At 63.6% G+C, this 57,671-nt stretch carries 48 protein-coding genes and 1 riboswitch (1 of these 49 running past the window's edge); of the genes, 14 read left to right on the top strand and 34 right to left on the bottom strand.

Features of this window, described 5'->3' with window-relative positions; translation table 11 throughout:
- The 4 genes in view from mutL to APH36_RS22380 are tightly spaced (at most 11 nt apart) and all read right to left on the bottom strand, a layout consistent with a single transcriptional unit that may run on beyond the window.
- On the bottom strand, nt 1-1,456 hold the 5' portion of the coding sequence (gene mutL, locus APH36_RS22395) for a DNA mismatch repair endonuclease MutL (RefSeq protein ID WP_060500374.1). It extends 443 nt beyond the left edge of the window; only the first 1,456 of its 1,899 coding nucleotides appear in the window; the start codon lies at nt 1,454-1,456; the stop codon falls past the left edge of the window.
- Nucleotides 1,453-2,883 (bottom strand): N-acetylmuramoyl-L-alanine amidase, encoded by a 1,431-nt coding sequence (locus tag APH36_RS22390; RefSeq protein ID WP_016712322.1) that lies wholly within the window; start codon nt 2,881-2,883, stop codon nt 1,453-1,455. Before APH36_RS22390 ends, mutL begins: the two co-directional genes overlap by 4 nt.
- An 11-nt stretch (nt 2,884-2,894) precedes the next feature.
- Complete coding sequence (gene tsaE, locus APH36_RS22385) at nt 2,895-3,359, bottom strand: tRNA (adenosine(37)-N6)-threonylcarbamoyltransferase complex ATPase subunit type 1 TsaE (protein ID WP_373690385.1); 465 nt, start codon at nt 3,357-3,359, stop codon at nt 2,895-2,897.
- Complete coding sequence (locus APH36_RS22380; protein ID WP_060500370.1) at nt 3,356-4,216, bottom strand: NAD(P)H-hydrate dehydratase; 861 nt, start codon at nt 4,214-4,216, stop codon at nt 3,356-3,358. Before APH36_RS22380 ends, tsaE begins: the two co-directional genes overlap by 4 nt.
- A gap of 64 nt (nt 4,217-4,280) precedes the next feature.
- Here APH36_RS22380 and queG point away from each other — a divergent pair, with 64 nt between their 5' ends.
- On the top strand, nt 4,281-5,345 hold the full coding sequence (gene queG / locus APH36_RS22375) for a tRNA epoxyqueuosine(34) reductase QueG (RefSeq protein WP_060500368.1): 1,065 nt from the start codon (nt 4,281-4,283) through the stop codon (nt 5,343-5,345).
- Between the two features lie 45 nt (nt 5,346-5,390).
- On the opposite strand, the gene APH36_RS22370 is transcribed toward queG, so the two are convergent.
- Both APH36_RS22370 and orn read right to left on the bottom strand, forming a co-directional pair.
- Nucleotides 5,391-6,002 (bottom strand): trimeric intracellular cation channel family protein, encoded by a 612-nt coding sequence (locus tag APH36_RS22370; protein WP_020193322.1) that lies wholly within the window; start codon nt 6,000-6,002, stop codon nt 5,391-5,393.
- Nucleotides 6,003-6,093: 91 nt separating this feature from the next.
- A complete protein-coding gene (gene orn, locus APH36_RS22365; protein WP_016712326.1) occupies nt 6,094-6,636 on the bottom strand; it encodes an oligoribonuclease in 543 nt (180 codons plus the stop codon).
- 152 nt (nt 6,637-6,788) lie between these two features.
- On the opposite strand from orn, the gene rsgA reads away from it, so the two are divergent.
- Nucleotides 6,789-7,820 carry a small ribosomal subunit biogenesis GTPase RsgA gene (gene rsgA, locus APH36_RS22360; RefSeq protein ID WP_060500365.1) on the top strand — a complete coding sequence of 344 codons (1,032 nt, stop codon included), beginning with the start codon at nt 6,789-6,791 and terminating at the stop codon, nt 7,818-7,820.
- Between the two features lie 119 nt (nt 7,821-7,939).
- Here the strand turns inward: rsgA and motB are convergent, their stop codons facing one another.
- Nucleotides 7,940-8,974, bottom strand: a complete 1,035-nt coding sequence (gene motB, locus APH36_RS22355; RefSeq protein ID WP_060500363.1) for a flagellar motor protein MotB — start codon at nt 8,972-8,974, stop codon at nt 7,940-7,942.
- Between the two features lie 3 nt (nt 8,975-8,977).
- Nucleotides 8,978-9,829 (bottom strand): flagellar motor stator protein MotA, encoded by an 852-nt coding sequence (gene motA, locus APH36_RS22350; protein WP_016712329.1) that lies wholly within the window; start codon nt 9,827-9,829, stop codon nt 8,978-8,980.
- Nucleotides 9,830-9,959: 130 nt separating this feature from the next.
- On the opposite strand from motA, the gene APH36_RS22345 reads away from it, so the two are divergent.
- The 3 genes from APH36_RS22345 to asd are packed head-to-tail and all read left to right on the top strand — an operon-like array spanning nt 9,960 to nt 13,222.
- Nucleotides 9,960-11,495: an HDOD domain-containing protein gene (locus APH36_RS22345; RefSeq protein ID WP_060500361.1), complete on the top strand. Its 1,536-nt coding sequence runs from the start codon at nt 9,960-9,962 to the stop codon at nt 11,493-11,495.
- A gap of 44 nt (nt 11,496-11,539) precedes the next feature.
- Complete coding sequence (locus APH36_RS32350; RefSeq protein WP_060500359.1) at nt 11,540-12,349, top strand: rhodanese-like domain-containing protein; 810 nt, start codon at nt 11,540-11,542, stop codon at nt 12,347-12,349.
- A 9-nt stretch (nt 12,350-12,358) separates the two neighbouring features.
- On the top strand, nt 12,359-13,222 hold the full coding sequence (gene asd / locus APH36_RS32345; RefSeq protein ID WP_016712332.1) for an archaetidylserine decarboxylase: 864 nt from the start codon (nt 12,359-12,361) through the stop codon (nt 13,220-13,222).
- A 72-nt stretch (nt 13,223-13,294) separates the two neighbouring features.
- Here the strand turns inward: asd and serB are convergent, their stop codons facing one another.
- Nucleotides 13,295-14,509, bottom strand: coding sequence for a phosphoserine phosphatase SerB (gene serB / locus APH36_RS22330; protein WP_060500357.1), 1,215 nt, complete (start codon nt 14,507-14,509; stop codon nt 13,295-13,297).
- 134 nt (nt 14,510-14,643) lie between these two features.
- Between serB and APH36_RS22325 the strand changes: the two genes are divergently transcribed.
- Entirely contained in the window at nt 14,644-16,101 is a 1,458-nt protein-coding gene (locus APH36_RS22325) for an AhpA/YtjB family protein (protein WP_060500354.1), read from the top strand.
- An 85-nt stretch (nt 16,102-16,186) separates the two neighbouring features.
- Here the strand turns inward: APH36_RS22325 and APH36_RS22320 are convergent, their stop codons facing one another.
- The 9 genes from APH36_RS22320 to APH36_RS22280 form a co-directional block, all read right to left on the bottom strand.
- A complete protein-coding gene (locus tag APH36_RS22320) occupies nt 16,187-16,897 on the bottom strand; it encodes a membrane integrity-associated transporter subunit PqiC (RefSeq protein WP_060500352.1) in 711 nt (236 codons plus the stop codon).
- 172 nt (nt 16,898-17,069) lie between these two features.
- Nucleotides 17,070-19,328, bottom strand: coding sequence for a DNA topoisomerase IV subunit A (gene parC / locus APH36_RS22315; RefSeq protein WP_016712337.1), 2,259 nt, complete (start codon nt 19,326-19,328; stop codon nt 17,070-17,072).
- Nucleotides 19,329-19,338: 10 nt separating this feature from the next.
- A complete protein-coding gene (locus tag APH36_RS22310) occupies nt 19,339-19,857 on the bottom strand; it encodes a TIGR02281 family clan AA aspartic protease (protein ID WP_060500350.1) in 519 nt (172 codons plus the stop codon).
- Nucleotides 19,854-20,840: an esterase-like activity of phytase family protein gene (locus APH36_RS22305; protein ID WP_019097696.1), complete on the bottom strand. Its 987-nt coding sequence runs from the start codon at nt 20,838-20,840 to the stop codon at nt 19,854-19,856. The genes APH36_RS22310 and APH36_RS22305 overlap by 4 nt, the downstream gene beginning before the upstream one ends.
- Complete coding sequence (gene parE, locus APH36_RS22300; protein WP_060500348.1) at nt 20,837-22,741, bottom strand: DNA topoisomerase IV subunit B; 1,905 nt, start codon at nt 22,739-22,741, stop codon at nt 20,837-20,839. The genes APH36_RS22305 and parE overlap by 4 nt, the downstream gene beginning before the upstream one ends.
- Before the next feature lie 35 nt (nt 22,742-22,776).
- Nucleotides 22,777-23,385 carry a YqiA/YcfP family alpha/beta fold hydrolase gene (locus tag APH36_RS22295; protein ID WP_060500346.1) on the bottom strand — a complete coding sequence of 203 codons (609 nt, stop codon included), beginning with the start codon at nt 23,383-23,385 and terminating at the stop codon, nt 22,777-22,779.
- Nucleotides 23,386-23,551: 166 nt separating this feature from the next.
- Complete coding sequence (gene cpdA, locus APH36_RS22290; protein WP_060500344.1) at nt 23,552-24,349, bottom strand: 3',5'-cyclic-AMP phosphodiesterase; 798 nt, start codon at nt 24,347-24,349, stop codon at nt 23,552-23,554.
- 1 nt (nt 24,350) lies between these two features.
- Nucleotides 24,351-24,803, bottom strand: coding sequence for a DUF1249 domain-containing protein (locus tag APH36_RS22285; RefSeq protein WP_016501905.1), 453 nt, complete (start codon nt 24,801-24,803; stop codon nt 24,351-24,353).
- Nucleotides 24,794-25,411, bottom strand: a complete 618-nt coding sequence (locus APH36_RS22280) for an NUDIX domain-containing protein (protein ID WP_060500343.1) — start codon at nt 25,409-25,411, stop codon at nt 24,794-24,796. The genes APH36_RS22285 and APH36_RS22280 overlap by 10 nt, the downstream gene beginning before the upstream one ends.
- A gap of 196 nt (nt 25,412-25,607) precedes the next feature.
- On the opposite strand from APH36_RS22280, the gene APH36_RS22275 reads away from it, so the two are divergent.
- Nucleotides 25,608-26,354 carry an RsiV family protein gene (locus APH36_RS22275; protein ID WP_060500340.1) on the top strand — a complete coding sequence of 249 codons (747 nt, stop codon included), beginning with the start codon at nt 25,608-25,610 and terminating at the stop codon, nt 26,352-26,354.
- Here the strand turns inward: APH36_RS22275 and cytX are convergent.
- Nucleotides 26,323-27,606 (bottom strand): putative hydroxymethylpyrimidine transporter CytX, encoded by a 1,284-nt coding sequence (cytX, locus tag APH36_RS22270; protein ID WP_060500339.1) that lies wholly within the window; start codon nt 27,604-27,606, stop codon nt 26,323-26,325. The genes APH36_RS22275 and cytX overlap by 32 nt on opposite strands.
- A 144-nt stretch (nt 27,607-27,750) precedes the next feature.
- On the bottom strand, nt 27,751-29,631 hold the full coding sequence (gene thiC / locus APH36_RS22265; protein WP_060500337.1) for a phosphomethylpyrimidine synthase ThiC: 1,881 nt from the start codon (nt 29,629-29,631) through the stop codon (nt 27,751-27,753).
- A 154-nt stretch (nt 29,632-29,785) separates the two neighbouring features.
- Nucleotides 29,786-29,892, bottom strand: a riboswitch (TPP riboswitch).
- Between the two features lie 160 nt (nt 29,893-30,052).
- Between thiC and APH36_RS22260 the strand changes: the two genes are divergently transcribed.
- The gene (locus APH36_RS22260) at nt 30,053-31,486 is read left to right on the top strand and encodes a TolC family outer membrane protein (RefSeq protein ID WP_060500335.1); all 1,434 of its coding nucleotides are present in this window, start codon (nt 30,053-30,055) and stop codon (nt 31,484-31,486) included.
- Between the two features lie 114 nt (nt 31,487-31,600).
- On the opposite strand, the gene waaA is transcribed toward APH36_RS22260, so the two are convergent.
- Both waaA and APH36_RS22250 read right to left on the bottom strand, forming a co-directional pair.
- A complete protein-coding gene (gene waaA, locus APH36_RS22255) occupies nt 31,601-32,872 on the bottom strand; it encodes a lipid IV(A) 3-deoxy-D-manno-octulosonic acid transferase (RefSeq protein WP_060500332.1) in 1,272 nt (423 codons plus the stop codon).
- A gap of 11 nt (nt 32,873-32,883) precedes the next feature.
- Nucleotides 32,884-33,774, bottom strand: coding sequence for a LysR family transcriptional regulator (locus APH36_RS22250; RefSeq protein WP_060500330.1), 891 nt, complete (start codon nt 33,772-33,774; stop codon nt 32,884-32,886).
- A gap of 87 nt (nt 33,775-33,861) precedes the next feature.
- Here APH36_RS22250 and APH36_RS22245 point away from each other — a divergent pair, with 87 nt between their 5' ends.
- From APH36_RS22245 to APH36_RS22230, 4 genes are read left to right on the top strand one after another with little or no spacing between them, the layout of a single operon-like run.
- Nucleotides 33,862-34,194, top strand: coding sequence for a multidrug efflux SMR transporter (locus tag APH36_RS22245; RefSeq protein WP_008095055.1), 333 nt, complete (start codon nt 33,862-33,864; stop codon nt 34,192-34,194).
- 46 nt (nt 34,195-34,240) lie between these two features.
- Entirely contained in the window at nt 34,241-35,416 is a 1,176-nt protein-coding gene (locus APH36_RS22240) for an FAD-binding oxidoreductase (protein WP_060500328.1), read from the top strand.
- The gene (locus APH36_RS22235; RefSeq protein ID WP_060500326.1) at nt 35,413-36,225 is read left to right on the top strand and encodes an aldo/keto reductase; all 813 of its coding nucleotides are present in this window, start codon (nt 35,413-35,415) and stop codon (nt 36,223-36,225) included. Before APH36_RS22240 ends, APH36_RS22235 begins: the two co-directional genes overlap by 4 nt.
- Nucleotides 36,226-36,277: 52 nt before the next feature.
- Nucleotides 36,278-37,246 (top strand): hypothetical protein, encoded by a 969-nt coding sequence (locus tag APH36_RS22230; RefSeq protein ID WP_060500324.1) that lies wholly within the window; start codon nt 36,278-36,280, stop codon nt 37,244-37,246.
- A 64-nt stretch (nt 37,247-37,310) separates the two neighbouring features.
- Here APH36_RS22230 and hldE read toward each other — a convergent pair whose 3' ends face one another.
- The 3 genes from hldE to APH36_RS22215 all read right to left on the bottom strand — a co-directional run bounded on the left by hldE (nt 37,311) and on the right by APH36_RS22215 (nt 41,862).
- The gene (hldE, locus tag APH36_RS22225) at nt 37,311-38,732 is read right to left on the bottom strand and encodes a bifunctional D-glycero-beta-D-manno-heptose-7-phosphate kinase/D-glycero-beta-D-manno-heptose 1-phosphate adenylyltransferase HldE (RefSeq protein WP_019097686.1); all 1,422 of its coding nucleotides are present in this window, start codon (nt 38,730-38,732) and stop codon (nt 37,311-37,313) included.
- A 130-nt stretch (nt 38,733-38,862) separates the two neighbouring features.
- Nucleotides 38,863-40,671 carry a lipid A export permease/ATP-binding protein MsbA gene (msbA, locus tag APH36_RS22220; RefSeq protein ID WP_060500321.1) on the bottom strand — a complete coding sequence of 603 codons (1,809 nt, stop codon included), beginning with the start codon at nt 40,669-40,671 and terminating at the stop codon, nt 38,863-38,865.
- A 15-nt stretch (nt 40,672-40,686) separates the two neighbouring features.
- Nucleotides 40,687-41,862 (bottom strand): O-antigen ligase, encoded by a 1,176-nt coding sequence (locus tag APH36_RS22215; RefSeq protein WP_060500319.1) that lies wholly within the window; start codon nt 41,860-41,862, stop codon nt 40,687-40,689.
- Nucleotides 41,863-41,962: 100 nt separating this feature from the next.
- Here APH36_RS22215 and APH36_RS22210 point away from each other — a divergent pair, with 100 nt between their 5' ends.
- Nucleotides 41,963-42,568 carry a hypothetical protein gene (locus APH36_RS22210; RefSeq protein ID WP_016712356.1) on the top strand — a complete coding sequence of 202 codons (606 nt, stop codon included), beginning with the start codon at nt 41,963-41,965 and terminating at the stop codon, nt 42,566-42,568.
- Nucleotides 42,569-42,571: 3 nt separating this feature from the next.
- Here APH36_RS22210 and APH36_RS22205 read toward each other — a convergent pair whose 3' ends face one another.
- The 9 genes from APH36_RS22205 to putP form a co-directional block, all read right to left on the bottom strand.
- Nucleotides 42,572-43,663: a glycosyltransferase gene (locus APH36_RS22205; protein WP_060500317.1), complete on the bottom strand. Its 1,092-nt coding sequence runs from the start codon at nt 43,661-43,663 to the stop codon at nt 42,572-42,574.
- 37 nt (nt 43,664-43,700) lie between these two features.
- Entirely contained in the window at nt 43,701-44,474 is a 774-nt protein-coding gene (locus tag APH36_RS22200) for a glycosyltransferase family 2 protein (protein ID WP_060500315.1), read from the bottom strand.
- Between the two features lie 65 nt (nt 44,475-44,539).
- Nucleotides 44,540-45,496 carry a glycosyltransferase gene (locus tag APH36_RS22195; protein WP_060500313.1) on the bottom strand — a complete coding sequence of 319 codons (957 nt, stop codon included), beginning with the start codon at nt 45,494-45,496 and terminating at the stop codon, nt 44,540-44,542.
- Between the two features lie 48 nt (nt 45,497-45,544).
- The gene (locus APH36_RS22190; protein ID WP_060500311.1) at nt 45,545-46,948 is read right to left on the bottom strand and encodes a PIG-L deacetylase family protein; all 1,404 of its coding nucleotides are present in this window, start codon (nt 46,946-46,948) and stop codon (nt 45,545-45,547) included.
- Nucleotides 46,945-47,841 (bottom strand): antimicrobial resistance protein Mig-14, encoded by an 897-nt coding sequence (locus APH36_RS22185; protein ID WP_060500308.1) that lies wholly within the window; start codon nt 47,839-47,841, stop codon nt 46,945-46,947. The genes APH36_RS22190 and APH36_RS22185 overlap by 4 nt, the downstream gene beginning before the upstream one ends.
- Entirely contained in the window at nt 47,841-48,971 is a 1,131-nt protein-coding gene (locus APH36_RS22180; RefSeq protein ID WP_060500306.1) for a glycosyltransferase, read from the bottom strand. Before APH36_RS22180 ends, APH36_RS22185 begins: the two co-directional genes overlap by 1 nt.
- Nucleotides 48,955-50,712: a carbamoyltransferase gene (locus APH36_RS22175; protein WP_060500303.1), complete on the bottom strand. Its 1,758-nt coding sequence runs from the start codon at nt 50,710-50,712 to the stop codon at nt 48,955-48,957. Before APH36_RS22175 ends, APH36_RS22180 begins: the two co-directional genes overlap by 17 nt.
- 211 nt (nt 50,713-50,923) lie before the next feature.
- Complete coding sequence (locus tag APH36_RS22170; RefSeq protein ID WP_016712364.1) at nt 50,924-51,760, bottom strand: 23S rRNA (adenine(2030)-N(6))-methyltransferase RlmJ; 837 nt, start codon at nt 51,758-51,760, stop codon at nt 50,924-50,926.
- A gap of 186 nt (nt 51,761-51,946) precedes the next feature.
- Complete coding sequence (gene putP, locus APH36_RS22165) at nt 51,947-53,425, bottom strand: sodium/proline symporter PutP (protein ID WP_060500301.1); 1,479 nt, start codon at nt 53,423-53,425, stop codon at nt 51,947-51,949.
- 357 nt (nt 53,426-53,782) lie between these two features.
- Between putP and putA the strand changes: the two genes are divergently transcribed.
- On the top strand, nt 53,783-57,671 hold a 3,889-nt coding region (gene putA, locus APH36_RS22160), incomplete at its 3' end, for a trifunctional transcriptional regulator/proline dehydrogenase/L-glutamate gamma-semialdehyde dehydrogenase (RefSeq protein WP_060500299.1).

Genomic DNA, 57,671 nt, shown 5'->3' with positions numbered 1-57,671 from the left:
CGCTGGCCATGGCCACCTTCAGGCGCTCGTACATGATGCGCTCGTGGGCGGCGTGCATGTCCACCAGCACCAGGCCAACGGCGTTCTCGGCGAGGATGTAGATGCCCTTGAGCTGCGCCAGCGCATAGCCCAGCGGGGGAATGTCACCCTGGCTCTCGGGAAGGGCCGTCGCCGGCGCCGCACCGTTTTCCAACGGTTTGTAAAACTCGCGATACACCGCCTGCGCTTCGGCAGCCGGCACCGGCTGTGACGGGCGTGGGGTGTACTGATACTGGTAGCCCGCACCACTGCCGCCATTGGAGAACGACTGCTGCGGGGCACGCGGCTGTTCAAGCACCGGCGAAGCCAGGCGCATTTCGCCCTGCGGGCCGAACTCACCGGCCTGCTGGCCAGTCGGGCGAATGGCCTCTGGCACGGCGGCAGGCGCGGCCAGCTGGTCTTCCGGGCGCACATCGGCCAGGGCACGGTGCAGGGTGCCGTACAGGAAATCGTGCACCGACCGCCCTTCGCGGAAGCGCACTTCGTGCTTGGTCGGGTGCACGTTGACGTCCACGCCGTTGGGCTCCAGCTCCAGGAACAGCACGAAGGTCGGGTGCCGGCCATTGAACAGCACGTCGCGGTAGGCCTGGCGCACGGCGTGGGCGACCAGCTTGTCGCGCACTGCGCGGCCATTGACGAAGAAGTATTGCAAGTCTGCCTGGCTGCGCGAGAAGGTCGGCAGGCCGACCCAGCCCCACAGGCGCAGGCCGTTGCGCTCGACGTCGATCGGCAGCGCCTGCTCCATGAAGCCCGGGCCGCAGATGGCACCTACCCGCCGGGCACGCGCTGTTTCGTCGTGGGCCTCGTGCAGGCTGAGGATGCTCTTGCCGTTATGCCGCAGGTGGAAGCCGACATCGAAACGTGCCAGCGCCAGCCGGCGGATCACTTCCTGCAAGTGATCGAATTCGGTTTTCTCGGCCTTGAGGAACTTGCGCCGCGCCGGGGTATTGAAGAACAGGTCGCGCACTTCCACCGAAGTACCCACCGGGTGCGCCGCCGGCTGTACGCGCGGGAGCATGTCCCGGCCTTCGGTTTCCACCTGCCAGGCCTCGGTAGCGCTGGCGGTACGCGACGTCAGGGTCAGCCGCGCCACGGAGCTGATCGAAGCCAGGGCCTCGCCACGGAAGCCCAGGCTCAACACCCCTTCCAGGTCTTCCAGCTCGCGAATCTTGCTGGTGGCATGACGGGCCAGGGCCAGCGGCAGGTCGTCGGCAGAAATGCCGCTGCCATCGTCGCGCACCTTCAGCAGCTTGACGCCGCCCTGCTCCACTTCCACGTCAATGCGTCGGGCACCGGAGTCCAGGCTGTTTTCCAGCAGTTCCTTGGCGACCGAGGCTGGCCGCTCGACAACCTCGCCAGCGGCAATCTGGTTGGCCAGCCGCGGGCTGAGCAGCTGGATGCGCGAACCGCCACTCATTGCGAGGCCAATGTGGTGGCGGGGATGTCGAGACGCTGGCCAACCTTCAGCTCATCGGTCTTGAGGCTGTTGGTGCTGCGCAGGCTGGCCACGCTGACCTGGTAACGCACGGCGAGCATCGCCAGGGTTTCACCAGGGCGTACCGTGTGCTCACGCGGGCCAGCGGCAATCTTGCCGGTGTCACGCAGCCAGGCGATATAAGTGCCAGGCGGCGGGTTTTGCTGGAAGTACTGGCGCACACCGGTGTGGATCGAACGGGCCAACGCCTGCTGGTGGCTGGCGGTGGCCAGCTTGGCGGCTTCATTGTTGTTCGAGATAAACCCGGTTTCAACGAGAATCGATGGAATGTCCGGCGATTTCAGCACCATGAAGCCGGCCTGTTCCACGCGCTGTTTGTGCAGCGAGGTGACGCGACCCATGTTACCCAGCACCTTCTGCCCCACGTTGAGGCTGGAACTGAGGGTGGCGGTCATCGACAGGTCCAGCAGCACGCCCGCGAGCATGCGGTCCTTGTCATCCAGGCTGACGTTGCCGGCACCACCGATCAGGTCGGAACGGTTTTCCGTGTCGGCCAGCCAGCGCGCGGTCTCAGAGGTAGCGCCACGGTCAGACAGGGCGAACACAGAGGCACCAAAGGCGGCGCGTGACGGCGCGGCGTCGGCATGGATCGAGATGAACAGGTCGGCGCCCTTCTTGCGGGCGATTTCCGTGCGTTTGCGCAGCGGAATGAAGTAGTCGCCAGTACGGGTGAGCTCGGCACGGAAGCCTTTTTCGCTGTTGATCTGGCGCTGCAGCTCTTTGGCGATCTGCAGCACGATGTCTTTTTCGTGCTGGCCGCGCGAGCCGGAGGCCCCCGGGTCTTCGCCGCCGTGGCCGGCGTCGATGGCCACCACGATGTCACGCTTGCCGCTCGGTACCGGTGGCAGCTTGATGGCGGGCTGGGCCGGGCTTACCGGCACCGCCGGCGTGGTCGCAGGCGTCTGCACCGGCGCCGGGGCCGGTGGCGGCGCGCTGGCCGCAATGGCGTCGGCTTCCTGGTCGTACAGGTCGACCACCAGGCGGTTGCCGTACTGGGCATTCGGCGCCAGGGTGAAGCTTTTCGGGGTGACCGACTTTTTCAGGTCGACCACCACGCGCAGGTCGGTCGGGGTACGCTGGGCCGAACGCACGCTGCTGATCGGCGTGTTGGAGGTGGCCACGTTCAACGGCGCGGCCAGGGTCGCACCATTGATGTCGATAACCAGGCGGTCCGGCGCGCTCAGGGTGAAGACGCTGTGCTGCACGGGGCCAGACAGGTCGAAGACCAGCCGCGTGTTGTCTGGCGCGCGCCACAGGCGCACGCTCTTGACTTGAGTGACGGCCAGAGCGTCAACGGTCACCGTTGTCAGCAGCAGACCAACGATGGCGACCAGTGCGCGTATGCGCATACCTACCCCACTTACTGTTTATAGTGTTTGGCCAGTGCCACGCACCAGGCCTCGCCGCGAGCCCCCTGCGGCGAAAGGATCAGCGAGCGTCCGCCCGCTTGGGGGCTTATGGTAATGGTCAGGTCAGGCTTTGGCAAAACGCCCGCACCCTTTTGTGGCCACTCGAACAGGCACAGCGGGTCGCCCTCGAAATAGTCACGAATCCCCATGAACTCCAGCTCCTCCGGATCGACCAGGCGATACAGGTCGAAGTGGAATGCTCGGACCTCACCGATCTCGTAGGGTTCGACCACGGTGAAGGTCGGGCTTTTCACTGCACCCGTATGGCCCAGGCCGCGGATCAGCCCACGGGAAAGCGTAGTCTTGCCAGCCCCCAGGTCGCCTTCCAGGAAGATCACGCCGCGACCACCGGTCACCTCGGCCATTTTTGCACCGAAGTCGACCGTAGCCGCTTCATCGGCCAGAAACAGGGTTATGCCAGACACGCAGAATGCTCCTCCAACAACGCTCGAATGACCGGCGCCAGATCACTGGCCGCCAGGCCTCTACCTTTTACACCCAGCCGCTCGCCCGCACAGGCATGCAGCCACACCCCCAGCCCGGCAGCCTGCCAGGCATCCAGCCCCTGGGCCAGCAACGCCGCCAGCACACCGGTCAGCACATCGCCAAAGCCAGCACCGGCCATGGCCGGGTGGCCACGCTCGCACAGCATCAACTGCCCGGCAGGGTCGGCCACCAGGGTACCGGCCCCTTTAAGCACGCACACGCTGTTATACCGGCGCGCCAGCTTGCGCGCAGCACCCGGGCGGTCGGCCTGCACCGCCTCGGTGGAAATGCCCAGCAACCGCGCTGCCTCGCCCGGGTGCGGGGTGAGGATGCTGCCACTGGGCAGGGCCAGCGGGGTACGCGCCAGCAAATTCAGGGCATCGGCGTCCCACACTTGCGGCCGCTCGGCATTGGCCACCGCCGACAGCAAGCTGCGGCCCCATGCCGCCTGCCCCAACCCCGGGCCGACCACCAGCACCGAGGCTCGCTCCAGCACACCCATCAACTGATTGGCCGAACTGACGCCCAGGCACATTATTTCGGGCAAGCGCGCCAGGCTGGCCGGGACATGTTCGGGCCGGGTTGCCACGCTGACCAGCCCGGCACCGCAACGCAGCGCGGCTTCGGCGCTGAGCAGCACGGCGCCGCCGGTGCCAAGGTCACCGCCGACCACCAGCGCATGGCCAAAGTCGCCTTTATGGGCATGCGCATGCCGGGCCGGCAGGTGCGCGACGGTCACGCTGCTGAGCAGTTGAGGGGCATGGCTGGGGTGTTTGGTCTGCGGCATGGGGTCAAAGGCTCCAATGTCTGGCAGAATTATACGCACCTGAACCCGTATTGCCTGCCCATCCATGTCCGTCTGTACGCCTGACCTCGCCCAACTGGCCCAATCGATCAAGATTTGGGGCCAAGAACTCGGTTTTGCCCACGTTGGCATCGCCGGGGTCGACCTTGGCGAACACGAACATCACCTGCAACGCTGGCTGGATGCCGGCTACCAGGGTGAAATGGACTACCTGGGCGCGCATGGCAGCAAGCGCTCGCACCCCGATCAGCTGATCCCCGGTACCGTGCGCGTGGTGTCGCTGCGCATGGACTACCTGTCCGGCGACACGCAGATGGCACAGCGCCTGGCACAGCCTGAAAAAGCCTACATCTCGCGCTACGCGCTGGGCCGGGACTATCACAAACTGGTGCGCAAGCGCGTGCAGTTCCTGGCCGACCGCATCCAGGAGGCTATCGGCCCGTTCGGTTACCGCGCCTTCGTCGACAGCGCCCCGGTGCTGGAAAAGGCCCTGGCCGAACAGGCCGGCCTGGGCTGGATCGGCAAGAATACCCTGCTGCTCAACCGCAAGGCGGGCAGCTACTTCTTCCTCGCAGAGCTGTTTGTCGACCTGCCAATACCGGTGGACGAAGCCACCACCAGCGAACACTGCGGCCGCTGCCAGGCCTGCCTGGACATCTGCCCGACCCAGGCCTTCGTCGGGCCCTATGTACTGGATGCGCGGCGCTGCATTTCATACCTGACCATCGAACTGAGGGGCGCGATCCCTGTCGAGCTGCGCGCGAAGATGGGCAACCGGGTGTTCGGTTGCGACGACTGCCAGATCGTCTGCCCGTGGAACCGCTTTGCCAAGCACAGCCAGGAGCAGGACTTCCAGCCACGGCATGGGCTGGAAAATGCCGAACTGGCGGACATGTTCCTGTGGGATGAGCGGACGTTCCTGCGCAAGACCGAGGGTGGGCCGTTGCGGCGGGCGGGGTATGAGCGATTCTTGCGCAACCTGGCGGTGGGGCTGGGCAATGCGCCGTCCACAATTCCTGTGATCGAGGCGCTGAAGGCCCGGCGAGAGGATGCATCGGAGCTGGTGCGCGAACATGTGGAGTGGGCGCTGGCCCAACACAACGCTCAATAGCAGCCAGCGCGCTCTCACAGGGTCCGCGCCGCGCCGACAATTCCCTTATTGCTGGTCGTTGTAGTGGAACTTGGGCATTTCCCAGTGAAAACGGATTGCCAGCAACCGCAGCAGGAACCCGCCAAACAAGGTCAGCAGCATCGCCTGCTCTGCCGGCACCTTGAAATACACACACCCCAGGTAGAACCACGCAGCCGCGAACGACACGCTGGCATAGAGCTCGCGCCGGAACACCAGCGGAATGTCGTTACAGAAGATATCCCGCAAGATCCCGCCAAATACTCCGGTGATCACCCCGCTGATCGACGCCACCAGCATGCCCTGCCCCATCTCCAGCGCGGTCATGCAGCCAATCAAGGTAAAGGCCACCAGCCCCAGGGCATCGAGCACCAGAAACAGCGAGCGCAGGCGGCGCATCATCGGCGCAATGAAGATGGTCAGCAGCGCCGCGAAGCTGGTCAGCACCAGGTATTCCGGGTGTTTCACCCAGGTCAGCGGGTAATGCCCGAGCAGCACGTCGCGCACCGAGCCGCCACCCAGGGCGGTGACGCAGGCGATCAGCACCACGCCGAACCAGTCCATGCCGCGGCGCCCGGCAGACAGCGCGCCAGTCATGGCTTCGGCAGTGATGGCGATGAGGTAGAGCATCAACAACATGGTGCGGGTCCGTGCGAGAAAGGCGCGCAGTCTAACCAGTTGCTCGAAGCACCAAAAGGGGTCGCAGATACAATATCTGCGCCGTTTCAGCTCACACCTTGATGAAGTGCTCGCGGTAGTGGCGCAGCTCGGCGATCGATTCGCGAATGTCGTCGAGCGCCAGATGGGTATTGCCCTTCTTGAAGCTGTCACGCACATTCGGCGCCCAGCGCGCGGCCAGCTCCTTCAGGGTGGAGACATCCAGGTTGCGGTAGTGGAAGTAGTTTTCCAGGTTGCGCATGTGGCGATAGAGGAAGCGGCGGTCCTGGCAGATGCTATTGCCGCAGATGGGCGACTTGCCCTTTGGCACCCACTGTTCGAGGAAGGCGATGGTCTGCGCCTCGGCTTCAGCCATGCTGACCTTGCTCTCGCGCACGCGCTGGGTCAGGCCCGAAGCACCGTGAGTGCGGGTGTTCCATTCGTCCATACGCGCCAGCACTTCGTCACTGTGATGGATAGCGATCACCGGCCCTTCGGCCAGGGTGTTCAGCTCACTGTCGGTGACGATGGTGGCCATCTCGATGATGACGTCGCTGTCCGGATCCAGGCCGGTCATTTCCAGGTCGATCCAGATCAGGTTCTGTGGGTTTTGCATGCAGGTGCTCCTCGTATAGGCCGTCATAGTAGCCTAGTGGCCAGGGCGCGCCCATTCATTGCACAAAGGTAAGCGGAAAAGTCCAACGCCTGGCGTGCTAAACTGCCTGCCGTTTTCAATGCCCCTCACCGGGCCTCTCTCACGGTACCTTCATGGCCAAACGCCAGCTCAATCGCCGCCAGAACTGGCGGATCGAAAAAATCCAGGGCGAGCGCGCCGCTCGCGCCGCCAAACGCGAGCAGCACGTGCTGCAAGAACTGGAAGGCGGCGATTTGGGGCCTGAGCAACTGGGCCTGGTGATCGCGCACTTCGGTGTGCAGGTAGAGGTGGAAGCCCAGGACGGCGAATCCGCAGGCCAGGTGTTCCGCTGTCACCTGCGCGCCAACCTGCCAGCACTGGTCACCGGCGACCGCGTGGTATGGCGTGCGGGCAACCAGGGCATTGGCGTGATCGTGGCGCAGATGCCGCGCAGCACCGAGCTGTGCCGGCCGAACAATCACGGGCAGCTGAAGCCTGTGGCAGCCAACGTCGACCTGATCGTGATCGTGTTCGCCCCGGCCCCGGAGCCGCACCCGAACCTGATCGACCGCTACCTGGTCGCTGCCGAGCACGCGGGGCTGCGCCCGCTGCTACTGCTGAACAAGGCCGACCTGATCAACGACGAGAACGGCCCTGGCCTGCATGCGTTGCTGGAGGTTTACCGCGAACTGGGCTACCCGCTACTGGAAGTGTCGGCGCACCACGGTGACGGCATGCAGCGCCTGCAACAGCAGCTCGACGGCCACATCAGCGTATTCGTCGGCCAGTCGGGCGTGGGCAAGTCGTCGCTGGTCAACAGCCTGCTCCCAGACGCCGGCACCCGAGTCGGCGACCTGTCGGAATGGTCTGGCCAGGGCACCCACACCACTACCACGGCGCGGCTGTACCACTTCCCCAACGGCGGCGACCTGATCGACTCGCCGGGCATCCGCGAGTTCGGCCTTGGCCATGTCAGCCGCGACGATGTGGAAGATGGCTTCATCGAGTTCCGCGACCTGTTCGGCACCTGCCGCTTCCGCGACTGCAAGCATGACCGCGAACCGGGCTGTGCGCTGCTCAAGGCGCTGGACGAAGGGCGCATCAAGCCGCAGCGCATGAACAGCTACCGCTCGATCATCGCCAGCCTGACGGAAGACAGCTACTGACCTGTCCGCTCCCACAGGCTCTGCCCCAGGCTCAAGGGCTACGCGAATCCTGTGGGAGCGGGCGCGCCCGCTCCCACAAGTTACGCGCTGGCTTCAGCTACAACGCAATCCTTTAGGGATTACTGCTCCTTGGCGTCATCCATCTTCAGCGTGCCATCTTCAAAGATGTTCAGCTTCTGGCGCAGCTCACGCGGCTGCATCGGCGCTTGTTCGGTATCCCCCGGTGCAGCCGGCGCCGCAGCCCCTGGCGCAGCACCACTGGCGGGTGGTGCAGCTGGATCGGGGGCCGGCGCTTCCGGCGCACCCTGCTCACCCTCGATATTGCGCTGTGCCTTCTTGGTCAGCACGATGATGTCGATGCGGCGGTTGACCGGGTTGAACGGGTCCTTGCGGTCGAACAGCGACGACGAAGCGTAGCCCACCACCCGCGCCACCTGCCCGTCCGGGTAACCACCGGCCACCAGCGCACGGCGTGCGGCGTTGGCGCGGTTGGCCGACAGCTCCCAGTTGCCGAACTCGCCAGTGCCGGCATACGGCTTGGCATCGGTGTGACCACTGATGCTGATCTTGTTCGGCACCGCCTTGATGGTGTCGGCCATGGCCAGCAGGATATCTTCGAAGTACGGCTGCAGACGCGCGCTGCCGATGTCGAACATCGGCCGGTTCTCGGCATCCATGATCTGGATGCGCAGGCCATCCTGGGTGATCTCGAACAGGATCTGGTCCTTGAACTTCTGCAGTTGCGGGTTCTCTTCCACCTTGTTCTGCAGCTCTTGCAGCAGCAACTCCAGACGCTCACGCTCGACCTGCTCGGCCATGGTCTCGACCTGGTCTTTGTTCAGCTGGGTCGTGGTCTCGGGCACCGGCTCGGATTTGGCTTCCGGGTTGATGGTTTTTTCCGGTGCCAGCTCAGGCGAACCACCCAGGTCGATGACATAAGGCGTGCCGCTTTCCGAAAAGCCGATCGGGTCCTTGAAGTAGCCGGCGATGGCGATCTTCTGCTCCGGCGTGGCGGTGGACATCAACCACAGCACAAGGAAGAACGCCATCATTGCCGTAGCAAAGTCGGCAAAGGCGATTTTCCAGGCGCCACCGTGGTGGCCGCCGCCAAAGCGCTTGACGCGCTTGACGATGATGGGCTGATTGTTCTCCATGACTCAGCGACCGCGAACCGCTTGTTCCAGCTCGGAGAAGCTTGGGCGGTGCTTGGGGTAAAGCACCTTGCGCCCGAACTCGACCGCCAGCGAAGGTGGCATGCCCGAGGCCGACGCAACCAGAGAAGCCTTGATCGACTCGTAAAGGTTCAGCTCTTCCTTGGCATCGTGCTCCAGGCACTTGGCCAACGGGCCAAAGAAGCCGTACGCCGCCAGAATACCGAAGAAGGTACCGACCAGTGCCGCACCTACGTGCATGCCGATGGCTGCCTGGTCACCCTCGCCCAGCGAGGCCATGGTCACCACGATACCCAGTACCGCCGCAACGATACCGAAACCGGGCATGCCGTCTGCGATGCCGGTCACCGCATGGGAGGGGTGCTCCAGCTCTTCCTTCATGCTCAGCAGTTCCATGTCGAACAGGCCTTCAAGCTCGTGCGGAGCCATGTTGCCGGTGGACATGATGCGCAGGTAATCACAGACAAACGCTGTCATGCGCTCATCGGCCAGCACCGTCGGGTACTTGGCGAAGATCGGGCTGGCTGCTGCGTCCTCAATGTCGGCCTCGATGGCCATCATGCCTTCGCGACGGCTCTTGTTGAGGATCTCGTACACCAGGCCCAGCACCTCCAGGTAGTAGGCGTGGGTGAAGCGCGAGCCGAACATCTTCATCGACTTCTTGATGACGTGCATGGTCATGTGGCCAGGGTTAGCCTGCAGGAATGCACCAAAGGCCGCACCGCCGATGATCAGTACTTCGAACGGCTGGATCAGCGCCGCGATCTTGCCGTGGGAGAGCACGTACCCGCCGAGCACGCTCGCGAATACGACGATGATGCCGATAATTTTAGCCATAGGTTCAAAGCACTTGCTGTCGTGGTCAGGGGAAGAGACGGGAGCTTTAAAACTCTTCTTCTACTTATCGGCAGAACTGCGCCAGACTATAGCCACTCAATGCGAAAAGCCAGTTCGGACTGATGTCAAAATGCCAATTGAAACCAAGGTGCCCGCTCAGGCCCCACGTACGCTAGAGGCCTGGGTAAAGCTGCTAGAGAGTGTTCGCATCCCCGTGCCGAAGCACAGCTACGACCGGGTCATGGCCGCCATCAACGATAGCCGCCGCTCGCTGCGTGATATCGCCGAACTGATGCAGGATAGCCCGGCACTGGTGCTGTCGGTGATGCGCGAAGCCAATCACCCCACCAATGCCAGCCAGGCCGAACCCGCCGAAAGCCTGGAAGTGGCCCTTAATCGCCTGGGCCTGGCGCGCATCGAACAACTGCTCAAGCGCCTGCCCTCGGTGCCTGCGGAAGAAATCCCGCCCGTATTCAGCCAGTTCCAGTTGATCAGCCAGCACGCCTCGCAACAGGCCAGCGGCCTGTTCGCCAGCCGCCTGGCACGGCTGTGGCAGGAGATTCACTGGGGCAGCCTGCTGTTTCTGTCACCCCTCTGGCCACTGGCGTTGGCCTACCCCAAACTGCTAGACACCTGGGAGCTACGGGTTATCCACAAGGGCGAAGACGCCGCCCATGTCGAGGAAGAGCTGTTTGGCGTGCGGATCATGGCGCTGTGCCAGACCATGGCGGAGTACTGGCGCCTGCCGCAGTGGGTGACTCAGGGCTACCGCCTGTTGCTGGAAGAGCGCGAGCAGCTGGCTCAGGTGCTGAGTATCGCCCGCGACGAAGACCTGCTCAGCCAACAACACCGCCTGGACGCCGAGCCTGGCCTGCGCCGCTGGTTCAACCAACCGGCCAACACCGTGCTGCTGGCCAACAACCTGGCCCTGGCCGCACAAGTTGGCTGGGACAACCCGCACCTGCTGCGCTGGCAGTTGCTGACCGCGCTGTACCTGCAAACCTCGCTGGAAGATGTGCAGCAGCAAGTGCACCAACAGGCCGCCGCCAGTGCCCGCCGCCACGCCCGGCACGCGTTGTTCCACCCGGCGGAGGCGTTGATCTGGCCCTGGCACCAGCGCCGCCCGCACCCGGACATGCTCGCCCCCCCACCACCCAGCAGTGACGACCTGGCGCGCTGGCGCAAGCTGTGCCAGCACCTGCTGGCCCAGCCTAGCCCGTTCACCAACACCGTGCACCTGGCCACCCAGGCCCTCGAAGCCCTGCAGGCCTGCGGCATGCAACGCATCCTGCTACTGAGCCTGGACAAAGCCAGCGACTACCTGCGCGTGCAGCAACTTGCCGGCCTGCCCAAGGAGGCTGGCGCCCTGACCCTCCAAGTGTCGCAGAACAAACTGCTGCAAAAGCTGTTGGCCCAGGCAGGGCAATTGCGCATCACCCCGGAAAACCACACCCAGTTCTCGGCACTGTTACCCGCCCCGCTGCGGGCGCTGTTCCGCAGCGAGCATGTGCTGCTACGCTCGCTGGCGGTGAACGACCAGGTGCTGATGCTGATGGTGGCCGACCAAGGCTGCCGGCCTTTGGCCGACATCAGCGTGCAGGCCTTCGGCAAGACCGCGCAATGTACCGAGCGGGCGCTGTCGGTGTTTGCCAACCGCAAGGGCTGAGCCTTGCGCTACAATCGCCCCTCTTTCCACACTGGAGACCGTGGATGACTGACTTTTCCGGCCTGCCCCTGGTGATCGAAGCCGCGGACCTGCTGCCACGCCTGGATTCGCCCCAGCTGATCCTGGTCGATCTGAGCAGCGCCAACCGCTATGTCAGCGGGCATATCCCCGGTGCACGCTTTGTCGAAGGCAAGCGTACCCAGCTTGGCCAGCCTCCTGCACCCGGCCTGCTGCCTACGCTGGGTGACCTGGAAAAACTGTTCAGCGAACTCGGCCACCGCAACGACGCCGTGTATGTGGTGTATGACGATGAAGGCGGTGGCTGGGCCGGGCGTTTCATCTGGCTGCTCGACGTGATCGGCCATAAGCATTACCACTATCTCAATGGCGGCATCCAGGCCTGGCCAGCAGACAAGCTGACCACCGAAGTGCCCGCCAGCGGCAACCATCCGGTGCACCTGCGTATCGACAACGCGCCCACCGCCACCCGCGAGTACCTGCAAAGCCGCCTGGGCGCCGATGACCTGGTCATCTGGGACGCGCGCGGCCCGCAGGAATTCAACGGCGAGAAAGTGCTGGCAGCCAAGGGTGGCCATATCCCCGGCGCGATCAACTTCGAGTGGACCGCAGGCATGGATCTGAACGACCACCTGCGCATTCGCAAGGACATCAAAGCAGTCCTCGAGCAACTGGGCATCACCCCTGACAAGGAAGTGATCACCCACTGCCAGACCCATCGCCGCTCCGGTTTCACTTATCTGGTGGCCAAGGCCCTCGGCTACCCACGCGTCAAGGCCTATGCCGGCTCGTGGAGCGAATGGGGCAACCACCCGGACACGCCTGTAGAAGTTTAAGGAACCTGCATGAAATCCCGTCTGTTCATCATCAGCCAGTACCTGCTGCCGCACCACCTGCTGTCGCGGTTGGCCGGCTGCGTTGCCGAGTGCCGCGCGCGCTGGTTCAAAAACGCCTTTACCGCCTGGTTCGCCAAGCGCTACCAGGTGAACATGTCCGAGGCCCTGGTCGAGGACTTGAGCGCCTACGAGCACTTCAATGCATTCTTCACCCGCGCCCTGAAGCCAGGTGCCCGCCCACTGGACGAAACCCCGGGCGCAATCCTGTGCCCCGCCGACGGCGCCGTCAGCCAGCTCGGCCCGATCGAGCACGGTCGCATCTTCCAGGCCAAGGGCCACGGTTTCAGCGCGCAAGAGCTGCTGGGCGGCGATCCGGCCATGGCCGCGCCGTTCATGGGCGGCGAGTTCGCCACCATCTACCTGTCGCCCAAGGATTACCACCGCGTGCACATGCCGCTGGCCGGTACCCTGCGCGAAATGGTCTACGTGCCGGGCCGCCTGTTCTCGGTCAACCAGACCACCGCAGAGAACGTTCCCGAGCTGTTCGCCCGCAACGAGCGCGTGGTCTGCCTGTTCGACACCGAACGCGGGCCGATGGCCGTGGTGTTGGTGGGTGCAATGATCGTGGCCTCGATCGAGACCGTGTGGGCCGGGCTGGTGACGCCGCCCAAGCGTGAGCTGAAGACTTTCCGTTACGACGAAGCCAGTCGTGCGCCGATCCACCTGGAGAAAGGTGCCGAGCTGGGCCGCTTCAAGCTGGGCTCGACCGCCATCGTGCTGTTCGGGCCAGAGCAGGTGAAATGGGCTGAAAATCTGGGCGCTGGTTCCGCAGTGCGCATGGGGCAGCTGTTGGCAGAGCCTGCACAGGCTTGATTCAGCCGCATGAAAAAGGCCCTGCATGAGCAGGGCCTTTTTTTGGGGGCTTTGCAGCCCCAGACACCCAGGTCAACCGCGGGCTTCGCGGTCGCGCAGGCCCAGCAGGTACAGCACACCATCCAGCCCCAGGGTGGAAATGGCCTGCTTGGCCGACTGGCGCACCAGCGGCTTGGCGCGGAACGCCACGCCCAACCCGGCCAGCGACAGCATCGGCAGGTCGTTGGCACCGTCACCCACGGCAATGGTCTGCTCCAGCTGCAAACCTTCTTCACTGGCCAGCTTCTGCAACAGCTCGGCCTTGCGCTGGGCATCGACGATCGGCTCGACCGCCACGCCGGTCACCTTGCCGTCGACCACTTCCAGCTCGTTCGCAAATACGTAGTCGATACCCAGACGCGCCTGCACCTGGCGGGCAAAGTAGGTAAAGCCGCCCGACAGGATCGCCGTCTTGTAACCCAGGCGCTTGAGTTCGGCGAACAGGTTTTCGGCGCCCTCGGTCAGGCGCAGCGAAGCCCCGATTTCGTCCAGCACGCCCACATCCAGGCCCTTGAGCAGCGCCATGCGCTCCTTGAAGCTGGCGCGGAAGTCCAGCTCGCCGCGCATGGCACGCTCGGTGATGGCCGCCACCTGCTCACCCACGCCGGCCGCCTTAGCCAATTCATCGATGACTTCGGCCTCGATCAGTGTGGAGTCCATGTCGAACACCGCCAGACGGCGGTTGCGACGGAACAGGTCGTCCTTCTGGAAGGCGATGTCGACGCTCAGCGCTTCAGCCAGGGCGAAGAAGTCAGCCCGCAGGGCCTGGGCGTCGCTCGGCACGCCGCGCACGGAAATCTCGATGGCCGCCTTGCCCTTTTTGGTTTCGGCGTCCAGCGCTACCCTGGCCGACAGGCGTTCGATGCGCTCGATGGTCAGGCCGTATTGGCTGATCACCGCACTCACACGCTGCAATTGCTCGGGGGTGATCTTGCGGCTGAGCAGGGTCACGATGTGGCGCGCTTCACCCTGGCCGTCGGCCCAGTGCTGGTAGTCCGCCTCGGAAATCGGCGTGTAGCGGGCCTGCAAGTTCAGCTCGTGAGCCTTGGCCTGCACGCTTTGCAGCAGCGCGGTAGCCACTTCGTTGTCCGGGATATCGACCAGAATGCCGAACGACAAGGTGCCGTGCATGACCGCCAGGCCGATGTCGAGAATGCTCACACCGCCCTGCAGCAGGACGCCGGTGATAGCCGCAGTGAGACCGGGACGGTCCTCACCGGTGATGTTGATCAGGACGATTTCGCGCACAACCTGGCTCCGACTTCGATGAAAAATGCGCATTCTACCGATTTTCCGTGACCATCGGGCGCCAACGATACTTTGCCGACAAAACCCGGGTCGCTATACTCCCCCCACTTTCATGCCATTAAGAGCCGAGCTCAGTGAACCGGCCCACGCCCGTCAAACCAGACAACTTCTTCCTGATGATCTATCGTGCCCTGAGTCAACGTCGCGTGCCGCTGGCACTGCGCATCGCCTGCACCAACATCTTCCTGGTGGCGCTGGCGCTGGTGATCTATGCCTGCGTCATGGGCCTGCAGTTCAAGCAGGCCATGCATCAGCAGGCCGACGCCTTGGGCCAGAGCCTGACCACCCAGACGGCCACGTCGGCAACCGAGCTGCTGGTGTCAAACGACATCCTCAGCCTCAACGTGCTGCTGGGTAACCTGGTGAAAAACCCGCTGGTGGCCCATGCGGCAATCTACAGTGTGGACAACCGCATCCTCGCCGAAGCCGGCCAGCGCCCGCGCAACAGCCTGCTGGGTGAGGCCGAGGGCTTGTACCAGACCAAGATCACCTTCCAGGACGTCACTGCCGGGCAACTGCGCATAAGCCTGGACATGAGCCAGTTCCAGCAGCCGATGCTGATCAGCCTGCAGAGCATGGGTATCCTGGCCGCCATCCTGCTGGTACTCGCGTTGACCCTGAGCCTGCGCCAGGGCCGTTTCATTACCCTGCCGCTGCTGCAGTTACGGGTATGGCTGCGCGACCCGCAACCCTACACCCCGGCCACCAACCGCCAGGACGAGATCGGCGATATCGCCCGCCAGCTGCATGCGCGCCTGGCCCCGCCGCCGCCGCCAGAGCCCGAGCTGGAGGAAGAGGACGACGCGCAATACGGCGACCTGCACGAGCCTTCACCGGCCCCCAAGGCCGCACCACGCGCCAGGGTTGCCGCGGTAGAAGACGAGGACGACGACGCCTTCGCTGGCCTGCTGGACGACGACAGTGCGCCCAAGGCCGCTGCCGTGGTCGGGTCTGACGAACCGCAGTACAGCGCCGTCCTTGCCGTGCAACTGGGCTCGCAGGAGCAGTTGCGCCGTTTGCCACGCACACGCCTCACCGAGCTGACCGAACGCTACCGCGATTGCCTGGAGCACGCGGCTTCGCTCTACGACGGTGAAACCCACACGCTGAACGATGGCAGCACCCTGGTGCTGTTCCACAGCCGCGAGTGCGGCGAAGACTACCTGACCAATGCCATCTGCTGCGGCGAGCTGTTGCGCGCCCTGGGCCACGCCCTGCAGATTGAAGTGGCCGACAGCGGCATCACCCTGCAGCTACAGCTGGGCCTGGCCTTGGGCAACGACCTGCAAGGGTTGGAGATGGTGGACCTGCTGATGGCCGAAAAGGCCCAGGATGCCCTGGCACTGTCGCAACACAGCCGCAACCTGTTGCTGGTAGAGCGGCAGATCAGCGATGACGCGCTGATTCGCCAGCGTGCGCGTATTCGCCCGATTGCCAGCCCTGAGGGTGCCTGCTGCGTGGAGCGTTTGATGGAGCCTTATCCGTCGATGCTGGAGCGGCAGTTGGCGCGGATGCACGAGCGCAGGGCCTGATAGCGTCTCCCACAAAGTCCGCGTCAACCTTGCAGACATGAAAAAGCCCGCAAACATGCGGGCTTTTTTGTGGCTGGCGGCTTGATCAGAACCGATACACTTCCATATCGGTACGAATCGGCGAAGCCATCGGGATCTTGGACTTCTCCGGCGCCTTCTTCACTTGCACCGGCGCTGCGGGCTTTTTAGGCGACTCTTCGGCAATTGCCGGCTGATTGGCCAGTGGCTTCACCGCCGTGCTCAGCTGTTCAGCCAGCTTCTGCAGCAGTTGGCCCTGGGCCTGCACCTGCGACGACTCGCTCCCCTCGTGCGGCTGCTCAAGGTGAACGATGCGGTTGTCACGCACATGGCCACGGCGGTCCAACAGGCGCCACTGAGCATCAAGGATTGCCGGCTGGTTTTTGCCCGAGTCCAGGCGGGTGATCGACAACAGCACTTGTACATCCGGGCTGAAACCAGCGGTTGCCGGGGCCAGCACCACGCGCTGGCTGTCCAGGCGCCAGGCAAGCTGACGCACCAGCAGCTGGTCGATATCCGACGAAAGGCTGCCCGCCCAGCGACCGTCGGTCGCCGCGCTCAGGCTGCCATCGGCCTGACGTTGCAGGAACGTCTCGCGCTGCAGGTAATCGGCCACCGATACCGGGCCGAGTACCACGGCCATGCCTGCACTTTGCGAAGGCTGGCCAGGATCACCACTGTCGAGCTGGTACAGGGCAACCGGCTGATGCATGGTGCACCCGCCAAGGCCCAGCAGGCCAGTCATCAACAGCGCAAATGGAAGGCGCAGAAATTTCATCATCCCATCCAGGCGGTCGCCTACAGGCAGACCGCAGTGATACATAGAGATTCAAACGGGCACACGACTACGTCGGCACCGCAAGGGCCATATCATCCGCGAAATAATCGTCCGACTCCAGCATTTCTGCCCGGAACGGCGCTGAAATTGCCGTTCCAGACATTTCTACCGGTTAAGCCGGTACTTCCACCTGCAACCCATCGACGCGCTGGAAGCCGCGCGGCAGCTTGCTGCCCCGCCGTCCGCGCTCGCCCTTGTAATGCTCCAGGTCGTCCGCTTTCAGAGATAGGGTACGCTTGCCGGCTTGCAATACAAGGGTTGCACCTTCGGGGATCACGGCCAGATCGGTGACAAATTCTTCACGGCTGGCCACCCGGTCGCCCGGCACGCCAATGATCTTGTTGCCCTTGCCTTTACCCAGCTGTGGCAAGTCACTGACCTTGAATACCAACAACCGGCCCTCGGTGGTGACTGCCGCCAGCCAGTCCTGCTCGCGGTCGGCCACCGGGCGCGGGGTCATGACCTTGGCGCCGTTGGGCAGGCTGAGCAGGCCCTTGCCGGCCTTGTTCTTGGCCTGCAGGTCTTCGCCCTTGACCACAAAGCCGTAACCGGCATCCGATGCCACCACATACAGTGCATCGTCATCCGGCAGCAGCACGCATTCGAAGGTCGCACCCGGTGGCGGCGTCAGGCGGCCCGTCAACGGCTCGCCCTGGCCACGCGCCGATGGCAGGCTGTGAGCGGCCAGCGAGTAGCTGCGGCCGGTGGAGTCGATGAGCACGGCAAACTGGTTGGAACGCCCGGCCGCAGCGGCCTTGAAGCCGTCGCCGGCCTTGTAGGAAAGGCCTGTAGCGTCGATATCGTGGCCTTTGGCACAACGCACCCAGCCCTTCTCCGACAGCACCACGGTAACCGGCTCGGTCGGCATCAGTTCGTTTTCCGACAGCGCCTTGGCTTCGGCGCGCTCGACAATCGGCGAGCGGCGGTCGTCGCCGTAGGTTTCGGCATCCTTGATCAGTTCGCTACGCACCAGCTTGCGCAGTTTGGCCTCGCTACCCAGCAAGGCCTGCAGCTTGGCTTGCTCCTTCAGCAACTCGTCCTGCTCGCCGCGGATCTTCATCTCTTCAAGGCGTGCCAGCTGCCGCAGGCGGGTCTCGAGGATGTAGTCAGCCTGAATCTCGGTGAGCTCGAAGCGTTCGATCAGCGCCTGCTTGGGGTGCTCCTCGGTACGGATGATATGGATCACTTCATCCAGGTTGAGGAACGCGGTGAGCAAACCGTCCAACAGGTGCAGACGCTTCTCGACCTTGTCCAGGCGGTGCTGCAAGCGGCGGCGAACCGTGTTGGTACGGAACTCCAGCCACTCCACCAGGATGGCACGCAGGTTCTTCAACTGCGGCCGACCGTCGAGGCCGATGATGTTCACGTTCACCCGGTAGCTGCTTTCCAGGTCGGTGGTGGCGAACAGGTGCTGCATCAGTTCGTCGGCATCCACGCGGTTGGAACGCGGGATGATGACGATGCGGCACGGGTTTTCGTGGTCCGACTCGTCACGCAGGTCGGCGACCATCGGCAGCTTCTTGGCCTGCATCTGCGCGGCGATCTGCTCCAGCACCTTGGCCCCGGAAACCTGATGCGGCAGCGCGGTGACGACGATATCGCCATCTTCGACGCGGTACACGGCACGCATGCGGATCGAGCCACGGCCGCTCTCGTACATTTTGAGGATTTCCGCCCGAGGCGTGACAATCTCGGCCTCTGTCGGGTAGTCCGGCCCCTGGATGTGCTCGCACAGCTGCTCGATGGTGGCCTTTGGCTCGTCGAGCAGGCGCACACAGGCGCTGGCCACTTCACGCAGGTTGTGCGGCGGTACGTCGGTGGCCATGCCCACGGCGATACCGGTGGTGCCGTTGAGCAGGATGTTGGGCAGGCGCGCGGGCAGCACGGCCGGCTCCTGCAGGGTGCCGTCAAAGTTCGGCACCCAGTCGACGGTGCCCTGGCCGACTTCGCTCAGCAGCACTTCGGCGTAGCGCGACAAGCGCGCCTCGGTGTAACGCATGGCGGCGAACGACTTCGGATCGTCCGGCGCACCCCAGTTGCCCTGGCCGTCGACCAGGGTGTAGCGGTAGCTGAACGGCTGCGCCATCAGCACCATGGCCTCGTAGCAGGCCGAGTCGCCGTGGGGGTGGAACTTACCGAGCACGTCACCGACGGTACGCGCCGATTTCTTGTGCTTGGCATCGGCATCGAGCCCCAACTCGCTCATGGCGTAGACGATGCGTCGCTGCACCGGCTTCAAGCCGTCGCCGATGTGCGGCAAGGCGCGGTCCATGATCACGTACATGGAATAGTTGAGGTAGGCCTGTTCGGTGAAGTCAGCCAGCGAGCGGCGTTCTACGCCGTCCAGGCTGAGTTCCAGTGAGTCGCTCATGCGGGCCTCGTCATTTCAGGTTCTGGCGCAGCAGCATGGTGCCGCCGCGCTGGGTAAATTCAAGTTGTTTCAGGGCACTCATGCCCAGCAATACGGTTGGCCCGTCTAGGCCTAGCACCACGATTGCGCGTACGCCCTGCAGGCGGATGTCCCCCAGTTGCAGGCTGGCCAGGCGTGTGCGGTAGCCCTCGGTGCGCCCGTTGGCGGTGCTGAGCAGTACCGGGCTGCCCCGCTCCAGGTTCAGGTCCCGAGCCAATGCCTCGGGGATGGCCACGTCGGTAGCGCCGGTGTCGAGCATGAAATGCACCACCTGGCCATTGATGGCACCATCCACCACGAAATGGCCCTGGCCATTGCTCAGCAGCCGCACCTCGATAAAGCCTTCGCCATGCTCGGACTGCACCTGGGTGTTGGGGTTACGCTGGCTGTCTTCCCACTGGCCGAAAAAACGCGTGGCAAGAAACAGTGCCGCCGCCCAGGCGACGACCATCAGCACCCTGCCCGCGCGCTTGCCCGGCGTCTGGCTCATGGTTTGGCGCTCCAGCCACCTTCCGGCGCGTCGAAGCGCCAGACGATCGGGCGTGTTTCACCATCGGCGCGGGCGCCGTTGTTGTTGTCCAGGCCAATCCAGGCGCCCTTGGCATCGATGACAAGCGCTTCGGCCAGGCCGAACGGTTGCGCGTAGCGGCGCGACTCCACCAGGGCATCTGCTGCAAACGACCAGCAACGCTCGACCTTGCCGCTGTCGACATCACGCCGGCACACCCGGTAGGCGTTGCGTTCGAGCGTGAACAGCTTGCCCTCGAACCAGGCCAGGTCGGAAAAATCACGCGAAAGCGCTCGGGCATCGGGCATTTGCGCAGGCTGCATCTCGACCCCGGCCTCGCTCAACAGCACACAGCTGCGCCCGCAAGTCCACACCGATTGCTGCCGCTCGATGGCTACCAGGCCACGCCGTTCGCGCTCGGCGGCCAGCCACAGGCGGTCGCCCGCCGGGTTGATCGCCAGGCCTTCGAACAGTGCATTGAAGTTCAGCAGCATGCCGCTGGCGCGGGCCTGGCGAACCATGGCCGGGTCGATTTTCAACCAGTCCGGTTCGCCGTCCACGGGCAACTGCAACACGGCGGCATGGGCCTCACTGGCCAGGTAGAGGTTACCCGCCTGATCACAGGTGATGCCCTCGAAGTCCAGCTCGCCTCCGCGAATGTAAGACGCCGCCCAGTTGCGCGACTTCAGGCCCCAAGGCAGGCCGCTTTCCGGTGGCGATGGCGGGGTGAAGGTCAGCGGTTGCGCACGCCAGGTCGGGTTTTGCTGGTCGAAGCGGTAGATACGGTCGTCGTCGCGATCGGACACGCCCCACAGCCCGCCCCGGCACTCCACCAGGCCCGAAAGGTTGCCACCGCGCATGCCGTCGATCGGGTGTTCGGCACTGAGCTTCAGCTCGGGCCAGTTGCCCGCCAGGCTTGGCAGGGCAACCAGCGCAAGGCAAACGGCAAGAAACTGCCGAATCAAACCATGACCTCGGCCAGGTTGCCTTTGGTTTCCAGCCAGCTCTTGCGGTCGCCGGCGCGCTTCTTGGCCAGCAGCTTGTCCATCAGCTCGCAGGTGGCCTGCACGTCATCCAGGGTCAGCTGCACCAGGCGCCGGGTGTTCGGGTCCATGGTGGTTTCGCGCAGCTGTGGCGGGTTCATCTCGCCCAGGCCCTTGAAGCGGGTGACCTGCGGCTTGCCGCGCTTCTTCTCGGCCACCAGGCGGTCGAGGATGCCGTCACGCTCGGCTTCGTCGAGGGCGTAGTAGATTTCCTTGCCCAGATCGATGCGGTACAGCGGCGGCATGGCCACATACACGTGCCCGGCCTCGACCAACGCCCGGAAGTGCTGAACGAACAGCGCGCACAGCAGCGTGGCAATGTGCAGGCCGTCAGAGTCGGCGTCGGCGAGGATGCAGATTTTACCGTAGCGCAGCTGCGCAAGGTCGGTGGCACCGGGGTCAACGCCAATGGCCACGGCAATGTTGTGTACTTCCTGGCTGGCCAGGACTTCGCCACCGTCCACTTCCCAGGTGTTGAGGATCTTGCCGCGCAGCGGCAGGATCGCCTGGAACTCCTTGTCCCGCGCCTGCTTGGCCGAGCCACCGGCCGAGTCACCCTCGACCAGGAACAGCTCTGCACGCATCGGGTCCTGGCCCGCACAATCGGCCAGCTTGCCGGGCAATGCCGGGCCCTGAGTGATGCGCTTGCGTTCGACCTTCTTGCTGGCCTTGAGGCGGCGTCCGGCATTGCTGATGGCCAGCTCGGCCAGCTGCATGCCCAGCTCGGGGTGGGCGTTGAGCCACAGGCTGAAGGCGTCCTTGACCACGCCGGAAACGAACGCTGCCGCTTCACGCGAAGACAGGCGCTCTTTGGTCTGTCCGGAGAACTGCGGGTCCTGCATCTTCATCGACAGCACGAAGGTGATGCGTTCCCAGACGTCCTCCGGTGCCAGCTTCACCCCGCGCGGCAGCATGTTGCGGAACTCGCAGAACTCGCGCATGGCATCCAGCAGCCCTTGGCGCAGGCCGTTGACGTGGGTACCGCCCTGGGCGGTCGGAATCAGGTTGACATAGCTTTCCTGGATGCTGTCGCCGCCCTCTGGCAGCCACAGCAGTGCCCAGTCAACGGCTTCCTTGTTACCGGCCAGGCTGCCGCAGAACGGCTCGTCGGGCAGGCGCTGGAACGCGTTGACCGAATCGACCAGGTAAGAGCGCAAACCGTCTTCATAGTGCCACTCGACCTTTTCACCGCTGGCCTTGTCCTCGAAGCTGACCAGCAGGCCCGGGCACAGCACGGCCTTGGCCTTGAGCACATGCTTGAGGCGGCTGATGGAGAACTTGGGCGAGTCGAAGTACTTCGGGTCGGGGCTGAAGTAGACGCTGGTGCCGGTGTTGCGCTTGCCGACCGAACCGACCACTTCCAGCTCGCTGGCCTTGAAGCCATCGGCAAAGGTCATCTGGTATTCGTTGCCGTCGCGCTTGACGCGCACACGCACCTGGGTCGACAGGGCGTTGACCACCGAAATACCCACACCGTGCAAACCACCGGAGAACTGGTAGTTCTTGTTGGAGAACTTGCCGCCGGCGTGCAGCTTGGTGAGGATCAGCTCAACCCCGGACACACCCTCTTCCGGGTGGATGTCCACGGGCATGCCGCGGCCATCGTCGCTGACTTCAAGCGAGTGGTCCGCATGCAGGATGACCTGCACCGAACGGGCGTAGCCAGCCAGGGCTTCGTCGACGCTGTTGTCGATGACTTCCTGGGCCAGGTGGTTGGGGCGGCTGGTATCGGTGTACATGCCCGGCCGCTTGCGGACCGGGTCAAGGCCCGAGAGGACTTCGATGGCGTCTGCGTTATAGGCGCTAGCGCTGGGATTGGCCATAGGGTCTCTTCGTCAGTCTGGTGAGTGCAAAAAAGTCAAAATACAGAAAAGTCGAGCGCCGCATACTGCCCGCGGGCAATGCCGGCGAAGGCCAGCAGTGCCGGCAGGTGCTGGGCGAAGCCCTGGAAGCTGTGGTCGCCACCGGCCTGGATGCGCAGGGCACATGCACGGTAATAGTGTTCGGCGTGGCGATAGTCCAGGGTTTCATCGGCGGTCTGCAGCCACACTTGATAGCGGCTGGCATCGACCGGGGCCGGTACTTCCAGCTCGGCCAGGGCCTTCACATGATCGTGGGTCAGCTCCCAGGTTTCACCACTGTAATGATTGCGCTGGGTGCCCAGGTAACCGTCGAAATGCTTGTGCGGGGTTACCGCCGGGTTGACCAGCAGCGCTTTCAGGCCATAGCGCTCGGCCAGATGGGTGGCATAGTAGCCGCCGAGCGAGCTGCCCACCAGTAATGGCGCACCGAGTTCTGCGATAGCCGCTTCGAGCTGGGCGATGGCCTGGCGCGGGTGGTGGTGCAAGGCAGGCACGCGTAGCTGGGCCGACAGCCCCAGGTGCTGCATCACGGCTTCGAGCTGGCGCGCCTTGGTGGAAAGCGGCGAGCTGTTGAAGCCATGGATATAAAGGATGGAACCCGACATGCTGCCCCCGGAAACTGTGGCGTTGCGCCTGATGATGCGGGCGCAGGGACGCGCAGTGTAGCGCGTTCGCCGGGTTTTGACGCAGTACAACGGGCATCGCAATAATTTCTTCAAATTGCCAGTATCAGCTCCTGTGCAATCCCTGTGGGAACAGCCCTGAATTCCTCTAATAACCTGGGCTATCGAAGTCGAGTTTCACCTCAAAGTCCGTGGCCCGCTCAACCCCGGTCTCCAGCCGCCCATCGGCATGCAGGCGCAACCAGCGGTAACCTGGGTGTTCCTCGCTCACCTGGAAATCCTCACTGCGCGCCGCGAACTGAATGCAGGTCGACGGCGTGGCCAGCAGGCGCCGGCCATCGCGTACTTCATCCCATTCCTGATGCACATGCCCCCACAGCAACGCCCGCACCTGTGGATAAGCCTCGACGATATCGAACAGTGCCTGGGCGTTGCACAAGCCGATCGGCGCGATCCAGGCGCAGCCGATGTCCACCGGCTGATGGTGGAAGCACACCAGGCAATACCGCTCACCTGCGCCTTCCAAGGCGGCTTTCAGCACCGCCAGCTGGTCATCTTCAAGAAACCCGTGGTTTGCACCGCGCACGGCGGTGTTAAGCATGACCACGCGCCACGCGCCAATATCGGTCACCGCCTGCACAAGCTCCGGTGCCACTTCGGCCATGACCCGGGCTTCGTCATGGTTGCCCGGCAACCAGCGGGTGGGCACGGCAAATGGCGTGGTCAGCTCACGAAACGCTTCATAAGAGGCAACACTGGCATCCTGGGACAGGTCCCCCGTGCACAGCAGCAAGTCGACAAGCGGTTGCTCACGCTGCACCTGGGCCACCACATGGCGCAGGCTGTCACGGGTTTTAAGGCCCAACATGCTGCCGGCAGGATCGGCGAAAAGGTGAGCGTCGGTCAGTTGCACCACATGCACAGGGCGCATCAGGTCTGGCCGCATGTCAGCGAACACTTGCCAGTTCGTGACCGCAAGCCAGGCAATGGCTCAGCCATTCACCGAGGAACAGGTTGAGCTGGGCCTTTTCGTCCGGTTGATGCATGGCCTCGTTCGGGTACGGATAGATGCTGCGCAGGCGCCGCGTGTGTTCGGCACTGACCACTTCGGCCATGCGCGCATCGTGATAAACCTGCACCTCAAGATGCGGTACCGGCAACCACGGCAGGCTGTGTTCCTGGCGTACATGCAGGGTGGTGGTGTACGGGCAGGCCAGCACCACGTCGAGCACCAGTACACCGAGCATCTGGTCACCCTGCGTCATGCCGATACGGCGCGAGCTCTGGGTGGTGCGCATGTCGGGCAACAGGCGCATCAGCCGGGCGTAGTTGGCCTCGCAGGCTGCCTGCAGCCCGACCAGATCGACTCGATAGCGCTCGCGCAGCAGGTTCACTTCCACATACCTCGTACTTCGTCGCGGTTCAGCGCCAGCCATTGCAGGCCGATGATGGTCGCCGCGTTGCAGATACGCCCGTCGCGCACAGCCTGCAAGGCGTCCTCGAACGACCACACGCGCACGCGAATGTCTTCGCCCTCTTCTTCCAGGCCATGAAGGCCGCCCGCACCCTCGCTGCTGCACCGGCCAAGGAACAGATGAACGTATTCGTCACTGCCACCAGGCGACGGAAAGTAGCGGGTCATCGGCCACAGTGCACTGAACGTCAGGCCTGCTTCTTCTTCGGCTTCGCGGTGGGCAACTTCCTCGGGTTGTTCGTCCTTGTCGATCAGCCCGGCGACCATCTCGATCAGCCAGGGGTTATCGATCTTGCCCATGGCGCCCACGCGAAACTGCTCGATCAGCACCACTTCATCACGCAACGGGTCGTAAGGCAGTACACACACTGCATCGTGGCGCACGAACAGTTCGCGGCTGATCTCGCGGCCCATGCCTCCGGCAAACAGTTCGTGGCGCAGGTGCACCTTGTCGAGCTTGTAGAAGCCCTGGAAACAGTTGGCCCGCTTGACGATCTCGACCGCCTTGGGCACCGAATTCAATGTGTCTGACATGGAAATCCTCGTTGCTACATCAACCGCCTGGTTACTGCATCGCGCCATCCTACTCTGCACGCCTCCCGGTTTCATCCCTTTCCGCCAACCGCTGGCGCACTCGGGACAGCAGGTCTTCACTCTGTTAGCTTAGTGGCGAACTGAAGGCCGCGCAGACGGTCAAAGGCCGACTTTTCCCTGTTCTGCAAGGATCATCATGACACTTGTCAAACTGACATCCGTGGCCGTGCTGGCACTCGCTCTGGGCGCCTGCCAGAGCCTGTTCACGCCCAACTACCGGACCCCGCTCGAGGTCAAGCGCGACGCCTGGGAGCACGTGAAACCCGGCTGCAGCGAAAGCGACTGCCCGCTGGTGAACATCGACATGGTCCACTTCCCGGCCTTGCCAAAGCTGGACGCCATCGTCGAAAAACGCCTGCTGCAACTGACCGAAGACAATCAGCATGGCACCGCGCCGAGCACCCTGCAGGCCTACGAGCAGCAATACCTGGCCAGCGCCGACAAACGTAACAGCAGCTACCTGCAAGCCAAAGTACGCGAGCAGCATGACGGGCTGGTGATCATCGAATTGTCCAGTTACCTGGACAGCGGTGGCGCCCACGGCATGCCGGGGCGCGGTTTCATCAACTATTCGCGCAAGCTGGACAAGGTACTGACCCTGCAGGACATGCTGGTGCCCGGCCAGGAAGACACCTTCTGGAAAACCGTCGAAGAGTCGCACCGGGCCTGGCTGATGAGCGTGGGCATGGACAAGGACGCCGAGTTCGTCAAAACCTGGCCGTTCAAGAAATCGCCGCACATCGCCCTGACGTACGGCGCAGTCGTGGTCAAGTATGAGGTCTACGCCATCGCGCCCTATTCCATGGGCCACGTAGAGCTGAAGATCCCTTACCCGCGCCTGAATGGCGTGCTCAAGCCTGAACTGTTTCCCGGCCGCGGCTGAGGCTCAACAGCCCGTGCAGTAGCCCTGCCAGCACCAGTGCCGGCAGGGTCGCCCCGAAGTCCGGCGCTTGTGTAGCGATGACATGGTAAGCCGCCACACCCACCACCCAGGCCAGCAGCGCCTGCCAGTGCAAACCACCCACCTGGGCCGGCAGACGACGGCGACGCACCACGTAGTGGTCCATCAGCACCACGCCGAACAGCGGCGCGAACACCGAGCCGATCAGTAGCAGGAAGTTTTCGTACTGGGCCAGCGGCGCCAGCAAAGCGATCAGGGTGCACAGCACACCAATGGCCAAGGCCAGGTGCTCGACCTTCACCGGCACCAGCACACCCGTGGACACGGCCGCCGAATGAATGTCGGCAAAGGCCTTTTCCGACTCGTCCAGCAAAATCAGCAACAGCGGAATACCCATACCGGCGGCCGCCAGGGCCAGCAGCAGGGCATTGACCTCGCCATTGGCAGCGAAGGCCAGGGTGTAAGCCACGCCCAGGCTCATCAGCCAGGTGTTGCCGATGAAGTAGCCCACTACCGTACCGCCAAATACATGCTTGCCGTTGCGGGCGAAGCGCGAGTAGTCGGCGATCAGCGGAAGCCACGAAAGGGGCATGGCAATGACGATGTCGAAGCCCACCGCCAGCGACATCGAGCCGTCCCCGGCGCGGTTCCACAGATCAGCCAGGTCAGCTTTGGCGAACAGGTTCCAGGCCAGCCAGACGCAAGCACCCAGCAGCAACCAGATACCCCAGGCGCGCAGTACCTTGCGCACGAAGGCCAGTGGCCCGCTCACTGCCAGCAAGGTGGCCAGGGCACCGAAGCACAGGGTCCACAGCATCGGGCTGTTCCAGGCACTGTCTTCGCCGAAGGCGCGCGCGCCCAGCAGGCTGGCGGCATCGCGCATGACAATGATCTCGAACGCGCCCCAGCCGACCAGTTGCAGCAGGTTGAGCAGCGCCGGCAGGCGCGCGCCGTGGCTGCCCAGGCTGAGTTTCAGGGTACCCATAGCCGACAGGCCGGTGTCGCTGCCGATCACACCGGCAGCCCCCAGCAACAGTACGCCCACGCCGGTGCCCAGTGCGATGGCCAGCACGGCGCCCGCCAGGCCCAGACCGGGGGCCAGCATGGCGCCGACCTGCAGCACCATCAGGCCGATGCCGAGAGAGAACCAGAGCGAGAACAGGTCGCGGGCACCGAAGATGCGCTGGTGGGTAGGGACCGGGTGGTCGGGGGAAAACTGGCTGGGGGTGGTCATTGTTATGTTCGCCAAAAGAATTAGGGGTTGCACACAGCACCCTGTGGGAGCGGGCGTGCCTGCGAAGCAAGCACCGCGGTGCCTGGCAAGGGCTTCGCCCTTGTTCGCAGGCACGCCCGCTCCCACAGGGTAAGGCGCTGCGACTTAGACTTTGTGGTACAGCTGGCTGCCTTCCTGGCGGAACCGCTCGGCCTGCTCGCGCATGCCTTCTTCGACCGACACGTCCACGGTCTCGATCTTGGCGGCGTATTCACGCACTTCCTGGGTGATCTTCATCGAGCAGAACTTCGGCCCGCACATCGAGCAGAAGTGCGCGACCTTGGCCGATTCCTTCGGCAGGGTCTCGTCGTGGAAGGCACGGGCAGTGTCCGGGTCCAGGCCGAGGTTGAACTGGTCTTCCCAGCGGAACTCGAAACGCGCCTTGGACAGGGCGTTGTCGCGAATCTGCGCGCCCGGGTGGCCCTTGGCAAGGTCGGCCGCGTGCGCGGCGATCTTGTAGGTGATGATGCCGGTTTTCACGTCGTCCTTGTTCGGCAGGCCCAGGTGCTCCTTGGGCGTGACGTAGCACAGCATGGCGCAACCGAACCAGCCGATCATCGCCGCACCAATGCCCGACGTGATGTGGTCGTAACCCGGGGCAATGTCGGTGGTCAGCGGGCCGAGGGTGTAGAACGGCGCCTCGTCGCAGCACTCCAGCTGCTTGTCCATGTTCTCCTTGATCAACTGCATCGGTACGTGGCCCGGGCCTTCGATCATGCACTGCACGTCGTGCTTCCAGGCGATCTTGGTCAGCTCGCCGAGGGTTTCCAGCTCACCGAACTGCGCGGCGTCGTTGGCATCGGCAATCGAGCCAGGGCGCAGGCCGTCGCCCAGCGAGAAGCTGACGTCGTAGGCCTTCATGATTTCGCAGATTTCGTCGAAGTGGGTGTACAGGAAGTTTTCCTTGTGGTGCGCCAGGCACCACTTGGCCATGATCGAGCCACCACGGCTGACGATGCCGGTAACACGTTTGGCGGTCAGCGGCACATAGCGCAGCAGCACGCCGGCGTGGATGGTGAAGTAGTCCACGCCCTGTTCAGCCTGCTCGATCAGGGTGTCGCGGAACAGCTCCCAGGTCAGGTCTTCGGCCACGCCGTTGACCTTCTCCAGCGCCTGGTAGATTGGCACGGTACCGATCGGCACCGGCGAGTTGCGGATGATCCACTCGCGGGTTTCGTGGATGTGCTTGCCGGTGGACAGGTCCATGACCGTGTCCGAACCCCAGCGGATGCCCCAGGTCAGCTTGGCCACTTCTTCCTCGATCGAGGACCCTAGTGCGCTGTTGCCGATGTTGCCGTTGATCTTCACCAGGAAGTTGCGGCCGATGATCATCGGCTCCACTTCCGGGTGGTTGATGTTGGCCGGGATGATCGCGCGGCCACGGGCGATTTCCTGGCGGACGAATTCGGGGGTGATTTCTTTCGGGATGTTGGCGCCGAAGCTGTGGCCGGCGTGCTGCTCCTTGAGCAGGCCAGCGGCGCGGGCCTCTTGCAGCTTCATGTTTTCGCGGATGGCCACGTATTCCATCTCGGCGGTGATGATGCCTTGGCGGGCATAGTGCATCTGCGAGACGTTGGCGCCGGCCTTGGCGCGGCGCGGGTTGCGCACGTGGGCAAAGCGCAGCTTGGCCAGTTCGGCATCGTTCAGGCGCTGCTGGCCGAAATCGGAGCTCAGGCCGTCCAGGCGCTCGGTGTCACCACGGGCGTCGATCCACGCCGAACGCACGTCGGCCAGGCCCTTGCGCACGTCGATGATCACGTTGGGGTCGGTGTACGGGCCAGAGGTGTCGTAGACCAGCACCGGGGCATTGGTTTCGCCACCGAAATCGGTCGGGGTGTCGTCCAGGCTGATTTCACGCATGGGCACGCGGATGTCCGGGCGCGAGCCTTCGACATACACCTTGCGCGAGCGCGGGAACGGTTGCACGGACTGCTGATCGACTTGTGCCGATTCGCTGAGGTTGATCGCTTTTTCTTGTTTGGTCATCACAGGCTCTCCAGACGGCTTCCTAGCAGTGGAATGTCGGGGTGAACCTGAATGGCGCGGACGCACCCATGATGGGTGCAGTGCCGGATATGGGGGTGCCTGAAGCTGCATGCAGCTGCGACATTCCCGGACCTGGCACAAGAGGCTCCCCGGGAAGGCGAGCAATCTTGTTCCCTACGCAGGCGCTAACCTGATCAGGTTCAACGGGATCCGCACCTCTGCGATCTCAGCCTTTGCTTCAAGGCACCCCGACAAGAACATGCGCAGTCTAGACTGGAGTGGTCGGCAAAGCCAAGCGGGTAAATGCGCGGTTGATGAAAGGCACACCAGGCGATTGTTGCCGGGGGCGCATGGCACTACACTGGCCCGTCATCCGATACTCAACAGTTCAGTAATTAAATTTCGTACAAGGATTGCCTCTATGCTGCGCAAACTCTCACTGGCGATAGCCGTGTCTTGTGCGTCCAACGGAGTGGTCTGGGCAGCGGACGTGCCCCCGACAGTGAAGACCGACCTGGTCAGCGTCTACCAGGAAGCGGTGGACAACAACGCCGACCTGGCCGCCGCCCGCGCCGATTACGGCGCCCGCCGCGAAGTGGTGCCACAGGCCCGCGCCGGGTTGCTGCCCAACCTGTCGGCTGGCGCCGAGATGATGAACACCCGCACCAAGCTGGACGAGCCTTCCATCACCTCCAACCGCAGCGGTAACTCATGGAGCGCGACGCTGGCCCAGCCCATCTTCCGCGCCGACCGCTGGTTCCAGTTGCAGGCAGCCGAGGCCGTCAACGAACAGGCGGCGCTGGAGCTGTCGGCCACTGAACAGAACCTGATCCTGCAAACTGCGCAGAACTACTTCGCCGTGCTGCGTGCCCAGGACAACCTGGCCGCCACCAAAGCCGAAGAGGCCGCGTTCAAGCGCCAGCTCGACCAGTCCAACGAGCGTTTCGATGTGGGCCTGTCGGACAAGACCGACGTGCTGCAATCCCAGGCCAGCTACGACACGGCCCGGGCCAACCGGATCATTGCCGAGCGCCAGGTGCAGGATGCCTTTGAAGCACTGGTCACCCTGACCAACCGTGAATACACCTCGATTCAGGGTGTGGTGCATAGCCTGCCGGTGCAGGTGCCAACGCCCAACGACGCCAAGGCCTGGGTCGAAACTGCCGGGCGCCAGAACCTCAACCTGCTGGCCACCAACTACGCGGTGTCCGCCGCTGAAGAAACCCTGCGCCAGCGCAAGGCCGGCCATGCGCCGACCCTGGATGCAGTGGCCAAGTACCAGAAGGGTGACAACGACAGCCTGGGCTTCACCAACCCTTCGCAACTAGGCGTGCGTTACAGCGGCGATGTGGAACAGACCAGCGTGGGCCTGCAACTGAACATTCCGATCTACAGCGGCGGCCTGACCAGCTCGCAGGTACGCGAGGCTTACCAGCGCCTGAGCCAGAGCGAGCAGCAGCGCGAAAGCCTGCGCCGCCAGGTGGTGGAAAACACCCGCAACCTGCACCGCGCGGTGAACACCGACGTGGAACAGGTGCAGGCGCGCAAGCAGTCGATCATCTCCAACCAGAGTGCGCTGGAGGCTACTGAAATCGGCTACCAGGTCGGTACCCGCAACATCGTCGACGTGCTCGATGCCCAGCGCCAGCTGTATACCTCGGTGAGGGATTACAACAACAGCCGCTATGACTACATTCTGGACAACCTGAGCCTGAAGCAAGCGGCGGGTACGTTGAGCCCGCAAGACCTGGCGGACCTCAAGCGTTACCTGAAGCCGGACTACAACCCGGACAAGGACTTCCTGCCACCGGACCTGGCGGCTGCAGCGGCCAAGAACTTCGAGCGCAGGCCTTGAGATAGGTGTTGGACCATTCGCGGGCAAGCCCGCTCCCACAGGGGCTGTGCAGTTTTCTACGTATGCATCAATCCTGTGGGAGCGGGCTTGCCCGCGAAAAAGCCAACACAAAAATCAGCGGATGAGCGCGCCAAGGCCATCAAGCAAGCGCCGCAAAGCGCCCTGATTGGCCCGCATCACCGCCCTACCCGCCTCGCCCATGCGCTGGGCATCCTGCGGCAACTCGACCAGCCGCCGCACCGCCCCGGCCAGCCCGTCGGCATCGTCCACCTGCTGCAACGCCCCCGCCTCACGCAGCATCGCGCTGATTTCAAGGAAGTTGAACACATGCGGCCCCATCAGCACCGGCAACGCCAGCGCTGCCGGCTCCAGCGGGTTGTGCCCACCGGTTGCCACCAGGCTACCGCCGACAAAGGCAATGTCGGCCAGCGCATACAGGAACAACAGCTCACCCATCGTATCGCCAAGCAATACCTGGGTTTGCGCCTCGACGGGCGTGCCAGCAGAACGCCGTACGGTAGCGAATTGCTCGCAGCACAGCACATGTACCGCATTGAATCGCTCGGGATGGCGCGGCACCAGGATCAGCAACGCATCGCCATGCACCTGCAACAACTGCCGGTGCGCCTGCAAAATCAGCGCATCCTCGCCTTCATGGGTACTGGCCGCAATCCACACCGGGCGCTGCTCAGCCCCCCATTGCGCACGCAGCGCCTGGGCGCGCGGAAGCAGTTGCTCATCAATCTTCAGGTCGAACTTGATCGAACCGGTGACCTGCACGCACTCAGCGCGCGCGCCCAAATCACGGAAGCGCTGGGCCTCGGTTTCGGTCTGCACGGCAATCAGGCTCATCTGCGCCAGCATTGGCCGTGTCAGCTTGGCAAAGCGCCCATAGCCACGGGCCGAGCGCTCGGACAAGCGCGCATTGGCCAGCGCCACCGGGATGCCGCGTTTGGCGCACTGGTGAATGTGATTGGGCCAAAGCTCGGTTTCCATGATGATGCCCAGCTTGGGCTGCACATGGTCGAGAAAACGCCCGGCCGCCCAGGGCAGGTCGTAGGGCAGGTAGCAATGCTGCACGCGCGGTTCGTCGGCGAACATGGCGCGAATGCGCTCGGAACCGGTCGGCGTCATGCAGGTAAGCGTGATTGGCAGTTCCGGGTAGGCCTTCAGCAAGGCCCGCACCATTGGCGCGGCGGCGATGCTTTCGCCCACCGACACCGCATGCACCCAGATGCCTGCCCTGCGCATGGCCGGCAGCTTGAAGGCAAAGCGCTCGCCGATGCGCTGGCCATAGGCCGGCGCCTTGCGTGCGCGCAGGTACAGGCGCAGCGCAACCAATGGCAGGCCCAGGTGAAACAGCAAGGTATAGAGTGTTCTGTTCATGGCGGCGGAGTTTACCCGATCGCACGCAAGTGCACTGCAAAGCGCTCGGCCAGCCACTGCGCCGCAGGCCCCAGTGGCTCATCACGGCGCCAGGCCAGCTCTGCCACCAGTGCAGGCGGGCGCCACTCGCTGTCCAGCTCGACCATATGCGCCTGATAAGTCGGGTACTGCACCACATGCCGCGGCAACCAGGCCCAGCCCAGGCCGCGCATCAGCAATTCGGCCATGGCGTAGAAGCTGTCGGCACGCCACACCTGCGGGCTGACTGCCTCGCCGCCGGGGTAACCGCTTTGCTGTGGCGTGATGAGGAGTTGCCGGTGGCGGGCCAGTTGCTGGCGGGTGACCCGACCCTCACCTGCAAGCGGATGGCCGACGGCGCACACCGTGACCATCTCCACACTGCCCAAGGCGCGCCGCTCCAGTGATGTCGGCATGCTTTCGTGGTGAAAGAACAGGCCCAGGTCGGCGCGGCGTTCCACCAGCTTGCGCGCCACATCACCTTGCGCACCACTGGCCAGTTGCACCTCCAGATAGGGGTAGCGGCTGGCGAGCTCATCGAGGCTGTCTATCACCGGCTGATAAGGCATGGCTTCGTCCTGCGCCCCCCGCAGCAAAGCCTCCTGCCCGCGCATCAACGCAAGGGCGCGGCCATCCAGACGTTCGCACTGTCGCAGCAGTTCGCGGGCATCTTCCAGTAACGCACTGCCGTTCTCGGTCAGCTTAGGCTGCCGGCCACTGCTGCGCTCGAACAGGGTGACCCCCAGGTCGGTTTCAAGCAGGGCAATCGCGCTGCTGATGGCCGACTGCGCCTTGCGCTGCTCCCGGGCCACGGCAGAAAACGAGCGCAGTTCAGCGACGCGTAGGAAGGTGCGCAGTTGCTCAAGGTTCCATTGCTCGGCCATCAACCTATCTCCCCAACTGATAGGTAATGACTTTACCCCATCCAGGTAGGGTCTAGAATGCCCGACCAGTTATCGGAGGATCCTGCCATGAATGCCTACACCTACCTCGCCATCGCCATCTGCGCCGAAGTCATTGCCACCGCTTCGATGAAAGCAGTGAAAGGCCTGAGCACGCCATTGCCGTTGCTGCTGATGGTGGTTGGCTATGGCATCGCGTTCTGGATGCTGACCCTGGTGGTGCGCAGCATTCCGGTGGGCATTGCCTATGCCATCTGGTCGGGGCTGGGGATTGTGCTGATCAGTGTGGCGGCGCTGGTGATCTACGGGCAGAAGCTGGATGTGCCGGCAATGCTGGGGATGGCGATGATCGTGGGTGGGGTGGTGGTGATTCAGCTGTTCTCCAAGACTGCCGGGCACTGAAGCTGCCTGTATACTTGCCAGCTGTCCCAGTCTTCGAGGTACCGCCATGCCATCTGCCATTTCCACTGACGTGCTGATCGTCGGCGCCGGGGTCGCAGGCCTCTGGCTCAATGCCCGCCTGCGCCGCCTGGGGTATTCGACAGTGCTGGTGGAGCGCGCCAGCCTTGGCGGCGAGCAGACCATCAAGTCTCAAGGCATCATTCACGGCGGTACCAAGTACGCCCTGCAAGGCGCCCTCACCGGTGCTTCGGAAGCCATTGCCGACATGCCGCGCCGCTGGCGCGAAGCCTTGAGCGGCAGCGGCGAGCTGAACCTGAGCAACACCCGTCTGCTGTCCGAGGCCCACTACCTGTGGTCGCCAGGCACCCTGGCCGGCAACCTCACCAGCTTCTTCGCGAGCAAGGCCGTGCGCGGCCGGGTCGACCAGGTAAAAGGCGAACAACTGCCGCCGGCCCTGCAAGACCGTGCCTTCAAGGGCAAGGTCTATCGCCTGGCCGAACTGGTCATCGACGTACCCAGCCTGCTGGCCAACCTGGCCGACCTGGCGGGCGACAGCCTGTTGGCCGGGGAACGCATCGAGCCGCTGCGCGAAAGCGACGAACTGGTCGGCCTGCGCGTCGATGGCCGCGACATCCGCGCCCAGCGTATCGTGCTCAGCGCCGGTGCCGGCACCGAGGACCTGCTGCATGCCTTGGGCCTGAAGCAGCCGGCGATGCAAACCCGCCCGCTGCACATGGTCATGGCCAAGGGCCCTGACCTCAAGCCGCTGTATGCGCACTGCCTGGGCGGCGGCCCCAAGCCACGGGTAACAGTCACGACTCACCCGGCTGCTGATGGCCAATGGGTCTGGTACCTGGGCGGCGATCTGGCTGAAGCCGATGGCGTGGCACGTGAGCCGGCAGCACAGATTGCGGCGGCGCAGAAGGAAATAGCCAGCCTGTTGCCATGGGTAGATCAAAGCCAGGTCCGTTGGGCCACCTTGCGCGTCGACCGCGCCGAACCTGCGCAGTCCGGCCTGGTGCGCCCGGACAACGCCTTCCTCGCCGACCAGCAACGCCTGTTGGTGGGCTGGCCGACCAAGCTGGCCTTGGCGCCAGACTTCAGCGACCGGGTCATCAGCCACCTGGAGCGCGACGGCATCCGCCCACAGGCACAAGCCGACCTGGCCGGCCTGCCACGCCCACCGCTGGGTGTTCCTGCCTGGGAGCAACTGCTGCCATGACACTGCCCACCCTGCACGACTTCCATCGCCCGCTGGGCAGCACCGGTTTCAAGGTTTCACCGCTGGGCCTGGGCACCGTCAAACTGGGCCGCGACCAAGGCGTGAAGTACCCCACCGGCTTCACCATCCCCAGTGACGACGAAGCCCGCCTGCTGCTGGCCCAGGCCCGCGAGCTGGGCATCAACCTGATCGACACCGCCCCGGCCTATGGCCGCAGCGAAGAACGCCTGGGCCCCCTGCTGCGCGGCCAACGCAACGAGTGGGTGATCGTGAGCAAGGTCGGTGAAGAATTCGACAACGGCCAGTCGCACTTCGACTTCAGTGCCGCCCACACCCGCCGCTCGGTGGAGCGCAGCCTGCGCCGCCTGGAGACCGACCGCATCGAACTGGTGCTGGTGCATTCCGACGGCAATGACCTGGCAATCCTCGAACAGCAGGAGGTCTACCAGACCCTGGCTGAACTGAAGCAGGAGGGCAAGATCCTCGGCTTCGGCCTGTCCGGCAAGACCGTGGCCGGCGGCCTGAAAGCACTGGAACAGGGCGACTGCGCCATGGTCACCTACAACCTCAACGAGCAGGCAGAACGCCCGGTGCTGGACTACGCTGCCGAACACGGCAAGGCCATCCTGGTAAAGAAGGCCCTGGCCAGTGGACATGTCTGCCTGGCCCCGGGCGTTGACCCGGTGCAGGCCAGCTTCGAACTGCTGTTCGCCCACCCGGGCGTCAGCAGTGCTATCGTCGGCACCATCAACCCGCTGCACCTGGCCCACAATGTGGCCACCGTCGCCCGTATCCTGGGCCAGCATTGAGTTACCCCAGGCCCAAGGGCCTGGCGACTGACCCGACGCAAGGAGGAGCCTCGTGGCGCGAACGCTGATCCGCAAGAACCCGAGCAACTTCAAGACACTGCCGCTGCATGTGGAGGCCACGCCCGATGGGCTGATTTATCAAAGTATCGGCATGCCGCTCAACTTTGCCCAGACCCAGCAGCGGCGCAAGGCCATCCAGCTACCCGACACGCAGCACTTCGTGGCCGAACTGGCCAACCTGGGTGTGTCGGTGCGCCTTACCCTGCATTGGCAAAACCGTGATTACTGGGTGCTGGTGCGCCAGCGCCGGCAAGACCGGGGCGATGTGGTGCTGAAACTGATTTCCGGCTATGTACCGGCACAGGAGCTGAACCTGCCGTTGCACACGGCGGTGCAGGAAGTGGCTGAGGAATGCCTGCTGGAAACCCCGGAAGGCTGGCTGGGCGGGCGCTTCAATGATACCTGGCTGCCCGTGCCGTACGCCGCCGCCCTGCACTATCGCGAAACACCGCACTTCCTGCTGACCCCGCAGTCCGGCGCCGCCCGCCCCGTGCACTGCGGCAACCTGATGCTACTGGAGCGGCCACGGGCCTATGTGCACTTGCCCACCGCCTCGCTGCAACTGATCTACGATATGCGTCTGCAGGTGCCCCGTGAAGCCAAAAAGCTCAGCCTGTTCCACGTCGATGAGCGACTGGAGAGCGGCCAGCTGGTGGCGCGACTCAACCGCAAACGGCCAGACCTGTACCTGATGCCGTTGAAGGACGGCCAACCGCTGGCGGAGCTGTATACGCTGAAGAAGGATGAACTGGTACCGGCGAGTACGCGTGGGCTGTACCTGGCAGAGAGTTTTGCCCGGCAGGAAGGTTGGGTGGTGAAGGACGAGCGAGTGCGCTGGAAGGACTGGGTGAAGCAACAGGGGTTGGTGGAGCCCAAGCCGTTGCGGGCATCGCACTTGCAGCGGTTTGGTGACAAGGCGCGGGCGCTGCTGGAGCGGGCTCGGACCTCATTGCACAAGTGACATCCTGGGGCTGCTTTGCAGCCCTTCGCGGGCAAGCCCGCGAAGGGCCGCAAAGCGGCCCCAATCAATTTTTGCGGATTTTCTCGACAATCGCCGTGGTCGAGCTGTTCTCGACCAGACCCAGCACCTTCACGGTACCGCCATAGGCCTTGACGATATCGGCGCCCACCACCTGGTCGATGCCATAGTCGCCACCCTTGACCAGCACATCCGGCTTGACCTGGCTCAGCAGGTTTTCCGGCGTGCCCTCAGGGAAACTGATCACCCAATCCACCGCCCCCAGGCCGGCCAGAACGGCCATGCGCCGGTCGACGCTGTTGATCGGCCGGCCAGGCCCTTTCAGGCGGCTGACCGAGGCATCGTCGTTGACCGCGACGATCAGGCGATCGCCCTGGGCCCGCGCCTGCTCAAGGTAGGTGACATGCCCGGCGTGAAGAATGTCGAAGCAGCCATTGGTGAAGACGATCTTCTCTTTGTGCGCCCGCGCATCATCGATGGCCAGCAGCAACTGCTCAAGGCCCAGCACACCGCGCTCGGAGCCTTCTTCGCGCTGGATGGCCCGGCGCAGTTCAGGGGCGCTGATCGCAGCCGTACCCAGCTTGCCAACCACGATGCCTGCCGCCAGGTTGGCCAGCGCCACCGCGTGGGGCAGGTCCTCGCCAGCCGCAATGGCCGCCGCAAGGGTGGAGATGACAGTATCACCGGCACCGGTCACATCGAACACTTCGCGCGCCCGCGCCGGCAGGTGCAGCGCTGGCTGCCCCGTGCGCAGCAGGGTCATGCCGTGCTCACCACGGGTAACCAACAAGGCGCCCAGGTCCAGGTCCTGCAGCAGTTGCACGCCTTTGGCAACCAGCTCGGCCTCATCGGCACAACGGCCAACGATGGTCTCGAACTCGCTGAGGTTCGGGGTGATCAGGCTGGCACCGCGGTAGATGGAAAAATCCTTGCCCTTGGGGTCGGCCAGCACCGGAATACCCTTGGCTCGCGCCGCCTGGATCAGGCTCTGGTGGTTTTTCAGTGCGCCCTTGCCGTAGTCGGAAAGGACCAGCACCTTGACGCCTTCAAGCAAGCTGTCGACTTCCGCGCCCAGCGACAGCGGGTCGGTGGCGAACGGCTCTTCGAAATCGATACGCAGCAACTGCTGGTGACGGCTCATGACCCGCAGCTTGACGATGGTCGGCTGATGCGCGATGCGCTGGAACACCGAACGCACACCGGCAGCCTGCAGGCTATTGGCCAGGCTGTCGGCAGCTTCATCCTGGCCGGTGACGCCGATCAGCGACGCCGGCGCGCCCAACGCAGCGATGTTCAAGGCAACGTTGGCCGCACCGCCTGGGCGATCTTCGATCTGATCGACCTTGACCACCGGGACTGGCGCCTCAGGCGAAATACGCGAAGTACCGCCATGCCAGTAGCGGTCGAGCATGACATCGCCGACCACCAGTACCGGGGCTTGATCGAAACGCGGCATGGACAACTTCATGGGCAACCCATATGGAAATAATGAACAGGGGCAGGATATTAGCACAGGGTAGACGACGGCTTTATGGCCAGATCGTCCCCGGAAAATTCCCGTGACAATCAGGGCCGTTAAGGCCCCGATCAGGGAGGACTCAGGTGATATCGGCCTTGACCGGCTCATCCAGGCCCATGGCGTGCAGGCGGGCATAATGGCCATTAGCCGCAAGCAGTTCGGCATGGGTGCCACGCTCCACCAGGCGACCCTGGTCCATGACCAGGATCTGATCGGCCTTCTCGATGGTCGACAGGCGGTGGGCGATCACCAGCGTGGTGCGGCCTTGCATTACATGGTCCAGGGCGGCCTGGATGTGCCGCTCGGACTCGGTATCCAGTGCCGAAGTGGCTTCATCGAGGATCAGCAGCGGTGCGTTTTTCAGCAGCGCCCGGGCAATCGCCAGGCGCTGGCGTTGGCCGCCGGAAAGCAGCACGCCGTTCTCACCCACTTCGGTATCGAAGCCCTTCGGCAACCGGTCGACGAACTCCTTGGCGTAGGCATCGGCTGCAGCGGCTTCGATATCTGCGCGCGGGGCGCCAGCCAGGTCGCCGTAAGCGATGTTATTGGCCACGGTGTCGTTGAACAGGGTGACGTGCTGAGTCACCTGCGAAACATGGCGGCGCAGGTTGCGCAGGCGATAGTTCTCGATTTCCACGCCATCGAGCAGAATTTGCCCTTGGTCGTGGTGATAGAAGCGCGGGATCAGCGCGGCCAGGGTCGACTTGCCGCTGCCGGAACGGCCCACCAGGGCGATCATTTGCCCTGGCTCGGCGACAAAGCTGATGTCGCTTAGCACTTCGCGCTCGGTACCCGGGTAGGTGAAGCTCAGGTTGCGCACTTCCAGGCGCCCTTCCACCCGCTCCTTCTCGACAGTACCGGTGTCCAGCTCAGGCTCTTCGTCCAGTTGCTCGAAGATGCTTTCTGCACCGGCCAGGCCCTTCTGGATGGTCGAGCTGACTTCCGAAAGCTGGCGAATCGGCTTGGGCAGCAGGCCGGCCGCGGTGATATAGGCAACCAGGTCGCCCGCCGTGGACTCACCGCGCAGGAACAGCACCAGGAACATGAGCGCGGCCATGGCGCTGTAGATCACCAGCTGCAGCATCGGCGTGTAGAGCGAGCCGGTCTTGGTCATGCGCAATTGCTTGTCGGTATTGCTCTGGCTGGCCTTGCCGAAACGCTGCTCCTCATAGGCCTCGCCACCGAAGCTGCGCACCACGCGGTAGCCCTGGATGGTTTCCGAGGCAACGTGGGTGACATCACCCATGGCCACCTGGATCTTCTTGCTCTGTTTGCGGAATTTCTTGCTGGCAACGCTGACCATCACCGCAATTACCGGCAGGATGGCGACCATCACCAAGGTCAGGTGCCAGTTCATCCACAGCAGATAGGCGAACAGGAACACCACGGTCAGGCCTTCGCGGATCACCACCTTGATGGCATCGGTCGCCGCGCCGGTGACCATGGTCACGTTGAAGGTAATGCGCGAAATCAGGTGCCCGGAGTTATGGTTGTCGAAATAGCGGTTGGGCAACACCAGCAGCTTGTTGAACAACTCCACCCGCAGGTCATGCACCAGGCACAGGGACACCTTGGCCAGGAAGTAGTTGCCGAGGAACGAACCCAGGCCCTGCCACGCGGCGATCAGGATGATCAGCAGCGGCACCGCCTGCAGCAATTGCAGGTCGCGCAGGTAGGGCACGTTGGGGAACAACACCGCTTCGGGGTTGCTCAGCCCATCGACGAAGTATTTGAGGATGCCCGCCAGCATTGGCTGGGTCGAGGCAAAGATCACGAAACCGACAATGCTCAGCAGGAAAATGCCGACATAGGGTTTCACATAGCTCAGCAGCCGGAAGTAGATCTTCAGGCTGGAGTTGTGCTCCGCCGGTCGCGGTGTTTCGGCCATTATCGAGCTCGCTGTTCAGGTTGAACCGGAAATTTTACCACAGGCGCCATTTTCGGCACGCCCCCATGGCAGCATCATGGCAAGGCCGACAGGCAGCCAGCTGATGAACCACTCGGCGCGCGGCGTACCGGTGAGGCTGGCGGCATCGAACTGCATGGCCAGGGTCGAGTACACCCAGAACCCCAGAAGGATCTTGCCAAACAGCGTGCCGCGCGCACGGACGATTTCGCCCAGGGTGAACAACCACACGATGACCCAGAGCAGCATGCCAGGGATCCCCATTTCCACGGCAACATGGGTGAACATGTTGTGGGTGTGGTCAAAGTGTTTACCCACGGCACTTACGTCGTAGGGAGCCCCCAGCCCCAGGCCGGTCCAGGGGTGTGCGGCAATCATATCGATGACGGCATTGAAGATTTCCGGCCGATAGGACGAGCCGCGCTTGGCGATCAGGTCGTATACGACGAAGAACGCCAGGCCGGTGGCAACCAGCGCCAGGATGGAAAACACCTGGCTGTGGCGATCGCGGAACCACAGCGGCGCGATCACCACGGTGATCACCAGGGCCAGAATCGCCCCGCGGCTCTGGCTGAGCATGGCAAACGCGCCCAGACAGACCAGCGCCGCCAGCCATAACAGCTGCAGACCACGCTGGCGCGGCGGGTCGTACAGCAAGAAGAGCACCGCCGAGCCAATGACATAAGCCCCCAGAATCGGGTGCGAGATCTCGCCAATGCCTGCCAGACGGGCCAGCAACGATTTGCCCTGCAAACCGTAGAAATTGATGATCGAGACCAGCGCAGCGACGGCCAACAGGCTGCTGCCAAGCAGCAACAGCTGACGAATGCGGGCCCTGCCTTGCTGCGCCAGCAGCGGGAATGCCAGCAGGAATACCAGAATGTAGACAAGGCGCTTGATCTCGCGCCCTGGGTCTTCTGCGGGCGACCAGGCCAGGCTCAGCCCGCACCACGCCAACAACAGCAGCACACTCACCCACAGCGCCGGCTGGCGCCTCCAGGCTTGCACCAGCACTTCACGAGCAGACCACGCCAGTACCAGCGTTGGCAGCCACAAAAACAACACCAGCCCCTGCTGGTAAACCTTGTTGCTCGGTGCCAGGGCAATTGCTGCCAGGAACCAGACCAGACCCAAACCTAACCAGGCCCGTGCCCAGTTTTTTTGATACAACATCCTTTCCCCCGATGAATCAAAGACACCATCCATGGTGCAACAGCATTATTTTCGGCATTATTGCCGGTCATTTTGCTCGCCAGACGACAAGGCTCTATTCATGCAATGCTCCCGGCTCACCCAGGTCGACTTCGATCAGCTGACACAAGGCGCACAGGTGCTTGAGGCAGACAGCCATGGCGCCAAAGTCTACCTGCTCAAGGATGGAAATTTCCTCAAGGTTTTTCGTAGGAAGCGGCTGATTTCATCTGCACTGTTGCGCCCCTACTCGCAGCGCTTCGTCGATAACGCCGCGCGCCTGGCGCAACTGGGCATCCCTACGCTCGAGGTGATCAGCCAGCACAAGCTCGACCTGCCAGGCCGTACCGCCGTGCTGTATCGCCCGCTGCCCGGGCGTACCCTGCTGCAAATGTCGCGCGATGAAGGGTTCAGCTGGGATACCTACCTGCCGCAGCTGATTCAGCTGGTTCGCCAGCTGCACCACAGTGGCGTGTACTTCCGCTCGCTGCACCTGGGCAACGTGGTGGTTACCCCCGACCAGCGCCTGGGCCTGATCGACGTGGCCGACATGCGTTTCCTGCGCCCACCGTTGTCGGCACGCATGATTCGTCGCAATGTGCAGCACATGGTGCGCTATATCGAGCGGGAGAACCTGGGTGACCGGTTCCCCCTCGCTGCGTTCGAGGCGGCCCTGCTGGCACGCTGAACGTCATTTGCGCAGCAAGCTCTGCGAGCCATTGCAGAAGGCCTGCCAGGCTTGCTCCGGCGCCAGCGCCTGACGCTGCCGGGCGGCTACCGCCTGGGGGCTGAGGGACGTGCATCGTTCGATTGCTTCGGCCCATGCCCCTTCATCGGCTACCGGCAGGTAACCGCCGGTATCCTGCAACTGTTCGCGAAACACTTGCAGGTCGCTGCACACCACCGGCACGTCGGCCATGACCGCCTCCTGCACCACCAGCCCCAGGCCTTCAGAGCGAGAAGGCACCAGTAGCCAATCGAACGCCCGATACAACTGCTGCAGGTCTTCACGGTGACCGCACAGGTGAACGCGCGCGGCCAGGCCCAGTACATCGATACGCTCTTGCAGCACGGCGTGCAGAGGACCTTCGCCAATAATGGCCAACTGCAGGTCCGGCTGATGTGTGCTGGCCCGGGCAAACGCCTCGATCAGCATCTCGAAGCCTTTGCTTTCTACCAACCGCCCTACCGCGCCCAGCATCACCCCGCTCGCAGCAGGCAACTGCAGCGCCTGCCTGGCCCTGTCACGGCTCAACAACGGCTCGACGAACGCTAACGGGTCAAGCGCCATGCGCAGGGTCTGCACCGGCCTGCCCAAGTCGTGCTCCAGCGATTCGGCCAGTGTATGCGATACCGCTGCGATGCTCAGGCGCTCGGCGGGGAACATACGCAACAAGCGTACATCGCTACTGTTCAGGCGCGTCTTGCCATGGAACAGCACCTTTGCCCGCACCTGAGGGCTGTTCTGCAACAGCGGTAGCACCAGCCGCGCGACACCAATACCGTCGAGCAGCACGACCTCGGCCTTGGCCTCGGCAAGCGCCTTGCGCAAACGCAAGCGCAACCAGGGCCGCAACAGGCGCCACAGGTGCCGCCCTTTCAGCGCACGCAGTGGCATGTGCCACTCCCGGGTCGAGCCAAGCCCGCAACACAACCCGCTTCCCAGCAGCAACCAGTTACTGATCCGGGCATCGGTACCTGCGTGCGACAGCACTTGGCGATGCACCTTGTGGATGGACATGTACGGCGTTCCACCCGCCCACATCATATTGACGATGTTCATGGGCCCTCTCCCGCTCATGTCAGGTGGGACAGCGACTTCATTGAACAAAAAGGGTGATACCCATGCCGATCAAGGCACCCGTCACCAGCGTCAATGCCAGTTTGATCCGATCACGTTGACGGCGTTTGGCCTTGCGCTCCACTTCGATGGGCAAGGTCACGTGATTACCGAATCCAGTGTGCAATACTGCATCACCCTCCAAGGTGACCGCTGTCAGATTTAACTCAGCGTAGCGTCGGGAAAGCGCCTTCTCTCCAGCATAGGCGGCAAATGGCGCGCAGCGCTGGTAATCACTCAAACGCCGCAGACCGGGGTTGAGCGAAAACGCCTGCCATTCAGCCTTGTCGGACAGCAGCGGGTAGCAAGGCACACCCGCGATCACCTGCCGATCGCCCAAGTGGATGTAAGGGCTGTGGATGGCCAGGTCGTGAGCATGGCTGCGCAGCCACACCTGCAACAGGTTGGGGCTCACATCCAGAATGGCCCGCGAGTCTTCGACAAAGCCTTGGCGATAGAAATGCCAGTCGTCCTCGCAGTGGAAGATGTACGGCGTCTTGACGTGGCTGTAGGCCAGGTCGATAGACGGCAACTGGCCAAGCTTGGGCCGGTTGACGAACACCTTGCTGTACGGTTTCCAGTGCTCTGGCACAGCGGCATGCACAGCATCGTCACCGGAATCTTCGGTGATGAATACCTCGCGAATGGGCGCGGTGTTGTAGCGGTCGAAACTCTCAAGGGTATCTTTGAGCAGATCGAACCGCCCACAACTGGTCACGACGAGCGTGACGTCACTCTCATTTGAAAAGCGCACCGGACTCCCTCCGCATTGCGACAAACGGCCTTCAACAACCCGCTCCTGGGCGTGAAAGCTCTTATTTAGATGCCCAGCTTCAGGCGCAGCCGCTGCCATGCAGACAATGGCGGGTGGGGCCTGAGCGCCGGGCGCATGTGGTCGACGATGCTACGTCCAACTGCGGCGAAACTGAAACGGGAAACCGCCAGATGGCGACCATTTTCTGCAATCTGCCGGGCCAGTTCAGGGTCTGCCCGCAAACGGCGGAGCTTTTCCTGAAGGGTCGGGATGTTGTCATAGAACACCACGTTGTGCATGTCCTGCAGGCCCAGCGCGCGGTTCTCTTCTTCGCCCTGGTCGTATGCCAGCAATACACAGCCACAAGCCATGGCTTCGAAATTCTTGATCATGTATTCGCCCATGCCGACGTCGGCACTGACGAAGAAACGGATACGGTTGAGCGTGTTGCAGTAGTCTTCGCCCGACTTGGTACGGGTGACCAGCAGGTTCTCGACCTGCCCCAATTCGTCCAGCAGCGCCTTGCGGCCGCTGTAGGCCACGCTGTTGACACTGCCGACGAAGGCCAGTTCGATGTCGCGCTCACGCCCTTGATCGGCCAGCAACTGCTCGTCATAGCCCTTGGGCACGAATACCGCATCGAAGCCTTCCTGGCGCAGGCGTTCGCTGACCATGTAACCCGAGCTGATGACCCGCGCCCATGGCAGCTGCCGGTAATGGGCGCTGAACTTGCCGGTGTACTTGCACGGGATGTAGTTCTGGTAGGCGTCGTGCTCGAGGATGACCAGGTTCGGCACGGTGCGGATGAAGGCCACCTGGCGAATCTCCTGCTTGAAGCGCAGGAAGAACACGATGCGGTCATAGCGCTCGACCTGCACTTCACGCTTGAAATAGCGGCACAGGTTGCGCTGGTCATCGCTGCTCAGCCAGCGCAGGTCGCACTCGCAGTTGGCCGCGACGCCGTCGTACAGGCGGTCGAGAATAGCCCGCTGTTCCTTCTGTACCAGAAATAGGACTTTCATAACGTTCCTTGGGCGCTCTGCGCCATCGCGGTCAACCATGGGGCGTGCTTACAGTTCACGCCGCCAGAACAGTTCGTGCCTGCGCACGGCCTTGCGGAAGAACTCGTTCTCCCCGTAAGGCGAGGGCTGCCGCCCGGCCAGCCAGCGTTGCAGCAGGCGGCGCAAGCGGCGCTTGAAGGGGGCCGGCGGCTGCAAGTCGTGCATCATGCCCAGGGCCATGGCCTTGTCGCGCTGCGTGGCCAGATCCAGCACCAGGCTGCAGGGTGCCCAAGCCTGCGCTGCGCTCAACTGCGGCGGCAAGGCCACGCCGTCGCCACTGTCGCCCATCGGCCAACGGTCGTTGTCGTGCAGGTGATTGGCGTAGCACAACAAGGTTTGCGGCTGCCAGGCCACGCCTTGCAGGGCCTCCAGCACGGCTGCCTGCGCGCAGATGTGGTCGGGGTGCGGGTCGAGCTGCGGGTGCGGCATCACCAATACTTCAGGCTTGGCCATTTCCAGCAAGGCCCGCAGGTCGGCCAGCAGGTTGTGCCAGGTTGGCGCGCCATCGCGGTCGGCCGGCAGCGGGAACGGGTTGAACTGGCGGAACACACGGATATCGGCCAGATCGGCTTCACGGGAAGCAGCCTGCAGATCGGGCGCGGCCTGCATGGCAGGCAGTTGCAGGCAGAAGTAACCCAGCTGCACACAACGTGACTCCGGCACACCCGCCCAGCGCGGCACGGCGATGCTGTCCCAGGCACGCAAGCGGCCCTTCAGGCGGGCGGCCTCGGCTTGTTCCAGGCCCATCTGCTGGTAGTGTTCGGCTTCGATTTCGCCAGCTGTCAGGGTGACCACCCAGGTTTCGTCGGCCTGGCTGTAGAGGCCATATGCGGCCAGCTCGGCGTCATCGGCGTGCGGCGCGATCACCATCACCCGGCGCCGTTGCAACTCGACAGCGGGGGTTATCCACAGGCGCAGCTGGCCTTGCAGCCGACAATGGCGACCGCGCAGGCGCAAGGTACCCGCTTGCAAGGGCACGGCCAAGCCGGTCAGGTTGAGAAACCGCACGCCATCAACACCACGCTCGAACGTTTGCCGGTCAGCCTGCTCAGCAGCGCCCAGCTCTACCCGAGGGTCGAGAAACCGCCCCAGCCAGGTGCTTTTTACCTGCAGCTCAAGCATGAGGGTTTCGTCACCCTGCAGCACGCAATCGGCCTGGAGCTGGCCATCGCGCAGGCTGGCAGGCACTTCCCGCGCCTGTTCACCGAAGTCGTAGGCGTAGTCCTCGCCCGGGGCATAGAACAGATGGTCGGCAAACCAGGCTTCGTGAGCCGCCCAGACCAGCGGCAGCAGCAGCAATGGCAGCCACCACCAGCTGAAAACACCCAAGGCGAGCAACGCAACCAGGCCCACCAGCAAGCCCAGGCGCTTGTTGCGCCGGTGGCGCTTGAGCAACTGCTGCTTGCGGCTCACGCCTGGTACACCGGCACAGGGTTGCACCAGCGGTCCTTGTACTCGCGGTCGGCACGGCCGAACGAGAACCGCAGCGGCTTGTTGCGCGCACGGGCGTCTTCCCAGGCGGCCTGGGTATTGAGGAAACTCAGCACACTGCCCGGGCTGAAAGCCTTGGTTTCAGGGTCTACGCCGCCATTGATGTACTCGACGCTGATCCATTCCGGCGCTTCAACGCGGTACACCAGCTGAATGGCAATCGGCTTGCCATCCAGCAGCAGTACCGAGCCGATCAGCAGCGCTTGCAGGCGCTCCAGCACCTGGGCCATGTGCTCGGCACCAGTGGCCGGGAAGCCCCAGCGGCGCTGGAACAGGTCGCAGTACATGCTGGCGATTTCCTGCGCACTGAAGTCGCTGATCGGGCGTACCACGCCACCTGCTTCTTCCAGCAGGCGCAGTTCGCGGCGCTGGTTGTAGCGGAACTTCTTCGACAGGTCTTCAGGGGCGCGGGCCATGGCCAGCTGTTCCTTCTGCGCCTTGAGGCCGCTGAAGCGGCCCTGGTTCAGATCGGACAGGTAGCGCGCGGCATGGCGCAGCGGTGCAGCAGCATCGGCTGCCGCCGGCAGGATGATTTCGGCATTGCCCAGATCGAACAGGGCTTTCTTGCCGGCACGTTTGAGCACATCCTTGGACAGCGCCAGGTGACGCCCCCAGGTCGGGATGGCGGCCTTCAGCTCACCCGCCTGATGCCAGCCCAGGTATCGCACCGGGATCTGTGCCAGGTCTGCCAGCTGTTCGACCACCAGCGGATGAGTGGCAACACTGCCACCAAAGCGCGCCCATGCCTCGGCATAGGCCTTGGTGTCTATAACTTGCCAACCACGTTCGCGGAAGGCCTGGATTCGATTGAGCATCAAGCCTGCCCCACCAGCGCGCTTACCTGCGGCAACTGCCAGAAGGCCTCACGCACCGCTTGGTCAGAGAAACGTTCACGCAGACGCTGCAGCATGTGCTCGGCACAGGCCTGACGCTGCTCGCCGTCCAGCACAGCCAGATGCTTCAGCCCCTGCGCCAACTGTGCAGCATCGCCCAGCGGGAACAGCACACCCACACCCTCGACCACTTCGCGAGCCCCGCCGCACGCCGTGGCGAGCACCGGCACACCGGCGACCATGGCTTCGAGCAGGACCATGCCGAACGGTTCATGGTCAGAGCTCAGGGCAAACACGTCGAACGCCTGGAAATAGCGCCGTGCATCCGGTATCTGGCCCAGGAAGTCCACCTGCCCGGCAATGCCCAGCTCGGCGGCCTGGGCCTTGAGCTTGGCCTCCAACCGGCCCTTGCCGAGAATCGCCAAACGGGCGCCGGCTGGCAGCACTGGCAACGCCTGAGCAAAACCACGCAACAGGGTCGCCTGGTCCTTGTCCGGGTGCAGGCGCCCGACATTCCCGACGATCCATGCCTGTGCATCCAGGCCCAGGGCCTGGCGTGCTTCGGCGCGCGGCACCAGTGCCGCTTGCAGGGCGTCGATATCAATGCGGTTGTACAGGGTCTGGATGCGGTCGGCCGGCCACTGCGGCAGGCAGCGGCGCATATCGTCACGCACGGCGTCCGACACGCCCAGCAGGCTCAGGCGCTTGCTGAACAGGTTGGCGAACAGCCGGCGGCCTTTGCGCTCGTAGTCGCCAAAGGCATGGTGCACGCCAATCACCGGCAGGCCGGTACCCAGCAGAGCCACATAGATCGGCTTGAAGCGGTGGGCAATGCAGAACGCGAAATTGCGCTCGGCCGCGATCCGCCGCAAGGCACGGATGGCGCCGAGCTTCAGGCCACGCACGGCCTTGGAGCTGAATTCCAGAAACAGCACCTCGTCCGACGCGCAGCCCGCCGCTACCTGCGGGTCGGCAGCGCCGGTGAGGAACACCGTGGTGACCTGGTAGCCACGCCCCTGGAACAGGCTGGCGTACTGACGGGCGCAATCCAGGAAAGGCCCGTCATAGCCATGGCAGAACTGCAGGATACGCGGTTCAGAGCGGCTGGTCATAGGCGGCAGCGCCGTCCTTCACGACCAAGATGTCTTCCATGATCAGGTACTGCAGGTCCGAGCCGAAGAACATGTTCAGGGCATCGGTCGGCGAGCAGATCATCGGTTCGCCACGGCGGTTGAGCGAGGTGTTCAGCGACACGCCGTTGCCGGTCAGGTCTTCCAGCGCCTTCATCATGTCGTAGTAGCGTGGGTTGTACTCACGCTTGAGCACCTGGGCACGCGAAGTACCGTCCTCGTGGACCACTTCCGGCACACGGGTTTTCCACTCTTCAGCCACTTCGAAGGTGAAGGTCATGAACGGCGCCGGGTGGTCGACCTTGATCATCTGCGGGGCGACGGTGTCGAGCATCGACGGGCAGAAAGGTCTCCAGCGTTCGCGGAACTTGATCTGGTGGTTGATGCGGTCAGCCACGCCTTCAACGCTCGGGCAGCCAATGATCGAACGGCCACCAAGGGCACGCGGGCCGAACTCCATGCGGCCCTGGAACCAGGCCACCGGGTTGCCGTCGACCATGATCTGGGCGATTTGCTGAGGCATGTTCTCCAGCTTGCGCCACTTCGGCTGGTTCGGGTGACGGGCGCAGGCCGCGATCACGTCTTCGTTGGAGTACGACGGGCCGAGGTAGACGTGCTCCATCTTCTCGACCGGTACGCCACGGGCGTGGGAAACATAGGCCGCGGCGCCAACGGCAGTACCGGCGTCGCCAGAGGCCGGCTGGACGAACAGCTCTTTCACGTCCGGGCGGGCGATGATCTTCTGGTTCAGCTTCACGTTCAGCGCGCAGCCGCCAGCGAAGGCCAGCTTGCCGGTTTCACGCAGGGTGTCGCCCAGGTAGTGGTCGATCATCTGCAGCGCCAGTTTCTCGAACAGCGCCTGCATGCTGGCCGCGTAATGAATGTACGGCTCGTCGGCGACGTCGCCTTCGCGCTTGGGGCCCAGCCATTCGATCAGCTTCGGCGAGAAGTAGAAGCCCTTGCCCTTCTCTTTATAGCGGCGCAGGCCGATAACGTTGGCATACTCGGTGTTGATCACCAGTTCGCCGTTTTCGAAGCTGGCCAGGCGCGAGAAATCGTACTTGCTGGCGTCGCCATACGGCGCCATGCCCATGACCTTGAATTCACCGTCAAGCATCTCGAAGCCGAGAAACTCGGTGATCGCGCCGTACAGGCCCCCCAGGGAGTCCGGGTCGAAGAACTCCTTGATCTTGTGGATCTTGCCGTTTTCGCCGTAGCCAAAGAAGGTGGTGGCGTATTCGCCTTTACCGTCGATGCCGAGGATGGCGGTTTTTTCCTTGAAGCCCGAGCAGTGGTAGGCACTGGAGGCATGGGCCAGGTGGTGCTCGACCGGCTCGATCTTGACCTTTTTCGGGTCGAAGCCCAGCTGCTCCAGGCACCAGACGATCTTCTTGCGGTAGCGTTTGTAGCGACGGTTGCCCATCAGGATGGCGTCGAGGGCACGATCCGGGGCGTACCAATAGCGCTTGGCATAGTGCCAGCGCGCCTTGCCGAACAGGCTGATCGGGGCGAACGGGATGGCTACCACGTCGACGTCGGACGGCTTGATGCCTGCCTGCTCCAGGCAGAACTTCGCCGACTCGTAGGGCATGCGGTTCTTCGCATGCTTGTCACGCACGAAGCGCTCTTCTTCGGCGGCGGCAATCAGCTTGCCGTCAATGTACAGGGCCGCGGAAGGGTCATGGCTAAGGGCGCCGGACAGGCCAAGGATCGTCAATGCCAAGGGATTAGCCTCTTCATTCGGTAAAAATGCGCCAGCGGCCTCTTGGGCGGGTGGCGGCTAAAGGGCGGGATTATAACGCAAAGATCAGCAGAGGCACTGCATTAACCTGCGGGAGCGGGCTTGCCCGCGAAGCAGGCGCCGCGATGCATGGCACCGGCTTTGCCGGTATTCGCGGGCGAGCCCGCTCCCACAGGAGAGTTGTGGTGCCTGATTACTCGGCGATCAGCCAGTCCATGCGGTAGCTGCCATCGGTCTGCGCCAGCTCCTTGGCCAGCCACGGCAGCAGCTCCTTGAGCTCTTCTTCCAGCCCCCATGGCGGGTTGGCGATGGCCAGGCCAGAGCCATTGAGCCCCTGCGGGCTGTCCTGGTGATGCACATACAGCTCGACCCGCAGCAGTTTCGGCGCACCGGTGCTGGTCAGGTCCTGGTAGTAGCGAGTCAGCGAGCGCTGGTCCTTGATCGGGTACCAGATGGCCGCGACGGTCTGGCGCATGCGGCCAATCGCCTCTTTCATGGCGTTGGTGCAGCGCTTGAGCTCATCTGCCTGCTCGAACGGCGGGTCGATCAGCATGATCGCGCGCTTTTCCTGCACGGGCAGCAAGGCACGCGGCACATGCCAGCCTTCGCCCAGGTGCACGACCACGCGGGGGTCTTTTTTCATGTTTTCTTTGAGCAGCGGCCCGTCTTCGGGGTGCTTCTCGTTGAGCAGAGCACGGTCTTGCTGGCGCATCAGGCGGCGGGCCAGCTCGGGCGAACCGGGGTAGTAGCGCAGCTCGCCGTCGGCGTTCAGGCGCTTGATGACGCGCAGGTAATCGGCAGCCATGGCTGGCAGGTCGTCACGATTCCACAAGCGGGCAACGCCTTCCAGATACTCGCCGGTACGGGTTGCCTGGTCGCCTTGCAGGTCGTACAGACCAAGCCCTGCGTGGGTATCGATATAGGCGAACGGCTGCTCCTTGCGCGACATCAGGGCGATGAGGCGGGTCAGCACGATGTGTTTGAGGACGTCGGCGTGGTTGCCGGCGTGGAAGGCGTGACGATAGTTCATGGCAACTCCTGCGGGGGTGGCAAGTTTACCTTGCCTTGCAGGCGGAGTCAGGCCTGGCTGTCGATCGGTGTTAGCTCCATTCGCGGGCAAGCCCGCTCCCACAGGACTTGCGCAGATCTCTAGTTCTGCGAAGCACCTGTGGGAGCGGGCTTGCCCGCGAAGAAGGCAACACCGAATCAGCGGGTGTTACTTGTCAGCGTGATAAGCCGCATCAGCAGTCTCGAAACGCTTGACCATCGACTGCGACGGGCTGCCCAGCTTGCTCACCAGCACAATGGCAATGCTGGCGAACAGGAAGCCCGGGATGATCTCGTAGAGCCCGAGGGTGTCGAAGTTCTTCCACAGGATCACGGTCAGCGCGCCCACCACGATACCGGCCAGCGCGCCGTTACGGGTCATGCCTTTCCACAGCACCGAAATCAGCACTACCGGGCCGAAGGCCGCACCGAAACCAGCCCAGGCATAGGCCACCAGGCCCAGCACGCGGTTTTCGGGGTTGGCCGCCATGGCGATGGCGATCAGGGCAACGGCCAGTACCATCAGGCGGCCGACCCACACGAGCTCACCCTGCGAAGCGTTCTTGCGCAGGAAGGCTTTGTAGAAGTCTTCGGTCAGGGCACTGGAGCACACCAGCAGCTGGCAGCTCAGGGTGCTCATTACTGCCGCCAGGATGGCCGACAGCAGCACACCGGCGATCCATGGGTTGAACAGGATCTTGGCCAGTTCGATGAACACACGCTCGTGGTTTTCGGTAACCGGACCCGCCAGGCCAGGGTTCGCCGAGAAGTAGGCGATACCGAAGAAGCCCACGGCACAGGTACCGGCCAGGCACAGGATCATCCAGGTCATGGAGATACGGCGGGCGCTGGCGATCGATTTCACCGAATCGGCAGCCATGAAGCGCGCCAGGATGTGCGGCTGGCCGAAATAGCCCAGGCCCCAGCCCATCAGTGAAATGATGCCAATAAAGGTTGCGCCCTTGAGCATGTCGAAGTTGGCCGGGTTCACTGCCTCGATGGCAGCGAAGGTGGTGTCGAAACCGCCGGTCGAGATCAGCACGATCACCGGGGTGAGGATGAGCGCGAAGATCATCAGCGACGCCTGCACGGTATCGGTCCAGCTCACCGCCAGGAAACCACCCACGAAGGTGTAGGCGATGGTAGCCGCAGCGCCGGCCCACAGGGCGGTTTCGTAAGACATGCCAAAGGTGCTTTCGAACAGCCGGGCACCGGCAACGATGCCAGAGGCGCAGTAGATGGTGAAGAACACCAGGATGACGATGGCCGAGATGATCCGCAGCAGGCCGCTGTTGTCTTCGAAGCGGCTGGAGAAGTAGTCCGGCAGGGTCAGTGCATCACCGTTGTGCTCGGTCTGCACGCGCAGGCGGCCGGCGACGAACAGCCAGTTCAGGTAGGCGCCGACGGTAAGGCCGATGGCGATCCAGGCTTCGGAAAGACCGGAGAAGTAGATCGCGCCCGGCAGGCCCATCAGCAGCCAGCCACTCATGTCGGAAGCGCCAGCGGAAAGCGCGGTCACCACGCTGCCCAGGCTACGACCGCCGAGGATGTAGTCGGAAAGGTTGTTGGTGGCGCGATAGGCGGCGAAGCCGATCAGCACCATTGCCGCGATGTAGATCACGAAGGTGATCGTTAGTGGGTTGCCCATACGTGTGCCCTGGCGTTTGTTTTTATCTCATTAGCAACCGCAGTCATGGCGGTTGCACCCAGGCGGCGAATGCTATGCAACAACACAAAGCGGGTGCAACCCTTTTTCATTTGCAAGTTGCACCTGCCCGTGCATTTTCCGATAAAGCTGCTTTTTTGCTCCTTTTTGGCGTATCAAACCGTTTTTTCAGAATAAAAAGCACAGAAAACGTCCCTTTCCATCGCGTGGAAATGACTGTCAGACGAGTTGCACCTTTTACACAAAAAATTTGGGTTGCACCTGGTTGCACCCGAATTATCCTACAGATACTCTTGACGCCAGCTTAGGCCACAACCGTGGCAATAACGAGGATAAGAAATGGCGACTACCACCCTTGGGGTCAAACTCGACGACCCGACCCGTGAGCGACTCAAAGCAGCTGCGCAGTCCATTGACCGCACGCCGCACTGGTTGATCAAGCAAGCGATCTTCAACTACTTGGAGAAGCTCGAGGGTGGTGCCACCCTGACCGAACTCAACGGTCATGTCAGCAACCTGGCCGACGACGCCGGCGAAGTCCAGGCAGACCACAGCCACCAGTGCTTCCTCGAATTCGCCGAAAGCATCCTGCCGCAGTCGGTGCTGCGCTCGGCAATCACTGCCGCCTACCGCCGCCCCGAGCAGGAAGTGGTGCCAATGCTGCTGGAGCAGGCGCGCCTGAGCGCCCCGCTGGCAGAGGCCACCAACAAGCTGGCCGCCGGCATCGCCGAAAAGCTGCGCAACCAGAAGAGCGCCGGTGGCCGTGCCGGTATTGTTCAGGGCCTGCTGCAGGAATTCTCGCTGTCGTCCCAGGAGGGCGTGGCGCTGATGTGCCTGGCCGAAGCCTTGCTGCGCATCCCCGACAAGGGCACCCGCGACGCACTGATCCGCGACAAGATCAGCACTGGCAACTGGCAGCCGCACCTGGGCAACAGCCCGTCGCTGTTCGTCAACGCCGCCACCTGGGGCCTGCTGCTGACCGGCAAGCTGGTCAGCACCCATAACGAATCCGGCCTCACCTCCTCGCTCACCCGCATCATCGGCAAGAGCGGCGAGCCGATGATCCGCAAGGGCGTCGACATGGCCATGCGCCTGATGGGCGAGCAGTTCGTGACCGGTGAAACCATTGCCGAAGCCCTCGCCAACGCCAGCCGCTTCGAGGCCAAAGGTTTCCGCTATTCCTACGACATGCTCGGCGAAGCGGCACTGACCGAGCACGACGCACAGAAGTACCTGGCGTCCTACGAGCAGGCCATCCACTCGATCGGCAAAGCCTCCCATGGCCGCGGCATCTATGAAGGCCCGGGCATCTCCATCAAGCTGTCGGCGCTGCACCCACGCTACAGCCGCGCCCAGTACGAGCGCGTGATGGAAGAGCTGTACCCGCGTCTGCTGTCGCTGACCCAATTGGCCAAGCAGTACGACATCGGCCTGAACATCGACGCCGAAGAGGCCGACCGCCTGGAGCTGTCGCTCGACCTGCTCGAGCGTCTGTGCTTCGAACCATCGCTGGCTGGCTGGAACGGTATCGGCTTTGTTATCCAGGCCTACCAGAAGCGCTGCCCGTACGTGATCGACTACGTCATCGACCTGGCCAAGCGCAGCCGCCACCGCCTGATGATCCGTCTGGTAAAAGGCGCCTACTGGGACAGCGAGATCAAGCGCGCCCAGGTCGAAGGCCTGGAAGGCTACCCGGTCTACACCCGCAAGGTGTACACCGACGTCTCCTACGTGGCCTGCGCCCGCAAGCTGCTGGCCGTGCCAGAAGCCATCTACCCACAGTTCGCCACCCACAACGCCCACACCCTGTCGGCCATTTACCACATTGCCGGGCAGAACTATTACCCGGGCCAGTACGAGTTCCAGTGCCTGCACGGCATGGGCGAGCCACTGTACGAGCAAGTGGTCGGCAAGGTTGCCGATGGCAAGCTGAACCGCCCGTGCCGTGTGTATGCACCGGTCGGCACCCACGAAACACTGCTGGCCTACCTGGTACGCCGCCTGCTGGAAAACGGCGCCAACACCTCGTTCGTCAACCGCATCGCCGACCACTCGATTTCCATCCAGGAACTGGTTGCCGACCCGGTCGCCAGCATCGAGCGCATGGGCACCCAGGAAGGCAACATCGGCCTGCCGCACCCGCGTATCCCGCTGCCGCGTGAACTGTATGGCAGCGAGCGCGCGAACTCGGCCGGTATCGACATGGCCAACGAACACCGCCTGGCGTCGCTGTCCTGCGCCATGCTGGCCACCGCTCACAACGACTGGAAAGCCGCCCCGCTGCTGGCCTGCGCGGCCAGCCAAGGTGCCGCCGCACCTGTACTAAACCCGGCAGACCACCGCGACGTGGTGGGCCATGTACAGGAAGCTACCGTCGCCGATGTCGACAACGCCATCCAGTGCGCGCTGAATGCTGCACCGATCTGGCAGGCCACCCCGCCCGCCGAGCGCGCCGCCATTCTGGAGCGCACCGCCGACCTGATGGAAGCCGAAATCCAGCCGCTGATGGGCCTGCTCATCCGCGAAGCGGGCAAAACCTTCGCCAACGCCATTGCCGAAGTGCGCGAGGCTGTGGACTTCCTGCGTTACTACGCGGTACAAGCCCGCAACGACTTCAGCAACGACGCCCACCGCCCACTGGGCCCCGTGGTGTGCATCAGCCCTTGGAACTTCCCGCTGGCGATCTTCACTGGCCAGGTGGCCGCTGCCCTGGCCGCCGGTAACCCGGTGCTGGCCAAGCCAGCCGAGCAAACCCCGCTGATCGCCGCCCAGGCCGTGCGCCTGCTGCTGGAAGCCGGCATCCCTGAAGGCGTGCTGCAACTGCTGCCAGGCCGCGGTGAAACCGTCGGTGCCGGCCTGGTGGGTGATGAGCGCGTCAAAGGCGTGATGTTCACCGGCTCTACCGAAGTAGCCCGCCTGCTGCAGCGCAACGTCGCCGGCCGTCTGGACAACCAGGGCCGTCCGATCCCGCTGATCGCCGAAACCGGTGGCCAGAACGCCATGATCGTCGACTCCTCGGCACTGACCGAGCAGGTGGTGATAGACGTGGTGTCCTCGGCCTTCGACAGCGCCGGCCAGCGTTGCTCTGCCCTGCGCGTGCTGTGCCTGCAGGAAGACTCTGCCGACCGCGTGATCGAAATGCTCAAGGGCGCCATGGCCGAAAGCCGCCTGGGCTGCCCGGACCGCCTGGCCGTGGACATTGGCCCGGTGATCGACGCCGAAGCCAAGGCCGGCATCGAGAAGCACATCCAGGGCATGCGCGAGAAAGGCCGCTCGGTCTATCAAGTGGCAATCGCCGATGCCGCCGAGATCAAGCGCGGCACCTTCGTGATGCCAACCCTGATCGAACTGGAAAGCTTCGACGAGCTGAAGCGCGAAATCTTTGGCCCGGTACTGCACGTGGTGCGCTACAACCGTCGCAACCTGGACCAGTTGATCGAGCAGATCAACAACTCCGGCTACGGCCTGACCCTCGGCGTGCACACCCGCATCGACGAGACCATCGCCAAAGTCGTGGAAACCGCCAACGCCGGGAACATGTACGTCAACCGCAACATCGTCGGTGCGGTGGTGGGTGTCCAGCCGTTCGGTGGTGAAGGCCTGTCTGGTACCGGCCCGAAAGCCGGCGGCCCGCTGTACCTGTACCGCCTGCTGTCGACCCGCCCGGCCGATGCCATTGGCCGCCACTTCCAGCACCAGGATGGCGAAGGCAAGCCGGACCGCACCCTGCACGATCAGCTGATCAAGCCGCTGCACGGCCTGAAGGCCTGGGCAGAAAGCAACCAGCTGGCCGACCTGGCCGCGCTGTGCAGCCAGTTCGCCAGCCAGTCGCAGAGCGGCATCGCCCGCCTGCTGCCAGGCCCGACCGGCGAGCGCAACAGCTACACCATCCTGCCGCGCGAGCACGTGCTGTGCCTGGCCGACAACGAGGCCGACCTGCTGGCCCAGTTCGCTGCCGTGCTGGCGGTGGGCAGCTCGGCGGTATGGGCTGACGGAGAACCCGGCAAAGCCCTTCGCCAGCGCCTGCCGCGCGAGCTACAGGCCAAGGTGAAGCTGGTTTCGGACTGGAACAAGGATGAAGTGGCGTTTGACGCCGTGATCCACCATGGCGACTCGGACCAGCTGCGTGGCGTTTGCCAGCAGGTGGCCAAGCGGGCCGGGGCGATCGTGGGTGTGCATGGGCTGTCCAGTGGGGATCATCAGATTGCGCTGGAGCGCTTGGTGATCG

Origin of the sequence: Pseudomonas sp. NBRC 111133, assembly GCF_001320605.1 — a bacterium.
Taxonomy (GTDB): Bacteria; Pseudomonadota; Gammaproteobacteria; order Pseudomonadales; family Pseudomonadaceae; genus Aquipseudomonas; species Aquipseudomonas monteilii.
The sequence above is the reverse complement of the archived record's forward strand: the minus strand, read 5'-3'. Positions and strand labels throughout refer to the sequence as shown.

Coding starts and splice junctions, on each gene's coding strand:
- APH36_RS22390 (WP_016712322.1), bottom strand. CDS start 2,883: ATGCGCATACGCGCACTGGTCGCCATCGTTGGTCTGCTGCTGACAACG.
- APH36_RS22380 (WP_060500370.1), bottom strand. CDS start 4,216: ATGCCGCAGACCAAACACCCCAGCCATGCCCCTCAACTGCTCAGCAGC.
- queG (WP_060500368.1), top strand. CDS start 4,281: ATGTCCGTCTGTACGCCTGACCTCGCCCAACTGGCCCAATCGATCAAG.
- APH36_RS22370 (WP_020193322.1), bottom strand. CDS start 6,002: ATGTTGTTGATGCTCTACCTCATCGCCATCACTGCCGAAGCCATGACT.
- orn (WP_016712326.1), bottom strand. CDS start 6,636: ATGCAAAACCCACAGAACCTGATCTGGATCGACCTGGAAATGACCGGC.
- rsgA (WP_060500365.1), top strand. CDS start 6,789: ATGGCCAAACGCCAGCTCAATCGCCGCCAGAACTGGCGGATCGAAAAA.
- motB (WP_060500363.1), bottom strand. CDS start 8,974: ATGGAGAACAATCAGCCCATCATCGTCAAGCGCGTCAAGCGCTTTGGC.
- motA (WP_016712329.1), bottom strand. CDS start 9,829: ATGGCTAAAATTATCGGCATCATCGTCGTATTCGCGAGCGTGCTCGGC.
- APH36_RS22345 (WP_060500361.1), top strand. CDS start 9,960: ATGCCAATTGAAACCAAGGTGCCCGCTCAGGCCCCACGTACGCTAGAG.
- APH36_RS32350 (WP_060500359.1), top strand. CDS start 11,540: ATGACTGACTTTTCCGGCCTGCCCCTGGTGATCGAAGCCGCGGACCTG.
- asd (WP_016712332.1), top strand. CDS start 12,359: ATGAAATCCCGTCTGTTCATCATCAGCCAGTACCTGCTGCCGCACCAC.
- APH36_RS22320 (WP_060500352.1), bottom strand. CDS start 16,897: ATGAAATTTCTGCGCCTTCCATTTGCGCTGTTGATGACTGGCCTGCTG.
- parC (WP_016712337.1), bottom strand. CDS start 19,328: ATGAGCGACTCACTGGAACTCAGCCTGGACGGCGTAGAACGCCGCTCG.
- APH36_RS22310 (WP_060500350.1), bottom strand. CDS start 19,857: ATGAGCCAGACGCCGGGCAAGCGCGCGGGCAGGGTGCTGATGGTCGTC.
- parE (WP_060500348.1), bottom strand. CDS start 22,741: ATGGCCAATCCCAGCGCTAGCGCCTATAACGCAGACGCCATCGAAGTC.
- APH36_RS22295 (WP_060500346.1), bottom strand. CDS start 23,385: ATGTCGGGTTCCATCCTTTATATCCATGGCTTCAACAGCTCGCCGCTT.
- cpdA (WP_060500344.1), bottom strand. CDS start 24,349: ATGCGGCCAGACCTGATGCGCCCTGTGCATGTGGTGCAACTGACCGAC.
- APH36_RS22280 (WP_060500343.1), bottom strand. CDS start 25,411: ATGTCAGACACATTGAATTCGGTGCCCAAGGCGGTCGAGATCGTCAAG.
- APH36_RS22275 (WP_060500340.1), top strand. CDS start 25,608: ATGACACTTGTCAAACTGACATCCGTGGCCGTGCTGGCACTCGCTCTG.
- cytX (WP_060500339.1), bottom strand. CDS start 27,606: ATGACCACCCCCAGCCAGTTTTCCCCCGACCACCCGGTCCCTACCCAC.
- thiC (WP_060500337.1), bottom strand. CDS start 29,631: ATGACCAAACAAGAAAAAGCGATCAACCTCAGCGAATCGGCACAAGTC.
- APH36_RS22260 (WP_060500335.1), top strand. CDS start 30,053: ATGCTGCGCAAACTCTCACTGGCGATAGCCGTGTCTTGTGCGTCCAAC.
- waaA (WP_060500332.1), bottom strand. CDS start 32,872: ATGAACAGAACACTCTATACCTTGCTGTTTCACCTGGGCCTGCCATTG.
- APH36_RS22250 (WP_060500330.1), bottom strand. CDS start 33,774: ATGGCCGAGCAATGGAACCTTGAGCAACTGCGCACCTTCCTACGCGTC.
- APH36_RS22245 (WP_008095055.1), top strand. CDS start 33,862: ATGAATGCCTACACCTACCTCGCCATCGCCATCTGCGCCGAAGTCATT.
- APH36_RS22240 (WP_060500328.1), top strand. CDS start 34,241: ATGCCATCTGCCATTTCCACTGACGTGCTGATCGTCGGCGCCGGGGTC.
- APH36_RS22235 (WP_060500326.1), top strand. CDS start 35,413: ATGACACTGCCCACCCTGCACGACTTCCATCGCCCGCTGGGCAGCACC.
- hldE (WP_019097686.1), bottom strand. CDS start 38,732: ATGAAGTTGTCCATGCCGCGTTTCGATCAAGCCCCGGTACTGGTGGTC.
- msbA (WP_060500321.1), bottom strand. CDS start 40,671: ATGGCCGAAACACCGCGACCGGCGGAGCACAACTCCAGCCTGAAGATC.
- APH36_RS22215 (WP_060500319.1), bottom strand. CDS start 41,862: ATGTTGTATCAAAAAAACTGGGCACGGGCCTGGTTAGGTTTGGGTCTG.
- APH36_RS22210 (WP_016712356.1), top strand. CDS start 41,963: ATGCAATGCTCCCGGCTCACCCAGGTCGACTTCGATCAGCTGACACAA.
- APH36_RS22205 (WP_060500317.1), bottom strand. CDS start 43,663: ATGAACATCGTCAATATGATGTGGGCGGGTGGAACGCCGTACATGTCC.
- APH36_RS22195 (WP_060500313.1), bottom strand. CDS start 45,496: ATGAAAGTCCTATTTCTGGTACAGAAGGAACAGCGGGCTATTCTCGAC.
- APH36_RS22185 (WP_060500308.1), bottom strand. CDS start 47,841: ATGCTCAATCGAATCCAGGCCTTCCGCGAACGTGGTTGGCAAGTTATA.
- APH36_RS22180 (WP_060500306.1), bottom strand. CDS start 48,971: ATGACCAGCCGCTCTGAACCGCGTATCCTGCAGTTCTGCCATGGCTAT.
- APH36_RS22170 (WP_016712364.1), bottom strand. CDS start 51,760: ATGAACTATCGTCACGCCTTCCACGCCGGCAACCACGCCGACGTCCTC.
- putP (WP_060500301.1), bottom strand. CDS start 53,425: ATGGGCAACCCACTAACGATCACCTTCGTGATCTACATCGCGGCAATG.